The 57,671-nt window shown below is 71.9% G+C and carries 5 protein-coding genes (2 of these 5 cut by a window edge); all 5 read right to left on the minus strand.

Annotation, left to right across the window (positions count from 1 at the left end):
- A protein-coding gene (locus ACGFN2_RS06635; RefSeq protein WP_393358049.1) for a type I polyketide synthase crosses the window boundary here: on the minus strand, positions 1 to 12,242 show its 5' end (the start). 13,141 nt of this gene lie to the left of the window's left edge; 12,242 of the gene's 25,383 nt are visible here — the first part of the coding sequence; its start codon is at positions 12,240 to 12,242; its stop codon lies beyond the left edge, outside the window.
- Between the two features lie 49 nt (positions 12,243 to 12,291).
- Positions 12,292 to 28,011, minus strand: a complete 15,720-nt coding sequence (locus tag ACGFN2_RS06640; protein WP_393358051.1) for a type I polyketide synthase — start codon at positions 28,009 to 28,011, stop codon at positions 12,292 to 12,294.
- A 57-nt stretch (positions 28,012 to 28,068) separates the two neighbouring features.
- On the minus strand, positions 28,069 to 39,987 hold the full coding sequence (locus ACGFN2_RS06645) for an SDR family NAD(P)-dependent oxidoreductase (protein ID WP_393358053.1): 11,919 nt from the start codon (positions 39,985 to 39,987) through the stop codon (positions 28,069 to 28,071).
- Positions 39,988 to 40,315: 328 nt separating this feature from the next.
- Positions 40,316 to 55,165: a type I polyketide synthase gene (locus ACGFN2_RS06650; protein ID WP_393358055.1), complete on the minus strand. Its 14,850-nt coding sequence runs from the start codon at positions 55,163 to 55,165 to the stop codon at positions 40,316 to 40,318.
- A gap of 46 nt (positions 55,166 to 55,211) precedes the next feature.
- On the minus strand, positions 55,212 to 57,671 hold the end of the coding sequence (locus tag ACGFN2_RS06655) for a type I polyketide synthase (RefSeq protein ID WP_393358057.1). It continues 10,335 nt past the right edge of the window; only the last 2,460 of its 12,795 coding nucleotides appear in the window; its start codon lies off the right edge, out of view — the gene reads right to left on this strand; its stop codon occupies positions 55,212 to 55,214.

Here is a 57,671-nt window from a genome sequence, read left to right on the forward strand (position 1 = left end):
CATTCCGCGAAGTCGAAAGGCTGCGACGAACCGCTCTCCGCCAGGACGCCGCTCGCATGCCGCGACCAAGGCGCATCGGCCGATGCCTCCGCAGGACGCGCGTACACGCCAAGTGCCCGGTCACCGGAAGCGTCCGGGTCCTCGATGCGCAATTGCAGTTGCACCGCACCGTCCTGGGCGAGCACAAGCGGTGCTTCGAGGGCGAGTTCGCGGATGTGAGAGCAGCCGACCTCGTCCCCTGCGCGCACCGCAAGCTCCAGGAGCGCCGTACTCGGTACGACGATCGCGCCCGCCACCTGGTGCTCGGCGAGCCACGGCTGTGTCCGGGGGGAGAGTCGCCCGGTCAACACCACCTCGTGGCCACCGGCCAGTGACACCGTCGCGCCCAGGAGCGGGTGTCCGGCGGCGGCAAGGCCTATCGACGAGGCGTCCGCGGTGGTGGACGGTATCTCCAGCCAGTAGCGCTGGTGCTGGAAGGCGTAGGTGGGCAGGTCGACGGGCGTGGGGGCGGGGGCAGCGGTGGCAGGGGCAGGGGCAGGGAAGAACGCCTGCCAGTCGATGGCGATGCCGTGGACGTACGCCCGCCCGGCGGCCGACAGCACCGCGGACACCTCACCACGGTCATCGCCACGCAGAGCAGGGATGAGGACCTGATCCGCATCCACGTCACCGTCGAGGCACCCCTGCGCCATGGCGGTCAGGGTGCCGTCCGGGCCGACCTCCAGGAAACGGGTGACCTCGTGCTCCTCCAGCCACCGGATGCCGTCAGCGAACCGGACGGCTTCACGGACATGGCGCACCCAGTATTCGGGTGACGTCAGTTCCGCTGCCGTGGCGAGAGTGCCGGTCACGTTTGAGACCACCGGGATGCGGGGTTCCTCGTACGACACGCTTTCCGCGACGGCACGGAACTCCGCGAGCATCGGCTCCATCAGCGGCGAGTGGAAAGCATGACTCACCTGGAGCCGCTTCACCTTCCGGCCCTCCGACTCGAAACGCCCGGCGACGTCCGCGACCACGGCCTCCTCACCGGCTATGACGACCGAGTTCGGACCGTTCACCGCGGCGATGCTCACCTGCTGCTCATGGCCCGCCAGCAGCGGAAGTACCTCATCCTCGGCGGCCTGGAGGGAGACCATGGCCCCGTCAGTCGGAAGAGCCTGCATCAACCGCCCACGGGCAGCCACCAAACGGCAGGCATCCTCCAGCGACCACACCCCCGCCACGTGAGCAGCCACCAACTCGCCGATGGAATGACCCATGACGTAGTCGGGCCGCACACCGAGCGACTCGAAGAGCCGGAACAGCGCCACCTCCACCGCGAACAACGCCGGCTGAGTGAAGCCGGTCCGGTTCAGCCGCTCCACATCCGAGCCCTCATCCTGGCCCTCATCCGAACCGAACACCACACCCCGCAACGGCGACACCAACTCACCATCGAAGTGCGCACACACCGCATCAAAGGCATCCGCGAAGACAGGGAACGACTCGTACAACTCCCTTCCCATTCCCAGCCGCTGCGCACCCTGCCCAGTGAAGAGCAGAGCCAGCCGACCTCCGGCGTCCACCGCACCCGTACCCGTTACCGCATGGACTGCAGCAGTTCCCTCTGCCACAGCGGTAAGGCCATTGAGGAGTTCCGCGCGCTCGGTGCCGAGGACGACGGCCCGGTGTTCAAACGCCGCACGTGTCGTGGCCAGGGCGAACCCGACCTCCGGCAGACCGAGTTCAGGCCGCGCCTCCTCCACATGCGCCAGCAACCGCTGCGCCTGCGCCCGCAGCCCCTCCCGGCTCCGCGCCGACACCACCCACGGCACCACACCCCCGACCACACCCACCGGGCCGGCCTCCGAACCCTCTTTCACCGGAGCCTGCTCGATCACCACATGGGCATTGGTCCCGCTGACGCCAAAGGCAGAAACCGCCCCCCGCCCCGGTCGGCCGCTCTCCGGCCATCCCATGGCTTCGGTCAGCAGTCGTACGTTGCCGGCCGACCAGTCGACGTGTGACGACGGCTCATCGGCGTGCAGAGTCTGCGGAAGGACGCCGTGCTGGAGCGCCAGCACCATCTTGATCACACCGGCCGCACCCGCAGCCGCCTGCGTGTGCCCGATGTTCGACTTCACCGAACCCAACCACAACGGCCGGTCGGCGTCTCGGCCCTGGCCGTACGTCGCAATCAGCGCCTGCGCCTCGATCGGGTCGCCCAGCGACGTCCCCGTGCCATGCGCCTCGACCGCGTCCACATCCGACGCCGACAGCCCCGCACTGGCCAGCGCCTGCCGGATCACCCGCTGCTGAGAAGGACCATTCGGCGCCGTCAGACCGTTCGACGCGCCATCCTGATTCACCGCACTGCCACGCACCACGGCCAACACCCGATGACCGTTCCGCCGGGCATCCGACAGCCGCTCCACCACCAGCACACCAGCGCCCTCGGCCCAACCGGTGCCATCCGCAGCGTCCGAGAACGCCTTGCACCGGCCATCAGCAGCGAGACCGCCCTGGAGACTGAACTCGACGAAGGCTCCGGGGTTACCCATGACCGTCACACCACCGGCGAGGGCGAGGTCGCATTCGCCCGAGCGCAGGGACTGCGCCGCCAGGTGCAGGGCGACCAGCGACGAAGAACACGCCGTGTCCACCGTCACCGCAGGTCCCTCAAGACCCAGCGCATACGACACCCGGCCCGACACCACGGCGCCCGAGCTTCCGGTGAGCAAGTGCCCCCCGAGGCCTTCCGGAGCCTCCCGCAGCCCGGCCCCGTAGCCCGATGCACTGGCCCCGACAAAGACACCCGTTCGGCTGCCCTTGACCGAAGTGGGGCTCACGCCAGAGCGTTCGAGAGCTTCCCAGGAGGTTTCCAGCAGCAGCCGCTGCTGCGGGTCGATCGCGACCGCTTCACGTGGGCTGATACCGAAGAACGCCGGATCGAACTGGGCGGCATCACGCAGGAAACCGCCCGACTGCGTGCGGCTCCCGCCTGCCTGGTCGTCGTCGTTCCCGAAGAGGGATTCGAGATTCCAGCCACGGTCCGTGGGGAATCCGGAGATGGCGTCTTCGGCTCCGGCCACCAGCCGCCACAGGTCCTCGGGACTGGCCACACCCCCGGGAAGCCGGCAGCTCATCCCGACGATGACCACCGGATCGTCCGACGTGGAAGCCCTCACCGGCAGGTCGGACGCCACACCCGACGCCGCCCCGAACAGCTCACCCTCCAGAAAACGCGCCAGGTCGACCGGCGTCGGGTAGTCGAAGACCAGGGTGGCGGGAAGCCGCAGACCGGTCTCGGCATTCAGTCCGTTGCGCAGCTCGACGGCAGTGAGCGAGTCGAAGCCCAAGTCACGGAAGGTGCCGCCGCTTTCGAGGCCGGCAGATGTGGTGTAGCCGAGGACTGCCGCGGCGTGGGTACGCACCAACTCCAGCAGCGCCCGCTCCCGCTCCACAACCGACAGTCCCGCCAAATGCTCCCGCACCACCCCGACACCGGAACCCTCGCCACCGGCACCGGAAGCCAACGCCGCCCGTACCTCCGGGAGGTCCTCCAGCAGTGGGCTCGGGCGAGCGCTGGTGAACGCGGGGACAAAGCGTTGCCACTCCACATCGGCGACCACTACCGAAGCCTCGCCCACTGCCCTCTCCAACGCTGACACCGCCAACGCCGGGTCCAACGCCTTCAGCCCGCGACGCAGCAGATGCTCCTCCGCGCCCTCTGTGCCGGCCATGCCGCCGCCGGCCCACGGGCCCCACGCCACCGCGCAACCGACCGCACCCCGGGCACGACGCGCCGCCACCAACCCCTCAACAAACGCATTCCCCGCCGCATACGCCCCCTGGCCACCACTGCCCCACACACCAGCAATCGACGAGAACACCACAAACGCATCCAACTCACGATCGTGCAAGGCCTCGTCCAGCACCACGGCACCGGCAACCTTCGCCCTCATCACGTCAGCGAAATGCTCCGCATCCGCCTCACACAACGGGACGGAATCCACCACACCCGCCGCATGAACCACGGCATCCACCGCACACCCGGACAACAACTGCTCAACCGCACCACGATCGGCCACATCACAGGCCGCCACCGTCACCCGCACCCCGAGGGCGGACAGCTCCGCCTCCAGGTCGGCCGCACCAGGCGCCGCAAGACCCCGACGACTCGTCAGAACGAGATGCTCGGCACCCCGCTCAGCCGCCCAACGCGCCACACGAGCACCCAACGCACCCGTACCCCCCGTGATCAGCACCGTCCCACGCGGCCGCCATCCATCAGCCGCATCACCGACCGGAGCCGGGGCGTGCACCAGCCGCCGTCCAAACACTCCCGACGCCCGCACCGCCACCTGATCCTCGCCACCATCAGCGAGAACCCCAACCAGGCGGCCAAACGCCCTACGATCCACCGCCTCCGGAAGGTCCACCAGGCCACCCCAACGGTCCGGCAACTCCAAAGCAGCCACCCGACCCAAACCCCACACCGCCGCCTGCACCGGATCGGGCCCAGCATCCGACCCACCGATCGACACAGCCCCCCGCGTCACCACCCACACACGCCCACCCACACCCACATCCCCCAATGCCTGCACCACCACAGCAGCCCGCACCACATCCCCCACACCCACCACCAACACACCGGCAAACGACTCCACACCAGCCACCGCACCCACCCGCTCAGCCAACAGCCCCCGGTCCCACTCCCCCGCACCACACTCCACCCGCTCAACCGCCACACCACACGCCGCCAGCCCCTCCACCACAGCCCCGGCAAACGCATCCCCCGCAGCCACCACCGCAAGCCAACGACCATCCGGCACCCCACCGGACCGCGCCGCCAACGGCTTCCACTCCACCCGATACCGCCAGTTCTCACTGGGGTCGGCATGAGGTGCTGGCGTCGGCCAGTAGCGCTCACGCTGGAACGCGTAGGTGGGCAGATCGACCTGCCGCGCCCCGGAGAAGCACGTACGCCACTCCACGTCCATGCCGAGCACGAACGCATGCGATACGGCGGTCAGCAGGGCCTCGTCCTCGGAGCGGTCCTTGCGCATCGCGGGAAGCAGACAGTGATCGGATGCCGAAAGGCAGAGCTGTGCCATGGCGGTCTGGGAGCCGTCCGGCCCGATCTCCAGGAACCGGGTCGCCCCGTGCACCTCCAGCCACCGCACACCGTCAGCGAAACGGACCGCCTCACGCACATGGCGCACCCAGTAGTCAGCAGAGGCCAGCTCCTCCGCCGCAGCGAACTCACCGGTCACATTCGAGACCACCGGGATACGCGGCTCCGCGTACACCACACTCTCCAGAACCGCCCGGAACTCCTCCAACATCGGTTCCATCAGCGGGGAGTGGAAGGCATGGCTGACCTGGAGCCGCTTCACCTTCCGACCCTCGGATTCAAAGCACCCGGCGATCTCGGCAACAGCCGACTCGTCACCCGAAACCACCACCGACTGCGGACCATTCACCGCAGCAACACTCACCCGCTGCTCCAGGCCCTCCAGCAGCGGCAACACCTCCGCCTCCGACGCCTGAAGCGACACCATCGCCCCACCCACCGGCAACGCCTGCATCAACCGCCCACGCGCCGCCACCACACGACACGCATCCTCCAGCGACCACACCCCCGCCACATACGCAGCCACCAACTCACCAACGGAATGCCCCATGAGGTAGTCGGGGCGGATGCCGAACGACTCGACGAGCCGGAACAGCGCCACCTCCACCGCGAACAGCGCCGGCTGAGTGAAACCGGTCCGGTGCACCGTCTCCGTATCCGCCTCGGCAAGCGCCTCGTCACCGAACACCACACTCCGCAGCGGCGCCGCCAACTCACCGTCGAAGTGCGCACACACCGCATCAAACGCATCCGCGAAGACCGGGAAGGTCTCGTACAACTCCCTTCCCATTCCGAGGCGTTGCGCACCCTGGCCCGCGAACAGCAGAGCCAGTCGGCCGTCGGCCGGGGACCCCTTTATGACACCGGGGGTCCGGAGGCCGTCGGCGAGCGCGGCCAGGCGCTGGAGTACCGATGCGGGGTCGTCCGCCAGTACCACCGCGCGGTGGTCGAAGCGCGTGGAGCGGGTGGTGGCGAGGGAGTAGCCCAGGTCCGCCGGGTCGAGTGCGGGGTCGGCCTCGTAGGCCGCGCGCAGGCGAGCCGCCTGTGCGCGGAGGGCGGGCTCGGTACGTGCCGCGAGCACCAGCGGTGTGAGGGAGAGCCGTCCAGACACGGCGGCCGGGACGACCTCGGTGGTGGCTTGCGGCTCGGGGGCGCTTTCGAGGACCACGTGTGCGTTGGTGCCGCTGATGCCGAACGAGGACACACCTGCTCGACAGACATGGGCTGCCGCTTCGTCGTGGAGCGGCCAGGCGACCGGCTTCGTGAGCAGCCGTACGTTGCCCTCCGACCAGTCCACGTGAGGTGAGGGGGCGTCCACGTGCAGGGTCCGCGGCAGCACACCGTGCTGGAGCGCCAGCACCATCTTGATCACACCCGCCACACCCGCAGCCGCCTGGGTGTGGCCAATGTTCGACTTCACCGACCCCAGCCACAACGGCCGGTCCTCGGCCCGGTCCTGGCCATAGGTGGCCAGGAGTGCCTGTGCCTCAATGGGGTCACCGAGTGCCGTTCCCGTGCCGTGCGCCTCGACCGCATCCACCTCCGAGGCCGCCAGGCCTGCACTGGCCAGTGCCTGCCGGATCACCCGCTGCTGGGACGGGCCGTTGGGCGCCGTCAGACCGTTCGACGCGCCATCCTGATTCACCGCGGAACCAGCCACGACAGCCAGTACCCGATGACCGTTGCGCCGGGCGTCCGACAGCCGCTCCACGACCAGCACCCCAACGCCCTCACCCCAGCCGGTCCCGTCGGCGCCGGCGGCGAACGCCTTGCACCGGCCGTCCGGAGCGAGTCCGCGCTGCCGGCTGAATTCCACGAACGCCCCGGGCGTCGACATCACCGTCACACCGCCCACCAGCGCCAGGTCACACTCACCGGAACGCAGCGCCTGCGCCGCCCAGTGCAGGGCCACCAGCGACGAGGAGCACGCCGTATCCACGGTCACCGCCGGGCCCTCCAGGCCGAGCGTGTAGGCCACACGCCCGGACACCACACTCGCGGCATTTCCCGTACCGATGTAACCGTCGAAGTCGTCCGGGGAACCGGCCAACAGCGCCGGATAGTCCTGACCGTTCGTGCCCACGAACACACCCGCACGGCTGCCCCGCACGGAATGCGGGTCGATGCCGGCCCGCTCCAGCGCCTCCCAGGACACTTCCAGCAACAGACGCTGCTGCGGATCGGTCGCCACCGCTTCCCGGGGACTCATCCCGAAGAAGACCGGGTCGAACTGGTCGACGTTCTTGAGGAATCCACCGACCTTGACGTACGTGGTCCCCAGGTGTTCGGGGTCGGGATCGTAGACCGTGTCCAGGTCCCAGCCGCGGTCAGCCGGGAACGCGCCCACGGTATCCGCACCATCCGACAGCAGCTTCCAGAAAGCCTCCGGAGAGTCAACACCACCCGGGAAGCGGCAGTTCATGCCCACGATGGCAAGGGGGTCACCGTCAGCCGCGGAGAGAGTCGCCGGTGACTGCTCGATGTCGTGCTGGACCGGCGCGATCCTGGTGCGCAGAAGGCCGGCCAGTGCTGTCGGGGTCGGATAGTCGAAGACCACCGTTGCGCTCAGCGTGATCCCGCATGCCAGGCTCAGGGCGTTCCGCAGCTCCACGGCGAGCAAGGAGTCGACACCGAGGTCCCGGAAGGACCGGTTCGGCGGGACGTCAGCCGGGCCCGCGTAATGCAGCACCCCGGCGGCGTAGGACCGGACGAGATCGGTGAGTACGCGCTCCTGCTCGGCCGGCTCCAGGCCCGCGAGCTGCCGGTGCAGCTCGGACCGGGGGTCGTCGCCGCCCGTCTCTGTGGTCTGCTCGACCGCGGCACGCATCTCCGGAAGATCGCCGATCAGCGGGCTCGGCCGGACCGCGGCGAAGGCGGCACGGAAGTCCGTCCAGGTGATGTCGGCGATCACCAGACCGGGTGCACCGGAGCGGATCGCGCTCCCCATGGCCTCGACGGCGAGGTCCGGCTGCAGCGGGGACACTCCGCCCCGGCGCATCCGCCGGGCCATCGACTCATCACTCGCCATGCCCGTCTCGCCCCAGGGCCCCCAGGCAAGGGACGTCGCGGCAAGCCCTTCGCCCACCCGCCGCTCGGCAAGGGCATCCAAGTAGGCATTGGCCGCCGCATAGTTGGCCTGGCCGGCGGCACCGATGGTGCCGGCGACGGACGAGAACAGGACAAAGGCCGACAGGTCACGACCGCGAGTCGCCTCGTGCAGGTTGGCGGCCGAATCGGCCTTGGCCCGCAGGACGGCGGCGAACCGTTCGGGTGTGAGGGAGTCGAGAACGCCGTCGTCGAGTACAGCGGCGGCGTGGAAGACGGCGTCCACGGGATGCTCGGAGAGCAGTGCCTCGACCGCGTCCGGATCTGCGACATCGCAGGCCGCCACCGTCACCCGTACACCGAGGGCGGACAGCTCCGCCTCCAGGTCGGCCGCACCAGGCGCCTCCGGGCCACGACGGCTCGTCAGGACCACATGCTCGGCACCGCGTTCGGCCACCCAGCGCGCCACCCGGGCACCCAACGCACCCGTACCACCCGTGATCAGCACCGTCCCACGCGGCCGCCAACCCTCGACCGCGTCATCGGACGCGGGAGCCGGAGCGTGTGCCAGCCGACGCCCGAACACCCCCGACGCACGCACCGCCACCTGATCCTCACCACCATCGGCAAGCACCCCAACCAGGCGGTCGAGCGCCCTACGATCCACCGCCTCCGGCATGTCCACCAGGCCACCCCAACGATCCGGATGCTCCAGCGCCGCCACCCGGCCCACACCCCACACCGCCGCCTGCACCGGATCGGGCCCACCATCCGACCGACCGATCGAAACAGCCCCCCGCGTCACCACCCACACACGCCCACCCACAGCGGCGTCCCCCAACGCCTGCACCACCACCGCAGTACGCACGGCGTTCCCGGCACCCACCACCAACACACCGGCGAACGGCTCCGCACCAGCCACCTCACGCACCCGCGCGGCGAGCACACCCCGGCCCCACTCCCCCGCGCCACACTCCACCCGCTCAACCCGCACACCACACTCCGCCAGACCCTCCACCACGGCCTCGGCGTACGCGTCCCCCGCAGCCACCACCGCGAGCCAGCGACCGTCCGGCACCCCGCCGGACCGCGCAGCGAGCGGCTTCCACTCCACCCGATAGCGCCAGCCGTCCACCACCGACCGCTCACGCCGCTGCCGCCGCCACGACGTCAGCGCAGTGCGCGCCTCCGCCCACGAGGCATCACCGGCGATCGCCAGTTCCCCGGCCGCCGCTGCCGCATCACCACGCTCGATCACGTCCCAGAGCTGCGCGTCGACTCCCTCGATCGCGGGGGACGCGGCCCCCTCCGTCTCCGTCTCCGTACCCGTCGCCGCCAGCCAGTAGCGCTGACGCTGAAAGGGATAGGTCGGCAGATCGACGGGGCGTGTCCCGGGCAGCAGCGCGGCCCAGTCGAGTACGGCGCCGTGCGCGTGCAGCTGCGCAAGAGCCGTCACCACGTGCTGTGCCTCGGAACGGTCCCTTCGCAACGCGGGAACCGCCAGGTGCGCGGGGCCCTCCACACACATCTGAGCCATCGCGGTGAGCGTGCCGTCGGGCCCTATTTCGAGATAGCGGGCGACGCTGTGCTCCTCCAGCCAGCGGATACCGTCCGCGAAGCGGACCGCCTCGCGGACATGTCGCACCCAGTAGTCGGGGGAGGTCAGCTGCTCCACCGTGGCGAGTTCACCGGTGACATTCGAGACCACGGGGATGCGCGGCTGCTCGTACGTGATGCTCTCCGCGACGGCACGGAACTCGTCGAGCATCGGCTCCATCAGCGGGGAGTGGAAGGCGTGACTCACCTGGAGCCGCTTCACCTTCCGGCCCTCGGACTCAAAACGCCCGGCGATCTCCGTCACGGCGGACTCCGCGCCGGAGATCACGACCGCCTGCGGACCATTCACCGCGGCGATACTCACCTGCTCCTCGCGGCCCTCCAGCAGCGGACGTACCTCGTCCTCGGCGGCTTGGAGGGACACCATCGCGCCGCCCGTCGGCAGCGCCTGCATCAACCGCCCACGCGCCGCCACCAGCCGGCACGCGTCGTCCAACGACAGCACGCCCGCCACATGCGCAGCCACCAGCTCACCGATGGAATGCCCCACCAGGAAATCCGGCCGCACGCCGAACGACTCCACCAACCGGAACAGCGCCACCTCCACGGCGAACAAGGCCGGCTGAGTGAACTCCGTCCGACTCAGCGCCTCGGCATCGTCACCGAACACGACATCCCGCAGCCGCGCCCCCAACTCGCCCTCGAAGCACGCACACACCGCGTCAAAAGCGTCCGCGAACGCCGGGAATGCGTCATACAACTCACGCCCCATTCCCAGGCGTTGGGAGCCCTGTCCCGCGAGCAGAAAGGCCGTCTTCGCGCCGGGCAGGTCCGTGCCCCGCACGGTGCCTTCGGCGTACTCGTCACGGGCGAGGGCGTCTAGTGCCGCGACCAGTTCCGCGCGGCTGCTGCCGAGGACGACGGCACGGTTCTCCAGCGCGGCGCGGGTCGAGGCGAGCGAGCGGGCGAGGTCGCGTATGTCGTACCCGGGGTGGGCCTCGACGTGTGAGAGCAGCCTTCTGGCCTGCTCGCGGAGGGCGGAGTCACCGCGCGCCGAGAGGACCCAGGGCACGATCGGCAGCCGCGCTGACGCGGCCGTGCCGTCCTGCGGCCCTTCTTCGGGCGCGGGCTCCGCCTCGGGTGCCTGCTCGATCACCGCGTGCGCGTTGGTGCCACTGACACCGAAGGCGGAGACCGCCCCGCGCCCCGGTCGCCCGTTCTCCGGCCACCCGAGGGCCTCGGTCAGCAGTCGTACGTTGCCGGACGACCAGTCGACGTGTGACGACGGCTCATCGGCGTGCAGGGTCTGGGGGAGGACGCCGTGCTGCAGAGCCAGCACCATCTTGATGACACCCGCCACACCCGCGGCCGCCTGGGTGTGTCCGATGTTCGACTTCACCGAGCCCAGCCACAACGGCCGGTCGGCGGCCCTGTCCTGGCCGTACGTCGCGAGCAGCGCCTGCGCTTCTATCGGGTCGCCCAGCGACGTCCCCGTACCGTGCGCCTCTACCGCGTCCACATCCGACGGCGCGAGTCCCGCACCGGCCAGTGCCTGCCGGATCACCCGCTGCTGCGAAGGACCATTCGGCGCCGTCAGACCGTTGGACGCACCGTCCTGATTCACGGCACTGCCGCGCACGACCGCCAGCACCCGGTGGCCGTTCCGCCGGGCGTCCGACAGGCGCTCCAGTACCAGCATGCCGACGCCCTCGGCCCACCCCGTGCCGTCCGCGGACTCCGCGAACGCCTTGCAGCGGCCGTCGGCGGCAAGGCCGCGCTGCCGGCTGAACTCGATGAACGCCCCGGGGGTGGCCATCACCGTCACCCCGCCCGCCAGCGCGAGCGTGCATTCGCCGGACCGGAGGGCCTGTGACGCCAGGTGCAGCGCGACCAGGGAGGAGGAGCAGGCCGTGTCCACGGTCACGGCAGGGCCCTCAAGTCCCAGTGTGTACGCGACACGACCCGACACGACCGAGGTCGAGTTGCCCGTCAGGAGATGGCCCCGCACATCGTCGGGGACATCGCGAAGGCCGGCACCGTATTCCTGGCCGCTGGCCCCGACGAACACACCGCTGCGGCTTCCCCGCAGGCCGAGGGGGTCGATTCCGGCGCCCTCGAAGGCCTCCCAGGACGCTTCGAGCAGCAGTCGCTGCTGCGGGTCCATCGCGAGCGCTTCGCGCGGCGAGATCCCGAAGAAGCCGGGGTCGAATTCGGTGGCCTCGTAGACGAAGCCGCCCTTGCACGAGTAGCTGGTGCCCGATCCGCCCGCCTCCGGGTCGTACAGCGCATCGGCATCCCAGCCGCGGTCCTGCGGCCACTCGGAGATGGCGTCCTCCCCGCTGTGCAGCAGGCGCCAGAACTCCTCCGGCGACCGCACACCCCCGGGAAGGCGGCAGCTCATTCCGACGATTGCGACCGGCTCCTGCTGCTGCGATTCCAGCTCCTGCAGGCGCCGACGGGTCTCATGCAGGTCCGCGGTGACCCACTTGAGGTAGTCCCGAAGCCGTTCTTCATTCGCCATGTGGAACTTGCCCCATACGTTGTAGACCGGAACGGTTCACCAGCGGCGTTCAGGAACGGCCGAGCTCCTGATTGATGAAATCGAAGATCTCGTCGTCCGAGGCCGCATCCAGCTGCTGGGACACGGCGGACTTCGCCTCGCCCTCGGCCACCCCGCCCAGCTCAGCCAGGATGCTCCGAAGACGGGCCTCGACGAGCCCCCTGGCGGCGTTCTCTGGGGAAAATCCTGAAATCGCGCCGGCGAGACGGTCCAGGTCAGCGAGTACGGCGGCCTCCGGCTCGGCGTCCGCGGCACCGAACAGCGTGTCCTGCACATGCTCCGCGAGAAGCTGTGGCGTGGGGTAGTCGAAGACCAGGGTGGCGGGGAGCCTCATCCCGGTGTCGGCGTTCAGCCCGTTCCGCAGCTCGACCGCGGTGAGCGAGTCGAAGCCCAGATCCCGGAATGCCCTGACAGGCTCCACGGCCTTCATATCGCGGAACCCGAGAACGGTGGCCGTGTGGCTGCGTACGAGGTCGAGTACGGCTTGCGCGCGCTCCACCGCAGAAAGGCCCGCGACCTTACCGAGGAAGGGCTGTCCCGCGTCCTGGACCTCCTCCTGGGACGTACCAGCTACCGCGTCAGCGACCTCCGGGAGGTCCTCCAGCAGCGGACTCGGGCGAGCGCTGGTGAACGCCGGGGCAAAGCGCTCCCATTCCACATCGGCGATCACTACCGAAGCCTCGCCCGAAGCCATCCCCAACGCCGAAACCGCCAACGCCGGGTCCAACGCCTTCAGCCCGCGACGCAGCAGATGCTCTTCCGCGCCCTCTGTGCCGGCCATACCCCCACCGGCCCACGGACCCCACGCCACCGCACAACCCACCACACCCCGCGCCCGACGCGCCTCCACCAACCCCTCGACGAAGGCATTTCCCGCCGCATACGCCCCCTGACCACCACTGCCCCACACACCCGCAATCGACGAGAACACCACAAACGCATCCAACTCACGATCGTGCAAGGCCTCGTCCAGCACCACGGCGCCCGCAACCTTCGCCCCCATCACGTCAGCGAAATGCCCCGCATCCGCCTCAGCCAACGGGACGGAATCCACCACACCCGCCGCATGGACCACGGCGTCCACCACGCACCCGGACAGCAGCTCCTGGACGGCGTTCCGGTCCGAGACATCGCAGGCCTCCACCGTCACCTGAACACCCAAGCCGGACAGCTCCGCCTCCAGGTCGACCGCACCAGGCGCCTCAAGACCACGACGACTCGTCAGAACGAGATGCTCCGCACCCCGCTCAGCCGCCCAACGCGCCACCCGCGCCCCCAACGCACCCGTACCACCCGTGATCAACACCGTCCCACGCGGCCGCCACCCATCAGCCGCATCCCCAGCGGGAGCGTGAACCAGCCGACGCCCGAACACCCCCGACGCCCGCACCGCCACCTGATCCTCACCACCATCAGCGAGAACCCCGACCAGCCGGTCAACCACCCCACGGTCCACCACCTCCGGAAGATCCACCAGACCACCCCAACGATCCGGCAACTCCAACGCAGCCACCCGACCCACACCCCACACCGCCGCACCCGCCGCGTTCGGACCATCATCAGACTGACCCGTGGCAACAGCGCCCCGCGTCATGACCCACACACGCCCACCCACACCCGCATCCCCCAACGCCTGCACCACCACCGCAGTACGCACCACGTCCGCCGGCACCCCCTCGCCAGAGGGCTCGCCCGCCAGGCCGCCCGGCAGCACCAGCACGCCCGCGACGGCGTCACCCTCGAACCCCGCAAACCGCTCGGCCAGCGCAACCCGATCCACATCCGGGCCGCAGTCCACCCGCTCGACCCGCACACCACACCCCGCCAGACCCTCCACCATCGAAGAGGCCCAGCCCGAGTCCGCCGTGCCCTCCGGCGCCACCACCAGCCAACGCCCGGACAGCTTTTCCCCGGCTTCCACACCGACCGGCTTCCACTGCACCCGGTACCGCCAGCCGTCCACCGCCGACCGCTCACGCCGCTGCCGCCGCCACGAGGACAACGCGCTCAGAGCCTCATCCCACGAGGCATCCCCGGGTATCGCCAGTTCCCCGGCCAGGGCGTCCGGATCTTCGCGCTCCACGGCCTCCCAGAACCACGCGGTCCCGTCGTCCGCCGACTGAGTCACGACGTCCCCGGCCTCGGTCACCGGGTTGCTCGGCCAGAAGCGCTCACGCTGGAATGCGTACGTGGGCAGATCGACCTGCCGCGCCCCCGGGAAGAGCGCCCGCCACTGCACCTCCGCACCGTCGACGAACATGCCACTCACCGCAGCCACCAGGGCTTCTGACTCCAGCCGACCCTTACGCAACACTGGCGACAGCAGCAGGTCCGCACTGTCTGTGCATGCCTGCGCCATGGCGGTCAGGGTGCCGTCCGGCCCGATCTCCAGGAACCGGATCACCCCATGCACCTCCAACCACCGCACACCGTCAGCGAAACGGACGGCCTCACACACATGCCGCACCCAGTAGTCGGGGGACCTCAGTTCTTGCGGTGTGGCGAGTTCACCGGTCACATTCGAGACCACCGGGATACGCGGCTCCGCGTACACCACACTCTCCAGAACCGCCCGGAACTCCTCCAACATCGGTTCCATCAGCGGGGAGTGGAAGGCATGGCTCACCTGGAGCCGCTTCACCTTCCGACCCTCCGCCTCAAAATGCCCAGCGATCTCGGCAACAACCGACTCATCACCCGAAACCACCACCGCCTGCGGACCATTCACCGCAGCGATACTCACCTGCTCCTCGCGGCCCTCCAGCAGCGGACGTACCTCGTCCTCGGCGGCTTGGAGGGACACCATCGCGCCGCCCGTCGGCAGCGCCTGCATCAACCGCCCACGCGCCGCCACCACACGACACGCATCCTCCAGCGACCACACCCCCGCCACATAGGCAGCCACCAGCTCACCAACCGAATGACCCACCAGGAAATCCGGCCGCACACCGAACGACTCCACCAGCCGGAACAGCGCCACCTCCACCGCGAACAACGCCGGCTGAGTGAACTCCGTCCGATGCAGAACCTCCGCGTTCTCACCGAACACCACACCCCGCAGCGACGACTCCAACTCAGTGTCAAAGCAGGCGCATACAGCGTCAAAGGCGTCCGCAAAAACCGGGAAGGTGTCATACAGCTCCCAGCCCATACCCAAACGCTGCGCCCCCTGCCCCGTGAACAGGAATGCGGACCGCCCCTGTTGCTTGGTCCCACGCACCACACCGGCGGCCTTTCGACCCTCCGCGAGTGCGGTCAGCCCCTGTACCGCCGTCTCGTGACCGTCGACGAGCACCACAGCGCGGTGGTCGAACATTTCCCTTGACGTCGCCAAGGAGAGGCCCACGTCAGACGGATCAAGCAGGAATTCGTCCAGATGCGCCAGGAGCCGTTGTGCCTGGGCCTGCAAACCTGATGCGTCACGCGCTGAGATGACCCAAGGGACTGCGGGCAGTTTGAGCGTCTCCTCGCTGCCGGGCAATTCTTCGGATGCCGGCGCCTCTTCAATGATGGTGTGGGCGTTGGTGCCGCTGATGCCGAACGAGGACACACCGGCCCGCCGAGGCCGCGCCGACTCCGGCCACTCCACCGCCTCCGTCAGCAGCCGCACCTCCCCCGCCGACCACTCCACATGCGACGACGGCTCGTCCACATGCAGCGTCCGCGGCAGAACACCATGCTGCAACGCCAGCACCATCTTGATCACACCCGCCACACCCGCAGCCGCCTGCGTATGCCCAAGATTCGACTTCACCGAACCCAACCACAACGGCCGGCCAGCCTCCCGACCCTGCCCATACGTCGCAATCAGCGCCTGCGCCTCGATGGGGTCACCCAGCGACGTCCCCGTACCATGCGCCTCCACCACATCCACATCCGACGGCGCCAGCCCCGCACCCTCCAACGCCTGACGGATCACCCGCTGCTGCGAAGGACCATTCGGCGCCGTCAGACCATTCGACGCACCGTCCTGATTCACCGCACTGCCACGCACGACCGCCAACACCCGATGCCCCTTCCGCCGCGCATCCGACAACCGCTCCACCACCAGCACACCCACACCCTCGGAAAACCCCGCACCATCCGCAGCATCCGAGAACGCCTTGCACCGACCATCAGCAGCCAACCCCCGCTGCCGACTGAAATCCACAAACAACCCCGGCGTCGACATCACCGTCACACCACCCGCCAACGCCAGATCACACTCACCCGCACGCAACGACTGCACCGCCAAATGCAACGCCACCAACGACGCCGAACACGCCGTATCCACCGTCACCGCAGGCCCCTCAAGACCAAACACATACGACAACCGCCCCGACACCACACTCGCCGCATTACCCGTACCGATATAGCCCCCCAACTCCTCCTCACCGGAGGCCACCAACAACCCGGTGTAATCCTGGCCGTTCGTGCCCGCAAACACCCCCGTACGCGACCCCCGGAGCGAACCGGGAACGATGCCCGCCCGCTCAAACGCCTCCCACGACACCTCCAGCAGCAACCGCTGCTGCGGGTCCATCGCCACCGCCTCACGCGGCGAAATCCCGAAGAAGTCCGCATCGAACTCATCCATCCCCGGCAGGAACCCTGCCTCACGCGTGGAGACCTTCCCGGGACGGCCCGGCTCCGGGTCGTACAGCCCCTCAACATCCCAGCCACGATCCTCCGGGAACGGCACCACGCCCTCCCCGCCCTCAACCAGCAACCCCCACAACTCCTCCGGCGACCCCACACCACCGGGGAACCGGCAACCCATCGCCACAATCGCCACCGGCTCATCCGGATCGGTGTCTGCGGCCGTGGAGGTGATGACACCCGCGTCAGGTGCTTCGTCCCCACCGGACAGCTCGTCTTCCAGATGGCGAGCCACCCGCTGCGGAGTGGGGTAGTCGAAGACCAGGGTGGCGGGCATCGTCAGTCCGGTGGCCGCCTGAAGTTGGTTGCGCAGCTCCACGGCGGTAAGTGAGTCGACACCGAGTCCCCGGAAGTCGCGGGTGGGCTCGATCGCTTCGGGGCCGGGGTGTCCCAGCACCAGTGCGGCCTGAGTCCGTACGAGTTCCAGGACCGCTGCTCGTCGCTCGTCCTGGGACAGGGGGGAAAGCCGCGACCGCAGGGCGTCCGCCGGCGTCATCTCACCCGAGGAGGAGACGGCGGTTCGACGCGTACTCCTCCCCAGGAGACCTCGCATGAGCGGAGGAAGGACTCCGGCGGCATGCTGCTCCCGCAACATCGTGTGATTCAGCTGGACCGGGACGACCACGGGCACTGCGGTGTGGCGGGCGGCATCGAAGGCCTCCACACCACGCTCCTCGGTGAAGGGGGTGATGCCGCCACGAGCCATGCGCTGCAGATCGGCTTCGCTCAGCTCACCCGTCATTCCCGCGCCCGGAGCCCAGGCACCCCACGCCAACGACCGTGCGGGGAAGCCCGATCCACTACGCCGGTGCATCAGGGCATCCACGAAGGCGTTCGCCGCCGCATAGTTGCCCTGGCCCGCGCTGCCGAATGTTCCCGCCACCGACGAGAACACCACGAACTCCGCCAGATCCTCCGCATGCGTCAACTCGTCCAGGAGCAGCAGCGCATCCGCCTTCGGCGCCAGCACGGCGTCCATGCGAGCGGGCGTCAGTGAGGACAGCGTGGCGTCGTCGAGGACGCCTGCGGTGTGCACGACAGCGGTGAGGGGATGCTGCTTCGGCACCGAGTCCAGCAGCCTGCTCAGCGCACCGCGATCGGACACGTCACACGCCACGACCTCGACCTCGGCACCCAGCCCCGCCAGCTCCTCCACCAGGGCATCCGCCCCCGGAGCCTGCCGACCCCGACGACTCGCCAGCAGAAGATGACGTATGCCGTGCTCGGTGACCAGATGCCGGGCCACCAGCGCCCCCAGACCACCCGTCCCACCCGTGACCAGCACCGTCCCCTCCACATCGAGGGGCACCGGCATCGTCAGCACGACCTTGCCCACATGCCGCGCCTGACTCAGGAACCGGAACGCCTCCGGAGCCTTCCGCACATCCCACGCCGTCACCGGCAACGGCTCCAGCACACCCCCCTCGAACAACTCCCGCACCTGCGCGAACATCTCCCCGATCCGGTCCGGGCCCGCCTCGATCAGATCGAAGGCCTGATACCGCACCCCCTCGTGGCCGGCCGCCACCTCCCCCGGCTCACGGACATCCGTCTTGCCCATCTCCAGGAAGCGCCCACCCCGCGGCAACAACCGCAGCGACGCATCCACGAACTCCCCCGCCAACGAATCCAGCACCACATCCACGCCCCGGCCACCGCTCGCCGCCAGGAAGGCTTCCTCGAAGTCCAGATCACGCGACGAAGCGATATGCGCCTCATCCAGCCCCAAAGCCCGAAGCGCCCCCCACTTCCCCGGACTCGCGGTCGCGAACACCTCCGCACCCAGATGCCGCGCCAACTGCACCGCCGCCATCCCCACACCACCCGCACCGGCATGCACCAACACGGACTCACCAACCTGGAGACCGCCCAGCTCCACCAGCGCGTAATACGCCGTCAAAAACACCACCGGAACCGACGCCGCCTGCGCGAACGACCAACCCTCCGGAACCCGGACCACCATCCGCTCATCAGCCACCGCCACCGGACCGAACGACTGGGGGAACAACCCCATCACCCGGTCCCCCGGCGCCAGCCCAAGGACGCCCGGACCGGCCTCGGTGACCACGCCGGCGCCCTCGATGCCCAGGGCCCCGGCGTCGCCCGGGTACCTGCCGAGCACGTTCAGCACATCGCGGAAGTTCACCCCGGCCGACCGCACCGCGATACGCACCTGGCCGGGCTCCAGGTCGTCCGCTGCCTCGGGTCGCCGCACCAGGCGCAGGCTCTCCAACGGGCCGTCGGCGGCGTTTTCGAGGCACCATCCGTCCTGCGGCAGGCCCGGCATCGTCAGCTCGTCCCGCCGGATGTTCATGCTCAGCCTCGGCAGATGGGCCGTGCCGTCCCTCAGGGCGAGTTCGGGCTCTCCCGTGGCCAGGGCAGTCGGCAGTGCTGCCAGTGAGGCTTCCGTGCCGTCTACATCCACCAGTACGAAGCGGTCGGGGTGCTCGATGCGTGCGGCGCGGACGAGGCCCCAGACCGTGGCTTGTGCGGGGTCGGGGTGCTGGTTTTCCGCCGGGACGGCGTTCCGGGTCACCACCACGAGGCGGGCGTCGGAGCGGTGGTCGGATTCCGTCCATTGTTGTATGCAGGCCAGAGTGCGGTGCGCCGCTGCCCGCGCGGCCGCCGGAGTCGCGGCGGACTCGTCGGTGGTGGTGTCGAGCCGCAGCGCGACGAACGGCGGCAGGTCATCGCCCGGTGCGGCGCCGAGGTCGTGGAGGTCGACGGCTTCCGCGGCGGTCTCGGGCACCGGGGTCCAGTCGACCCGGTACAGCGCGTCGGAGTGGGTGCCGCCCTGCCGGGCGCGGCTGAACAGTTCCGCCGTCATCGGCTGGCGGGTGAGGGAGTCGATCTCCGCCACCGGTTGTCCAACGGCATCGGCCAGTTGGAGCGACACGCCGCCGTCGGCGCTCGTCGATATGCGTGCCCGGAGCACGGTGGCTCCCAGGGCATACAGCTGCACGTTCTGCCAGGAGAGCGGCTGCTGTGCGAGGTCGGCGGTCTCGTCCGCTTCGAGTGCCAGCGCGTGGAGGACGGTGTCCAGCAGGGCGGGGTGCAGCCCGAAGGACGAGGCTTCCGCCGCTTCGGGGATCTCCACCGTGGCGAAGAGGTCACCGTCACGCCGCCATACGGCGCGCAGACCGCGGAAGGCGGGACCGTAGACGATCCCGGCGTCGGCGAAGGCCTCGTAGAGTCCGTCGGTCGGGACGGGCCGGGCTCCTTCCGGGGGCCACACGGCGAAGTCGAAGGCCTCGCGGTGCCGGCCTGCTCCGAGCACGCCGGTGGCGTGCCGGACCCATGGTTCCTCCGCGACACCGGTGCTCCCGATGCGGCAGGAGTGGACGGTGAGTGCGCGGGCGCCGTGGAGGTCCGGCTCCTGGATGCGCATCTGCAGCTGGACGGCTTCGTGTGCCGGGAGCACCAGGGGGGCTTCGACGGTCAAGGACTCGATGTGGTCGCAGCCGGCGTGGTCGGCGGCGCGGAGTGCGAGTTCCAGGAAGGCCGTTGCGGGCACGAGGAGGGAGCCGTCGACGACGTGATCCGCCAGCCACGGGTGGTCCTGCGCGGTGAGCCGTCCGGTGAAGACGACGGAGTGCGAGTCGGCAAGCGTCATGGTGGCCGCGAGCAGTGGGTGTTCGGCCGCCTGCAATCCCGACGAACCGAGGTTCGTGGCGTTGGTGTGGCCCAGCCCGATCCAGTAGCGCTGGTGTTGGAAGGCGTAGGTGGGCAGATCCGTGTGGTGGGCGCCGGTGCCGGTGAAGAAGGCGGCCCAGTCGACGGTGACTCCGCGGGCGTGGGCGTGGCCGAGGGCGGTGAGGAGCCCCGTCACCTCCGGGCGGTCCTTGCGGAGGGCGGGCACGAGGAGGTGGTCAGCGGGACCGTCGAGGCATCCCTGCGCCATGGCGGTCAGGGTGCCGTCCGGCCCGATCTCCAGGAACCGCGTCACCTCGTGCTCCTCCAGCCACCTGATGCCGTCGGCGAAGCGGACGGCGCCGCGGACATGCCGCACCCAGTAGTCGGGGGAGGTCAGTTCCGCTGCCGTGGCGAGTTCGCCGGTGACGTTCGAGACCACCGGGATGCAGGGTTCCTCGTACGACACGCTCTCCGCGACGGCACGGAACGCGTCGAGCATCGGCTCCATCAGCGGGGAGTGGAAGGCATGGCTGACCTGGAGCCGCTTCACCTTCCGGCCCTCGGACTCGAAACGCCCGGCGACGTCCGCGACGGTGGTCTCCTCGCCGGAGACCACCACTGCCTGCGGGCCGTTCACAGCGGCGATGCTCACCCGCTGCTCTTGACCTTCCAGCAGCGGAACCACCTCGGCCTCGGTGGCCTGGAGCGACACCATCGCGCCGCCCGGCGGCAACGCTTGCATCAGCCGGCCGCGCGCCGCCACCAGACGGCAGGCATCCGCCAGCGACAGGACGCCCGCCACATGGGCGGCCGCCAACTCACCGATGGAGTGGCCCACCAGGTAGTCCGGCCGGACACCGAAGGACTCCACCAGCCGGAACAGCGCCACCTCAACGGCGAACAGCGCCGGCTGCGTGAATTCCGTCCGGTGCAGCGCCGCCGCGTCCGCCGCCCTGTCCGCCTCTGGGGCTCCTTCGGCGGCGAAGACCACACTCCGCAGGGGCGACGTCAGCTCAGCGTCGAAGTGGGCGCACACCGCGTCGAAGGCCTCCGCGAACACCGGGAAGTCCTCGTACAACTCCCGGCCCATTCCCGCGCGTTGAGCGCCCTGGCCGGTGAAGAGAAAGGCGAGGCCGCCTTCCGAGGTGGCCAGGTCCGCGACGATGTTTCCCTGCGGCTCGCCGCGGCCGAGCGCGTTCAAGCGGTCGAGCAGGGTTTCCCGGTCCTCGCCGAGGACGACGGCCCGGTGTTCGAGCGGCGACCGGGTGGTGGCGAGCGACCGTCCCACGTCCCGCGGGTCCAGTTCGGGCCGGTCCCTGAGATGCGCCGACAGGCGCGCGGCCTGCGCCCTCAGCGCCGCCTCGCTGCGTCCGGACAGAACCCAGGGCACGAGGGACGGTGCGGGTGTCGGCGAGGGCGCTTCGTGCGGTTCCTCCACAGGGGGCTGTTCGAGGATGACATGTGCGTTGGTGCCGCTCAGGCCGAAGGACGACACACCTGCCCGGCGGGGCCGGTCTCCTTCCGGCCACCGCACGTCATCGGTGAGCAGCCGGACGTGGCCTGCCGACCAGTCCACGTGGGAGGACGGCTCGTCCGCGTGCAGCGTCCGGGGCAGCACTCCGTGCCGGAAGGCCTCCACCATCTTGATGACGCCGGCGACACCCGCCGCCACCTGCGTGTGCCCGATGTTGGACTTCACCGAACCCAGCCACAACGGGCGGTCCGCGTCGCGGTCCTGGCCGTAGGTGGCCAGGAGTGCCTGTGCCTCGATCGGATCGCCCAGCCTGGTGCCCGTGCCATGGCCCTCGACCGCGTCCACGTCCGACGCCGACAGCCCCGCGCCGGCCAGTGCCTGCCGGATCACCCGCTGCTGGGAGGGGCCGTTCGGTGCCGTCAGGCCGTTCGAGGCACCGTCCTGGTTCACGGCGCTGCCGCGTACGACGGCCAGCACGCGGTGGCCGTTGCGCCGGGCATCCGAGAGCCGTTCCACCAGCACCATGCCGGCGCCCTCGCCCCAGCTGGTGCCGTCCGCGGCCTCCGCGAACGCCTTGCAGCGGGCGTCCGCGGCAAGGCCCCGCTGCCGGCTGAACTCGATGAACGCACCCGGTGTGGACATCACGGTCACTCCGCCGGCGAGGGCGAGGTCGCAGTCGCCCGAGCGCAGGGACTGCACCGCCAGATGCAGGGCGACCAGCGACGACGAGCATGCCGTGTCCACGGTCAGGGCAGGCCCTTCCAGGCCCAGTGTGTACGCCACCCGGCCCGAGACCACCGCGCCGGAGCTTCCGGTGAGCAGGTGGCCCTGGAGGTCGTCGGGCATGTTGCCGGCGCCCGACCCGTAGCCCTGGTAGCCGCAGCCCACGAAGAGTCCGCTGCGGCTGCCCCGTAGCGACAGCGGGGCGATGCCGGCCCGTTCCACGGCTTCCCAGGAGATCTCCAGCAGCATCCGCTGCTGGGGGTCCATGGCCAGTGCCTCGCGTGGTGAGATGCCGAAGAAGCCGGGGTCGAAATCGCCGGCGCTGCGGACGAATCCGCCCTCGCGCACATAACTGGTGCCCGGGCAGCCGGAGTCGGGGTCGTAGACGGCGTCGAGGTTCCAGCCGCGGTCCTCGGGGAAGGGCGTGATGGCGTCGCCGCCGTCGGCGATCAGCTTCCAGAGGTCCTCCGGCGACCGTACGTCCCCCGGGTAGCGGCAGGCCATGCCCACGATGGCGATCGGTTCCCCGTCCGCCTCTACGGGGTGCGCGAGTGCGGCGGTGTGCTGCTCCCCGAGGTCACCCAGGAGTGCGGTGCGCAGGTGACGTGCCAGTGCCGACGGCGTCGGATGGTCGAAGACGAGTGTCGGGGACAGGGGAAGCAAGACGGCCGCGGAGAGGGTGTTGCGGAGTTCGACCGCGGTGAGGGAATCGGTGCCGAGTTCCTGGAAGGTGCGGGTTGTCCCGACGTCTTCGGGGCCCGGGTATCCCAGCACGGTGGCGGTGGTCCGGCGTACCAGACGGAGCAGGTGTTGTTCCTGTTCGGCGGGGGTGCGCAGGGCGGCGAGGAGGCTGCGGACGCCTTCGGCCCCGGTGGCCTGGCCGGGGCTCTGGGCGGCGGCTTCGGGCAGTTTGCCGAAGAGCGCGTTGCGGCCTGCGGGGAAGGTGTCCCAGTCGATGTCGGCGATGACGAGGTGGGTCTCGCCGTGGTCGAGTGCCTGCTGCAGCGCGACGAGTGCGGTGTCCGGCTCCATGGGTGGCAGGCCGGCGCGGGTCAGCTTCGCGCGCAGGGTGGGGTCGGCGGCCATGCCGTCGTGTGCCCAGGGGCCCCAGGCGATGCTGGTCGCGGGCAGGCCGTGGGCGCGGCGGTGCCGGGCGAGGGCGTCCAGGCCGGCGTTGGCCGCCGCGTAGTTGGCCTGTCCGGCCGCGCCGAGGGTGCCCGCGAGGGAGGAGAAGAGGACGAACGCGGTCAGGTCGTGTGCGCGGGTCAGTTCGTGGAGGTGGGCCGCGGCCTCGGTCTTGGGGCGCAGGACGGTGGCGAACCGTTCGGCGTCCATGGTGGCGAGGGTGCCGTCGTCGAGGACGCCTGCGGTGTGGAACACGCTGGTCAGCGGCTGGTCTTCGGGGAGGGAGGCGAGGAGCCGGGCCAGTGCGTCGCGGTCTGCGGGATCGCAGGCGGCGACGGTGGCGCGGGTGCCGTGGGTGGCGAGTTCGGCGATGAGGTTCTGGGCGCCCGGGGCGTCGGGGCCGCGCCTGCTGATGAGCAGCAGATGTTCGGCGCCTTCGCGGGCCAGCCGGCGGGCGAGGGCGGAGCCGATGGTGCCGGTGCCTCCGGTGATCAGGGTGGTGCCGGCCGGGGCCCAGGCGGTCGATCCGCTGGGCTGCTCGGGGTGGGGGGCCCGGACCAGCCGGCGGGCGAAGAGGCCGGAGGCGCGGAGGGCGAACTCCTTGCCGTTCCCGGTGTCGTGGCCGGGGCCGTGGAGCACCACGCACAGGCGGTCCAGGGCGCGGTCGTCGAGCTGTTCCGGCAGGTCGACGAGGCCGGACCAGTGGTCGGGGTGTTCGATGGCCGCGGTGCGGCCGAGGCCCCAGAGAGTGGCCTGTCCGGGGGCGCTGAGCAGGTCGGAGCGGCCGATGCTGACGGCGCCGCGGGTCGCGCTCCACAGTCGTACGGGGGCGTCGGTGCCGAGCAGTGCCTGGAGGAGCGCACCGGTCAGGGCGAGGGCGGCGGGGGTCTCGGGGTGGTGGGGGTCGCGGGCGGTGCCCAGGCCGAGGAGGGAGAGGACGTTGATCTCGTCCGGGGCCCGGTCGCGGCCCCGGTCGCGGGCCTCGTCGAGGCGTTGCGCGAGGTGGTCGGCGTTCGGGGGCAGGTTCAGGGTGGTGACGGTCGCGCCGTGCCGGGCGAGCGCGGTCGTGAGGGCGTCGGCGACGGGCTGGTGGTCCTCCGGGCCCTCAGCGGGGACGACGAGCAGCCAGTGGGCCGGTGCGGTCGGGGTGGCGTGGGGCTCGACCGGCTCCCAGTGCTCCGCGTACCGCCAGGTCCGGGCGGTGGAGTGCTGCTGCTGGTCGCGGTGGAAGGCCGCGAGTGCGGGGACGACCGGTTCGAGGAGGGAGCGGTCGAGGCCGATGCTGTCGGCGAGTTCGGGCAGGTTCTGCTGCTCGACGGCGGTCCAGAAGGCGGAGTCGGCCGGCCGGCTGCCGGGCACGTCGTCGGGGGGTGTGGCGTGGAGCCAGTAGCGGGTGCGCTGGAACGCGTAGGTGGGGAGGTCGACGCGGCGCGCGCCGGGCAGCAGGGCGGCCCAGTCGAGGGGGGCGCCGGAGAGGTGCAGTCTGCCGACCGCGGTGAGCAGGCTCTCGGCCTCGGGGGTGTCCTTGCGGAGGAGGGGGGTCAGCAGTCGGTCGCCGTCGGGCAGGCAGGCCGCGGCCAGTGCGGTGAGGGTGCCGTCGGGGCCGAGTTCGACGAGCCGGGTGACGTGGCGTTCGGCGAGGGCCCGGACGCCGTCGGCGAAGCGTACGGCCTGGCGGGCGTGGCGTACCCAGTAGTCGGGGCTGCACAGTTCGTCGGGGGTGGCGAGGCGGCCGGTGACGTTGGAGATGACGGGGGTCTGCGGCTGCCGGTAGGTGAGGTCGCGGGCGGTGGCGCGCAGGTCCGCCAGCATCGGTTCCATCAGCGGCGAGTGGAAGGCGTGGCTGACCCGCAGTCGGGAGACCTTGCGTCCCAGGTCCCTGAAGTGGCCGGCGAGGGTGTCCACGGTGGCTTCGTCGCCGGCGATGACGGTGGCCTCGGGGCCGTTGACCGCGGCGATGCTCACCCGGTCCGCGGTGTCCGTCAGCAGCGGCCGCACCTCGGCTTCGGTCGCCTGGAGGGAGGCCATGGCTCCGCCGGGCGGGAGTGCCTGCATCAGCCGTCCGCGGGCCGCCACCAGCCGGCAGGCGTCCGGGAGGGACAGCACGCCGGCGCAGTGTGCGGCGGCCAGTTCGCCGATCGAGTGGCCCATCACGACGTCGGGCCGGATGCCCCACGAGGTCAGCAGCCGGAAGAGGGCCACTTCGAAGGCGAAGAGCGCGGGCTGGGTGGTGCCGGTGCGGTCCAGCAGTGCCGGGTCGTCGCCGAAGACGGCGTCCCGCAGCGGCAGTTCGAGCTCCGGGTCGAGGTGTCCGCAGGCGGCGTCGAAGGCCTCGGCGAACGCGGGGAACGTGTCGTACAGCTCGCGGCCCATGCCGAGGCGCTGGGCGCCCTGCCCGGTGAACAGGAACGCGGTCTTGCCGCGGAGGGGGGAGCCGGTGAGCGCGCCTGCGGCGTCGGGGCCCTCCTCGGCGAGTGCGGCCAGCTTGCGGTGGAGTTCGTCGGGGCCGGTGCCGAGGAGGACCGCGCGGTGTTCGAAGGCGGACCGGGAGGTGGCGAGCGAGTAGGCCAGATCCCGCGGGTCCGTGTCGGGGTGGGTCTCCAGGTGGGTCAGCAGACGGCCGGCCTGTGCCCGCAGGGCCTCCGCGCTGCGGGCGGAGAGCACCCACGGGAGGTGCGGAAGGCGGGCCGCGATGTGGTGCGGGACTGCTTCGGCGGCCTGTTCCCGGCCCGCCGCGGCCGGTTCCGGGTCGTCCGGGGAGGGAGCCGGGGCCTCCGGGGCCTGTTCCAGGATGGTGTGCGCGTTGGTGCCGCTGATGCTGAACGACGAGACGGCGGCGCGGCGCGGCCGGGCAGCTTCCGGCCAGGTCACGGGCTCGGTCAGCAGCCGGACGTGGCCCGCCGACCAGTCCACGTGGCTGGAGGGCCGGGCGCTGTGCAGGCTCTGCGGCAGGACGCCGTGCCGGAGGGCCAGCACCATCTTGATCACACCGGCCACACCCGCGGCCGCCTGGGTGTGCCCGATGTTCGACTTCACCGAACCCAGCCACAACGGCCGGTCGGCGTCCCGGTCCTGGCCGTACGTCGCGAGCAGCGCCTGAGCCTCGATCGGGTCACCCAGCGTCGTGCCGGTGCCATGTGCCTCGACGGCGTCCACGTCGGCGGCGGTCAGCCCGGCGCCGGTGAGCGCGGAGCGGATCACCCGTTGCTGGGCGGGGCCGTTGGGGGCGGTGAGGCCGTTGGAGGCACCGTCCTGGTTGAGGGCGCTGCCGCGGAGCAGGGCGAGCACCGGGTGGCCGTTGCGGCGGGCGTCGGAGAGCCGTTCGACCAGCAGCATCCCGGCGCCCTCGCCCCAGCCGGTGCCGTCGGCGTCGTCGGAGAACGGTTTGCACCGGCCGTCGCCGGCGAGTCCGCCCTGCCGGTCGAACTCGACGAAGGCGGCGGGAGTGGACATGACCGCGACCCCGCCGGCCAGGGCGAGGTCGCATTCGCCCGCCCGGAGGGACTGTGCAGCGAGGTGCAGAGTGACCAGCGAGGAGGAGCAGGCGGTGTCGACGGTGACGGCGGGGCCTTCGAGGCCGAGGGCGTAGGCGACCCGGCCCGAGACGACGCTTCCGGTGGTGCCGGTGAGGATGTGCCCTGCGACGCCCTCGGGGACGTTGCCGCGCAGCCCGGCGCCGTACTCCTGATTGCTGCAGCCGGCGAAGACGGCCGTGTTGCTGCCGCGCAGCGTCGTCGGGTCGATGCCCGCCCGCTCCAGTGCCTCCCAGGACACCTCCAGCAGGAGCCGCTGCTGCGGGTCGGTGGCCAGTGCCTCGCGCGGGCTCATACCGAAGAACTGCGGGTCGAACGCGTCGGCGGTGTGGACGAAGCCGCCGCGGGTGGCGGCCGCATCGAGTGCGCTCAGGTCCCACCCACGGTCGGCGGGGAACTCCGACAGCGCGTCGACTCCCCCGGCGAGCAGCTGCCAGTACTCCTCGGGGGTCTGCACACCGCCCGGGAACCGGCAGCTCATGGCGACGATGGCGAGGGGTTCACCGGCGGCGTCGACCAGCTGCTGATTCTGTTTGCGCAGCCGGTCGTTCTCCCGCAGCGAGGCCCGCAGGGCTTCGACGATCTGATCCGCGGACGTGGCCATTGGTCAGCTCTCCATCATTCCGGCTTCGTCAGGTGGGGTGCGTCGTGGCAGCGGTGCTCAGCCGTCCGCTGCGCCGAACGCGAGGCGTACGAGGTCGTCGACTTCCATGCTTTCGAGGGCGTCCGGGGCGGGGGCGGAGTCGACGCCGCCCCCGCCACCGGTGCCGGACCTCGTCTGCTCTGCCAGCGCCAGCAGGTCATCGAGCAGTCCGGCCGCCCGCAGGCGTTCGAGGGGGATGGCGGCCAGGGCCTCCCGTACCGCTGCGTCGTCCTCCGGTGCGGCGGCCTGCCCCGCAGGATGACCAGGGGCCAGCTCCGCGCACAGGTGGTCGGCGAGGGCCAGCGGCGTGGGGTGGTCGAACACGAGCGTGGCGGGCAGCAGGGCGCCGGTCGCGGTACCGAGCCGGTTGCGCAGCTCCACCGCGGTCAGCGAGTCGAAGCCGAGGTCCTTGAACGACTGCTGGTCACCGACCTCGGCCGCGGAGGCATGACCGAGTACGGCGGCGACCTGGGTGCACACCACGTCGAGCAGGGCGTGGTGTGCCTCGTCGCGGGTCAGGGTGGCGAGCGTGCGGGTCAGGGTCTCGGCGGAGCCCGCTCCGGCCGGTGCCGCCGCAACCGCGGCCGCTGTGCGGCGAGGTGCGGTCGGCAGAAGGCCGCTCAGCAGCGGGGGTACGGGCCCGCCCGAGCCCAGGGCACGGCGGTCGACCAGCATCGGCAGCAGGGCCGCCTCGGGCCGACCGAGCGCCGCGTCGTGCAGGGCGAGCCCACGGTCGGGAGGCAGGGCAGGCAGGCCGGCGCGCGCCATGCGCTGCAGGTCGGCTTCGGTGAGTCCGCTGGTCATGCCCGTCGTTTGGGACCACGGCCCCCAGGCGAGCGAAGTGGCGGGCAGCCCGGCGGCCCGTCGCTCGGCGGCGAAGGTGTCGCAGAAGGCGTTGGCGGCGGCGTAGTTGGCCTGTCCGGGTGCACCGAACACACCGGCGGTCGAGGAGAAGACGAGGAACGCCGCCAGGTCCTCGTCACGGGTGACTTCATGCAGATGGACCGTGGCATCGGCCTTGGGGCGCAGGATCGCGGACAGCCGCTGCGGGGTGAGCGAGGTGACGACGGTGTCGTCGAGGACGCCTGCGGTGTGCACGACGGCGGTGAGCGGGTGCTCCTTCGGCACCGAGTCCAGCAGCCTGCTCAGCGCACCGCGATCGGACACGTCACACGCCACGACCTCGACCTCGGCACCCAGCCCAACCAGCTCCTCCACCAGGGCATCCGCCCCCGGAGCCTGCCGACCCCGACGACTCGTCAACAGGAGGTGGCGTACGCCGTGCTCGGTGACCAGATGCCGGGCCACCAGCGCCCCCAGACCACCCGTCCCACCCGTGACCAGCACCGTCCCCTCCACATCCAGCGGAACGGGCATCGTCAGCACGACCTTGCCCACATGCCGCGCCTGACTCAGGAACCGGAACGCCTCCGGAGCCTTCCGCACATCCCACGCCGTCACCGGCAACGGCTCCAGCACACCCCCCTCGAACAACTCCCGCACCTGCGCGAACATCTCCCCGATCCGGTCCGGGCCCGCCTCGATCAGATCGAAGGCCTGATACCGCACCCCCTCATGGCCGGCCGCCACCTCCCCCGGCTCACGGACATCCGTCTTGCCCATCTCCAGGAAGCGCCCACCCCGCGGCAACAACCGCAGCGACGCATCCACGAACTCACCCGCCAACGAATCCAGCACCACATCCACGCCCCGGCCACCGCTCGCCGCCAGGAAGGCTTCCTCGAAGTCCAGATCACGCGACGAAGCGATATGCGCCTCATCCAGCCCCAAAGCCCGAAGCGCCCCCCACTTCCCCGGACTCGCAGTGGCGAACACCTCCGCACCCAGATGCCGCGCCAACTGCACCGCCGCCATCCCCACACCACCCGCACCGGCATGCACCAACACGGACTCACCAACCTGGAGACCGCCCAGCTCCACCAGCGCGTAATACGCCGTCAAGAACACCACCGGAACCGACGCCGCCTGCGCGAACGACCAACCCTCCGGAACCCGGACCACCATCCGCTCATCAGCCACCGCGAGGGGGCCGAAGGACTGGGGGAACAGCCCCATCACCCGGTCACCTGGCGCCAGCCCAAGGACGCCCGGACCGGTCTCGGTGACCACGCCCGCCCCCTCCAGGCCGAACGCTCCCGCATCGCCCGGGTACATGCCGAGCACGTTCAGCACATCGCGGAAGTTCACCCCGGCCGCCCGCACCGCGAGACGCACTTCGCCTCGACCCAGCGGTCGTGCGGCCTCGTCGTGCGGCATGAGGGTGAGGTGGTCGAGGGTGCCCTTGCCGGTCATGCCGAGGCGCCAGCCGGTGCCGTCGACGGGCTCGCGCAACGCGGTGCCGTCGTGGACCGGGGCGACCTTGGGCAGGTGCACGGTGCCGCCGCGGACGGCGAACTGGGGCTCGTGGGTCGCCAGTGCGGCGGGCAGTGCGGCGTACGAGGTGTCCTGGCCGTCGAGGTCGGCGAGGACGAACCGGCCGGGGTGCTCGGACTGTGCCGAGCGCACCAGGCCCCAGATGGGGGCGGCGGCGGAATCATGGTGGGTGGTGCCGGGGGCGTCGACGGCTCCCCGGGTGACGAAGACGAGGCGGGCCGCGGCGGGCGGGTCCGTCAGCCATCGCTGGACCAGTGCGAGTGCGCCGGTCGCCGCCTCGTGCGGGTCGCCGGCGGGGAGCTCCACGAGGACGGTGCCGGTGGTCTCGTGGAGAGCGGCCGGACCGGTCAGCCGGGTCACGGTCCGGCCCGCGCCGTCCAGGTCGGCGGCGAGGGCCTCGCTGTCCAGGACGAGGAGGTGGGCCGGCTCCTCGGGCGGCGTCGTGGGCATCGGGGCCACGGGCCAGTCCAGGTGGTAGAGGGGACCGGAGGGCCGGGCGGAGAGCGCGAGGTGGTCGGTGGACATCTCGCGCAGTGTCAGTGCCGCGATGTCGGCGACGGGCCGGCCTTCGGCGTCGGCGAGGGTGAGGGCCACGGTGCCGGGTGCGGACAGGTCGCAGCGGACCCGCAGCTGCGTCGCCCCGGTGGCGCGGAGCTGCACCCCGCGCCAGGAAAAGGGCAGCCGTCCGCTCTCGGCGTCCTCCATCGGCAGGAACGCGGACACGTGGAGCGCGGCGTCGAGCAGCGCCGGGTGGAGCGCGAAGCGGTCCGCGTCCTCGTCTGCGGGCTGGGGCAGGGTCACCTCGGCGAGTACCTGGTCGCCGTGGCGCCAGGCGGCACGCAGTCCCTGGAAGAGCGGTCCGTAGTCGAACCCGCCCGCGCTCAGTCGCGCATAGAGATCCTCGACCGGGAGTGGCTCGGAGCCGGCGGGCGGCCAGGCCGACGGGGCCGGGGCCGTGGGCTCCGGGTGGGCGGCGGAGAGGGTACCGGTGGCATGCAGGGTCCAGGGCTCTCCGGGAGCCGGGTCGACGTGGCGGGCATGGACGGTGAACGGCCGGCGGCCCTGGCCGTCGTCGGCGCCGAGGACCGCCTGCAGGTCCCTCGTGTCCCGCTCGGCGAGTACGAGGGGGCTGACCAGGGTCAGGTCCTCCACGTGGGGGCAGTCGGCCCGGTCGCCCGCCAGGAGGGCGAGTTCGAGGAAGGCGGTGCCGGGGACGACGGCGGTGCCCGCGAGGGCGTGGTCGGCGAGCCACGGCTGGTCGCGTACCGAGAGCCGGCCGGTGAACAGGTGGCTGCCGTCGGCGAGTTCGACGGCCGCGCTCAGCAGCGGGTGGCCGGCCGGGCTGATGCCCGCGGTGGCGTGGGCGCGCGGGGTCGGCCAGTAGCGCTGCCGCTGGAAGGGGTAGGTGGGCAGGTCGGTGACGGCCGTGTGTCCAGGGCGGGAGTTGGCGACGGCGGACCAGTCGAGGTCCGCGCCGTGGACATGGGCGCGGGCGAGGCCGTCGAGCAGTGAGCGGGACTCGGACGTCCGGTCGCGGAGCAGCGGGATGACGGCCGGGCCGGTGGAGTCGGGCGGCAGGCAGCCGGCCGCCATGGCGGCGAGGGTGCCGTCGGGGCCGAGTTCGACGTAGCGCTGTACGCCCTGTCCGGCGAGTGCGCGGACGCCGTCGTGGAAACGGACGGCGCCCCGCGCCTGACGTACCCAGTAGTCGGGGAGGTGCAGTTCGGTGGCGATCTCGCCGGTCAGGTTGGACACCACGGGGATGCGCGGCTCGTGGTAGGTGAGCGCCTCGGCGACCGTGCGGAACGCGTCGAGCATCGGGTCCATGTGCGGTGAGTGGAAGGCATGGCTGACCCGGAGCTGCTTGGTCCTGCGGCCCTCGGCGGCCAGCCGTTCGGCGATCCGGGTCACCGCGGGACGGTCACCGGAGATCACGACGGAGCCGGGGCCGTTGACGGCGGCGATACACACCTGCCGGCCGAGTCCGTCGAGCAGCGGCAGCACCTCGGCCTCCGTCGCCTGGAGGGCGACCATGGCACCGGTCTCCGGGAGTTCCTGCATGAGCCGGCCGCGGGCGGCGACCAGCGCGCAGGCGTCGGGCAGGGAGAACACCCCGGCGAGGTGCGCGGCGGTCACCTCGCCGATGGAGTGGCCCAGCAGGTAGTCGGCGCGCAGTCCGGCCCTTTCGCCGAGGCGGTGGAGGGCGGTCTCCATGGCGAAGAGTGCGGGCTGGGTGTACTCCGTCCGGTGGAGCAGACCGTCGGTGTCGTGGAACATGACGTCGCGCAGCGGTCGGCCGAGAGGGCCGGCGAAGTGCTCGCAGACCTCGTCGAGGGCCTGGGCGAACACCGGGAAGGTCTCGTACAACTCCCGTCCCATTTCGGCCCGTTGTGCGCCCTGCCCGGTGAGCAGGAAAGCGGTGGGGGCGCCGGGACGGACCACGCCGTGGGCGGCTCCGGTTGCCGGCTCCTCGCCGTCGGCCAGTCCGCCGAGGGCGGACAGCAGGGTGGCGCGGTCGGTGCCGTGGACGACCGCGCGGTGCTCGAAGGAGGCGCGGGTGGTGGCCAGGGCGTGGCCGACGGCCGCGGCGGGCAGGTCGGCGTGGCGTTCGGCGTGGGTGTGCAGGGCCGTGGCCAGGGCGCGGAGCGCCTCGGGGCTGCGGGCGGACAGCGGCCAGACGACCGGCAGCGGGGTGGTGTCGGCGGCGTCCGGCGTGTCCGGCTGCGCGGCGCGTGCCGGATCGGCGGGCCCGGCCGGTTCCGGGGAGGCCGGTGCGCGTTCCGGATCGGCCTGTTCGAGGATGAGGTGCGCGTTGGTGCCGCTGAAGCCGAAGGAGGAGACGCCGGCTCTGCGGGGGCGGCCGTGATCGGGCCACGGGAGGGGGGCGGCCAGCAGTTCCACGGCGCCTTCGGCCCAGTCGACGTGGGACGAGGGCGCATCGAGGTGCAGCGTCCGCGGCAGCAGGCCATGGCGCATGGCCTGCACCATTTTGATCACTCCAGCCACGCCGGACGCGGCCTGGGTGTGCCCGATGTTGGACTTCACCGACCCGAGCCGGAGCGGCCGGTCCGCGGGGCGCTCCTGGCCGTAGGTGGCGAGCAGCGCCTGCGCCTCGATCGGGTCGCCGAGGGTGGTGCCGGTGCCATGTGCCTCGACGGCGTCGACCTCACCGGCCGTGAGCCGGGCGTCGGCGAGCGCCGCCCTGATCACCCGTTGCTGGGAGGGGCCGTTGGGTGCCGTGAGGCCGTTGCTCGCGCCGTCGGAGTTGATGGCGCTGCCGCGGACGACGGCCAGTACCGGGTGTCCGTTGCGCCGGGCGTCGGACAGCCGCTCGACCAGCAGCATCCCGGCGCCCTCGCCCCAGCCGGTGCCGTCGGCACCGTCGGCGAAGGCCTTGCAGCGGCCGTCGGCGGACAGCCCGCGCTGGCGGCTGAACTCCAGGAACGCGGCGGGGGTCGACATCACGGTGACACCGCCCGCCAGGGCGAGCGAGCACTCCCCCGACTGGAGGGCGCGTACGGCCCAGTGCAGGGCGACGAGAGAGGAGGAGCATGCCGTGTCGACGGTGACGGCCGGTCCTTCGAGGCCGAAGGAGTAGGCGATCCGGCCGGAGACCACGCTCGCCGCGTTGCCCGTTCCCAGGTATCCGCCCACGGCCTCGGCGGCGTTGCCCAGGACGGTGGTGTAGTCCTGCCCGTTGGTGCCCGCGTAGACGCCCGTACGGCTGCCGCGCAGGGAGTGCGGGTCGATCCCGGCCCGCTCGAACGCCTCCCAGCAGACCTCCAGCAGGATGCGCTGCTGCGGGTCCATGGCGAGGGCCTCGCGGGGCGAGACGCCGAAGAATCCGGCGTCGAAGCGGTCGGCTTCGGTGAGGAAGCCGCCCCGGCGGGTGTACGTCGTTCCCTCGTGCTCCGGGTCGGGGTCGTACAGTGCCGCGGTGTCCCAGCCACGGTCTTCGGGGAACTCCCCGATGGCGTCGCCGCCGGCGGCCAAGAACTCCCAGAACGCGTCCGGTGTCCGGATGCCGCCCGGGAAGCGGCAGCTCATCGCCACGATGGCGACGGGCTCACCGGCCGTCGATGCGTCGACCCCGGATGCGGTCAACTCCTGCTCATCGCCGAGCAGTTCGCCCAGCAGGTAGGTGGCGACGGCCGAGGGTGTGGGGTGGTCGAAGACCAGGGTGGCCGGCAGCCGGAGTCCGGTCCGGCGGCCGAGCGCGTTGCGCAGTTCGAGGGCGGTCAGGGAGTCCAGGCCGAGATCCTCGAAGGCCCGGCCGGTGTCGACCCGGCCCGCCGAGCTGTGGCCGAGGACGGTGGCGATCTCGGTGCGTACGAGGTCGAGGATCTGGGCGTGGCGCTCTTCCGGTGTCAGGGCGGCCAGTTCCCGGGCTGCCGGGGCCCCGGCGCCCGTGCCCTGTCCGATCACCGGGGCCGCGGTCCGCTTGGCGGGACGGCCGGCGAGTTCCCGGAGCAGGGGGGCTGCCGCGGGGCCGCTCCTGCGGATCGCGGCGACATCGAGCGGCACCGGCACCGGTACCGCCCGGTCCTGGGACAGACAGCGGTCGAACAGGGCGAGTGCCGCCTCGGTGGACAGCGCACCGACGCCGCCCCGGTCCATCCGCCGCTGGTCCGTCTCGTCGAGGCCGGCGCTCATCTCGCTGCGCTCCGCCCACATCCCCCAGCCGAGGGCGAGGGCGGGGCGGCCTTCGGCGCGGCGGCGGTGGGCGAGCGCTTCCAGGAAGGCGTTGCCGGCGGCGTAGTTGCCCTGGCCGGGGCCGCCGAAGGTGGCGGCCGCCGAGGAGAACAGAACGAAGGCCGACAGGTCGAGATGCCGGGTGAGCCGGTCGAGGTTGACCGCGGCGTCGGCCTTGGGGCGCAGGACGGTGGCCATCCGCTCGGGGGTGAGGGAGGAGATCACCCCGTCGTCGAGCACACCGGCGGCGTGCACGACCGCTCCCAGGGGGTGTGCTTCGGGGAGGGTGGCCAGCAGGTCGGCGAGGGCCGCGCGGTCGGCGACGTCGCAGGCGGCGAGGGTCACTCGGACACCCAACTCACGCAATTCGGCAGCTAGTTGGACCGCGCCGGGCGCGGCGTCCCCGCGCCGTCCGACGAGCAGCAGATGCCGGACGCCGTGGCCGGTCACCAGGTGTCGGGTCACGGCGGCGCCCACGGTCCCGGTGGCCCCGGTCACCAAGACGGTTCGGAAAGCGTCGAAGCGGGCCGCGGCTGTGGGGTGCTCGGCGGTCCGGGAGGGCTGGGGAAGCCGGGTCAGACGAGGAGCCAGGATGCGCGCGGCACGGACGGCGAGCTGCGTCTCCCCCGACTCCACGGCCGCGCTGACCACTGCGGCGGGCAGGGCATCGCCGCCGGTGTCGGTGTGGGCGTCCGCATCCGCATCCGCGTCCGTGTCCGTGTCCGTGTCCACCAGCAGGAAGCGGTCGGGGTTCTCCGACTGCGCCGAGCGCACCAGGCCCCATACCGCGGCGGCGGGCAGGTCCGTGACGGTCTCGTCCAGGGAGGTGGCGACGGCGCCCCGGGTGAGGAAGACCAGGCGTGCGGCGGCGAGGCCCGGCCGGGCGAGCCAGTTCTGCAGCAGCTTCAGGGCGTGCGCTACCGAGGTGTGGGCGGCGTCAGCCGGTTCACCGGACTCGGCGACCGGGGCCACGTCGGCGGTCCGCCAGGGCACGACGACCAGGTCGGGGGCGTCGGCACCCCGTTCCACGGCCGTGGCGAGCGCGTTCAGCTCACTGTGGAACGTGGGGTCGTCAGCGTCGACCCCGGTCCCTTCCGCGTCGGCCTCGGTCGTTTCCGCGCCGAGGACGGCGACCCGGCAGGGCCGCTGCTGTGGGGTGGGCGGCCGCAGCCCGGTCCACTCGACGGTGAAGAGATCGTCACGGCCGTCGTTGTCCTGTGGCGGTCCGAACTCGGTGGCGGGTACCGGCGTGACGGAGCCGAACGAGGCGACCGGCTCGCCGAGTTCGTCGGTGAGGTGGATGTCCAGACCGCCGTCGTCAGCGGGCGCGAGGCGGGCGCGCACCGATTCCGCGGCCACCGCGTGCAGCACGCAGTCACGCCAGGACACGGCGACGGCATCGGGGTGCCCCGCCGCCGGGAGCGCCTGGAGCACGGCGTCGAGCAGCGCCGGGTGGAGGGCGAACCGGGCCGCGTCGCCGCGGTACTCCTCGGGCAGTGCGGCCTCGGTGAACACCGTGTCGCCCTGCCGCCAGACGCTTCCCGGACCGCCGGACGGGAGGCCGTGCGGGCCCGCGTCGTCCGCCCGCCCCGCGCGGAGCGGGTCGGTGTCGACGGGCCGGGCGTCGGCGGGCGGCCAGGTCCGCAGGTCGTGGCCGGGGAATGGGGGCGGCTGCGCGGTGAGCGTGCCGTGGGCGTGCCGGGTCCACGGCGTCTCGTCGTCCGGCCGGTCGGCGGGGCGGGAGTGCACCGTGAGGGTGCGCTGCCCGTCCGGTTCGGCGGCGGCGTCGAGTACCACCTGGATCTCGACGGCGGAGTGCTCGGGCAGGACGAGGGGGGCATCCACCCTGAGTTCGGCGAGGTGCTCGCAGCCGGCGACCACACCGAGGTGCAGGGCGAGGTCAAGGAAGGCGCTCGTGGGGAGCTGGATACGGCCGTCGGCGGCGTGGTCGGCGAGCCAGGGGTGTGCGGAGGGCGTGAGGCGTCCGGTGGAGACGAGGGCGCCGCGGTCCGCCAGGGTGATGGCCGTCGGCAGCAGGGGGTGTTCGCCCTTGCGCTGCGCGGTGGCCGCGTCAGGCGCCAGCCAGTAACGCTCGCGCTGAAAGGCGTAGGTGGGCAGGTCGACACGGTCAGCGGCAGGGAAGAGCCGGTCCCAGTCGGGGCTCGCGCCGCGGGTGTGCAGCGCGCTCAGGGCAGTGAGGACGCTGTGGGTTTCGGCCCGCTCCTTGCGCAGGGCGGGGACGAGAAGGTGGCCGGTGTCCGCGTCGAGGCAGCCCTTTGCCAGGGCGGTGAGGGTGGCGTCGGGGCCGATCTCAAGGAAGCGGGTGACGCCGCGCCTCTCCAGTGCCCGGACGCCGTCCGCGAACCGTACGGCCTCGCGTACGTGCCGCACCCAGTACTCGGCGGTCCCCAGGTCGGTAGCCGGCTCCCCGGTCACGTTCGAGATGATCGGAAGTTTTGGCTGATGGAACGTCATGCCCTCTGCCACCGACCGAAATTCAGCGAGCATGGGGGTCATCAGCGGGGAGTGGAAGGCATGGCTGACCCGGAGTCGTCTGGCCTTGCCGCCCTGCTGCTCGAAGTGCCGGACGAGCCGGGTGAGCGCGTCCTCGTCGCCGGCCACGACGGTCGCCCGGGGCCCGTTGACAGCAGCGATGCTCAGCCGTTCGCCGGCGTCGGCCAGCAGCGGCAACACCTCGTCCTCGGCGGCCCGGAAGGAGAACATCGCGCCGCCGGGCGGCAGTTCCTGCATCAGGCGGCCGCGGGCGGCCACGAGCCGGCAGGCGTCCGGCAGCGAGAGGACACCGGCGACCTGCGCGGCGGCCAGCTCCCCGATGGAGTGGCCGAGGACGAAGTCGGGCGCGAGGCCCCAGGATTCGACGAGCCGGAAGAGTGCCACCTCGAAGGCGAACAGAGCGGGCTGGGTGTAGCCGGTCCGGTCCAGCGCGGCCGCGTCCCGGCCGAAGACGACATCCGCGAGAGGCTGGGGCAGCTCCGGGTCGAGGTGGGCACAGATCTCGTCGAAGGCCGCCGCGAAGACGGGGAACGCCGCGTGGAGCTCACGGCCCATCCCGAGGCGCTGGGCCCCCTGGCCGGCGAAGAGGAACGCCGTCTTGCCCCGGCCCGCCGTGCCCCGGACGGCCGCGGTGTCGTCGCCCTGCGCGAACCGGGCGAGGCGCTGCAGCAGTTCCTCGCGGGTCTCGCCCAGCACCACCGCGCGTTCCTCGAAGGCGGTACGGGTGGTGGCGAGCGAGGCGGCGATCTCCATGACGCCGACGGTCTCGGGCAACTCGCTGGCGTGGGCGCGCAGTTGATGGGCCTGCGCCCTGAGGGCCGGTTCGCTGCGGGCGGAGAGCACCCAGGGCACGACCGGGAGCGGCGCGGCGGGGCGCGGCGTCTCGGCGTCCTGCTCGGCGGAAAGGGCGGGCGCCGCCGCGTCCGGGCCGTCGGGCTGCGGCGCGGTCTCGGCGGGCGGGGCCTGTTCGAGCACGGCATGGGCATTCGTCCCGCTGACCCCGAAGGCCGAGACCCCTACGCGCCGTGGCCGGTCGGTGTCGGGCCAGTCGACGGCGTCGCTGAGCAGCCGGACCTCGCCCTCGCTCCAGTCGACGTGGGTGGCGGGCCGCTCGGCGTGCAGCGTGCGGGGCAGCACGCCGTGCTGCATCGCCTGCACCATCTTGATGACCCCGGCGACACCGGCCGCTGCCTGGGTGTGGCCGATGTTGGACTTGACGGTGCCGAGCCAAAGCGGGTGGCCGGCTTCCCGCTCCTGGCCGTAGGTGGCGAGCAGCGCCTGTGCCTCGATGGGGTCGCCGAGGGTGGTGCCGGTGCCGTGCGCCTCCACGGCGTCCACGTCGGACGCGGTCAGCCCGGCGGCGGTGAGCGCCGCGCGGATGACCCGCTGCTGGGACGGCCCATTGGGGGCGGTCAGTCCGCTGCTCGCCCCGTCCTGGTTGACGGCGGTGCCCTGTACGAGGCCGAGGATGCGACGGCCGTTGCGGCGGGCGTCGGAGAGCCGTTCGAGCAGGAGCAGGCCGGCGCCCTCGCCCCAGCCGGTGCCGTCGGAGTCCTCGGAGAAGGCCTTGCAGCGGCCGTCCGCGGACAGCCCGCGCTGGCGGCTGAACTCCAGGAAGGTGACGGGGGTGGACATCACCGTCACACCGCCGGCGAGGGCGAGGGAGCACTCGCCCTGGCGCAGTGCGTTGCAGGCCAGATGCAGGGCGACCAGTGAGGAGGAGCAGGCGGTGTCGACGGTCACCGCCGGGCCTTCGAGGCCGAAGGTGTAGGCGATCCGGCCGGAGGCGATGCTGGCGGCGCTGCCGTTGCCCAGGTGTCCTTCGAGGCCGGCGGGCGGCTCGGGGAACCGCGAGCCGTAGTCGTTGTACATGACGCCGACGAACACCCCGGTGGGGCTGCCCTTCAGGGTCTGCCGCCGCAGACCTGCCCGTTCGAACGCCTCCCAGGAGGTTTCGAGGAGCAGGCGCTGCTGCGGGTCGGTCGCCAGCGCCTCGCGGGGGGACATGGCGAAGAAGTCCGGGTCGAAGTCGGCGGCGTCGTGGAGGAAGCCGCCTTCCCGGGTGTAGCAGGTGCCGGGGTGGGCGGGGTCCGGGTGGTAGAGGGAGTCCACGTTCCAGCCGCGGTCCTCCGGGAAGGGGGTGATGCCGTCGGTGCCGTCGGCGACCAGCTGCCAGAGGTCTTCCGGCGAGCGCACTCCGCCGGGGTAGCGGCAGCTCATGGCCACGATCGCGATGGGCTCGCGCTCGCGGGCCTCCTTGTCCCGCAGACGCTTGCCGGTGCGGTGGAGATCCGCTGTCACCCGTTTCAGATAGTCGCGGAGCTTTCCCTCGCTCACAGTTCAGCTCCCTTCCCCGGACCGCTCGGCGGACCGGCGGCCTGCCGCACACCGGCGGCCGCCACACTGGAATCCTCTATTCGCTGATCACATTCTGTGGGCGTGGATCGGCCGGACAGCGCGTCGGCCGGTGACTCTAAGAGAACCCCTAGGACGTACTCCGGCAGCTTCGACGGCATGCCCGGGAGCCCGTCGGCACCGGCTCCGGGTGTCCTGCGGGAAGGGGGCCCGGCCTGGGCCTGCCTGCTGAGGTGCTGCCGGACGGCACCGGCTCCGGCGGCGCCTCAGGGGGCGGCCGGAGCCGGTGTGCGGGCGGGCGGTCAGCCCGTCATGACCCGCCGAGTTCCTGCTCGATGAAGTCGAACAGCTCCTCGTCCGATGCCTGGTCCAGGCGGTTCTCCAGCCCGGCGTCCGGGTCCTCGGGGAGGCTGTCGAGCCGGTCCATGAGTCCCTGCAGCCGGCTGCGCAGCGAGGACCTGGCGGCCGTGTCGTCCATGAGCCGCTCGGTCTGTGCCTCCCAGGCGTCGAGCGAGCCGGGTGCGGGGTCCCCGTTGGCCGGCGGCTGCTGCACCGCGGGGCCCAGCCTGCCGAGCAGATGGTCGGCGAGGTCGCCCGGTTCAGGGTAGTCGAACAGCAGGGTCGCGGGCAGCCTCGCCCCGGTCACGGTGGTGAGCCGGTTACGCAGCTCGACGGCGGTCAGCGAGTCGAAGCCCAGCTCCAGGAAGCCGCGCTCGGGGTCGATCGCGTCGGCCGAGGTGTGACCCAGCACCAGCGCGGCCTGGCCCAGGACGGCGTCGAGGACCGCCTGACGCCGGTCCGTCTCCGGCAGCGCGGCGAGGCGGGTGCCGAGCTGATCGGCTTCGGCGGCGGGCGCGGGGCCCGGCCGTCCGGTCGCCGGCCGGGGCCGCGGGCCGGCCAGCGACCGCAGCAGCGGGGGCACTTCGCCGGCCGCGGTCCGCAGCGCCGCCAGATCGAGCCGGGCCGGGACGAGGAACGGCTCGCCCGTGGCGAGTGCCGCATCGAGCAGCGCCAGGGCCTGCTCCGAGGGCATGGGGCGCACCCCGCCCCTGGCCATCCGGTGGAGGTCGGTCTCGTCCAGCTTGGTGGTCATCCCGCTGCGTTCGGCCCACAGGCCCCAGGCGAGGGAGACCGCGGGACGGCCGGCGGCGCGCCGGGAGTGGGCGAAGGCATCGAGGAACGCGTTGGCCGCCGCGTAGTTGCCTTGTCCGACCCCGCCGAAGGTCCCGGCGAGCGAGGAGAACAGGACGAACGCCGTCAGGTCGAGGTCGCGGGTCAGCTCGTCGAGGTGGAGTACGGCATCGGTCTTGGCCCGCAGCACGGTGTCCACCCGGTCCGCGGTCAGGGACCCGAGCACCCCGTCGTCGAGGACTCCCGCGGTGTGGATCACCGCGCTGAGCGGGCGTTCGGCGGGTACGGAGGCCAGCAGCCGGGCGGTGTCGGCCCGGTCGGTGAGATCGCAGGCGGCGATGTCGACCTCGGCGCCCAACTCGCGCAGTTCCTTCTCCAGTTCGGGCATCCCCTCCGCTGTCCGCCCACGGCGGCCGGCGAGCAGCAGGCCGCGTACGCCATGAGCCGTCACCAGGTGACGGGCGACGAGCCGGCCGAGCATGCCGCCGCCCCCGGTGATCAGTACCGTGCCGTCGGCGCCGAGGCCCCGGAACGGCTCGGCCGTCCGGGCCCGCACCAGACGCGGCACCCGGGCCCCGCCCTCGCGCAACGCGATCTCGGGTTCGCCGGTCGCCAGGGCAGCGGGCAGCGCGGCTGCCGACCGTGCCGTGCCGTCGTGGTCGAGCAGCGCGAAGCGGCCGGGGTTCTCGGCCTTGGCGGTGCGGATGAGGCCCCAGACGGCGGACTGCGCCAGTCCGGGAACCGCCGCGCCGGCCCGGTCCGCGACGGCGTCGCGGGTGCACAGGACCAGCCGCGAGGCGCTGAACCGCTCGTCGCGGAGCCAGTCCTGTGCCAGGTCCAGTGCGTGGTGCACGGCCCGGCGGGTGGCCCCGGCCGGATCGCCCTCGGCCGGCCGGCAGCCGAGGAGAACGGTGGCGGGCACCGCGGCCCCGGCGTCGACGGCCGCGGTCAGCGCGGACAGGTCCGGGTACCGGGCGTGGTGGTCGCCGGGGACCTGGGGTACGTCCGTGCCGATGACCGCATACGGCTCGGCCACAGGTTCGCTCAGCGCCAGGTCAGCCCAGTCCATCCGGTACAGGTCGGCCGGCTTCGGTCCGGCGGCGGCCAGCTGTGCGGGGTCGACCGGCCGCAGGACGCAGGCCGGCAGTGCGGCGAGCGGGGCGCCCGAGGCGTCCGCCAGCTGCACTCCGTAGGTGTCGTCGGCCTGTCGGACGAGACGGACCCGCACGGTGTCCGGGCGGGCCGCGGCCGCCGCGGTGACCGCCCGGAAGCTGAAGGGCAGCACGGCCCGTTCGGTGTCGGGTGCGGCCAGGGCGACCGTGTGCAGCGCGGCGTCCAGCAGCGCCGGATGCAGTACGAAGCCGGTGTCGCGGTACTGCTCGGGCAGGGTGACCTCGGCGAACACCTCCTCGCCCCGGCGCCAGGCGGCGTGCAGACCGCGGAAGGCGGGTCCGTAGGCGAAGCCGTTCGCGGCGGTGCGCTCGTACAGGTCGGAGACGTCGACCGGGTCGGCACCCGGCGGGGGCCAGGCGGTGAGGCCGGCGGGCGTCCCGGTGGCGGGCGGGCCGTCGGCGAGGGTGCCCTCGGCGTGCCGGGTCCAGGGCTGCTCCTCGCCGTCCGTGCCGGTCGCGGGGCGCGCGTGCACGGACAGCGGGCGGCGGCCCGACTCGTCCGCCTCCCCGACGGTGACCTGAAGCTGCACCGTGCCGTCCTCCGGGACCACCAGCGGGGCCTGCAGAGTCAGCTCCTCCACGTGGCCGGCGCCGGTCCGTTCGCAGGCATGGAGCGCCAGTTCCACGAATCCGGTGCCGGGGAACAGCAGCGTGCCGTCCAGGGCGTGGTCGGCCAGCCACGGCTGACGCCCCGCCGAGAGCAGCCCGGTGTACAGGGCACCACCGGAACCGGCGAGCGGCACCGCCGCACCGAGCAACGGATGCCCCGCCGCCGCCAGCCCCACGGCCGAGACGTCGGTCGGGTCAGCGGCCTCCAGCCAGTACCGCTGCCGCTGGAACGGGTAGGTGGGCAGCGGCACCCGCCGGGCGCCCGAGGACGCGAGGCAGCGCTCCCAGTCCGGGCCGTGGCCGCGCAGATGCAGGTGGGCGAGGGCGGTGGTGAGCGACTCCGGCTCCTCGGTGTCGCGACGCAGCAGCGCACCGAGGAAGACCCCGTCGGTCGTGGTCAGGCAGTCGTCCGCCATGGCGGTCAGCACCCCGGACCCGAGGTCGAGAAGGGTGCGCGCGCCCAGTTCTTCCAGGGTGCGGGTCCCGTCGTGGAAGCGGACCGCCTGCCGTACGTGGCGCACCCAGTAGTCGGGGCTGCACAGCTCCTCGGCCGTGGCCGGGCGGCCGGTGACGTTCGAGACGACGGGTACGGTCGGCGGCTGGTAGCTCAACTCCGCTGCCACGGAAGCGAATGCGTCGAGCATCGCGTCCATGCGGGCCGAGTGGAAGGCATGGCTGACCCGCAGCCGCTTGGTCCGGTGTCCCGCGGCGGCCAGGTGTCCGGCGACCTCGGTGACGGCGTTCTCGTCGCCGCTCAGGACGGTGGCGGCCGGTCCGTTGACCGCGGCGACCGCGACCCTGCCCTCGTACGGTGCGAGCAGCGGCAGTACGTCCTCCTCGGCGGCTTGGACGGACACCATCGCTCCGCCGGCGGGCAGCGCCTGCATCAGCCGGCCGCGGGCGGCGACCAGACGGCAGGCGTCCGCCAGGGAGAACACCCCGGCGACATGTGCCGCGGCCAGTTCCCCGATCGAGTGGCCGAGCAGCAGGTCCGGGTGCACCCCGTAGCTTTCGAGCAGCCGGAACAGGGCGACTTCGAGGGCGAAGAGACCGGCCTGGGTGTAGAGGGTCCGGTCGAGGAGGTCCGCCTCGGGTGTGCCGGGCCGGGCGAACAGCACCTCGCGCAGGGGCCGGTCGAGGTAGCCGTCCAGATGTGCGCAGACCGCGTCCAGGGCGTCGGCGAAGGCGTCATGGGTCGCGTAGAGACTCCGTCCGGTCCCGGCGCGCTGCGATCCCTGCCCCGGGAAGAGGAAGGCCAGCTTTCCGGGCCGGGCGCGGTCCACGGCGACCCGTGGGTGCTCCCGGCCGTCGGCGAACGCCCGGAGTGCCGCGGTCAGTTCACCGGTGTCCTGGCCGAGGAAGGCGGCCCGGTCCTCGAATGCGGTGCGCGAGGTGGCCAGGGACAGCGCGATCTCGGCAGGGGTGGACTCGGGGTTGCGGGCGAGGTGTTCCGCCAGCCGCCGGGCCTGGGCCCGCAGGGCCGGGGCGCCCCGGGCGGACAGCAGCCAGGGGACGACGGCCGTCGGCGCGCCCGCGGTCTCCGGCTGACGGCCCTGTGGGGTGCCGCCGGACCCGACGACCACCGGCTCGGGCTCGGACTCTTCGAGAATCACATGCGCGTTGGTGCCGCTGATGCCGAAGGCGGAGACACCGGCCCGGCGCGGGCCGTCGCCCGGTGTCCACTCCTGCGGCTCGCCCAGCAGCCGCACGTTCCCCGCCGACCAGTCGATGTGCGGCGACGGCTGCGCGGCGTGCAGGGTGCGCGGCAGCACTCCGTGCCGCATCGCCTGCACCATCTTGATGACGCCGGCGACCCCGGCCGCCGCCTGGGTGTGGCCGATGTTCGACTTCACCGAGCCGAGCCACAACGGGCGTTCCGCAGGCCGTCCCTGGCCGTAGGTGGCGAGGAGCGCCTGCGCCTCGATCGGGTCGCCGAGCCGGGTGCCGGTCCCATGGGCCTCGACGGCGTCGATGTCGCCCGTGGACAGTCCCGCGCCGGCCAGTGCCTGGCGGATGACGCGCTGTTGGGAGGGCCCGTTGGGTGCGGTCAGGCCGTTGGAGGCGCCGTCCTGGTTGACGGCCGAGCCCCTGACGACGGCAAGCACCGGGTGTCCGCGCCGGCGGGCCTCGGACAGCCGCTCCAGCAGGACGACACCGACGCCCTCGGCCCATCCGGCGCCGTCGGCGTCCGCCGAGAACGCCTTGCAGCGGCCGTCGGGAGCGAGTGCCCGCTGCCTGCTGAACTCGATGAAGGTCTGCGGGGTCGAGATCACCGTCACACCGGCGGCCAGCGCGAGCGTGCATTCGCCGGACCGCAGTGCCTGACTCGCCAGATGCAGGGCGACCAGCGACGACGAACAGGCCGTGTCCACCGTGACGGCCGGTCCCTCCAGGCCCAGGGTGTAGGCGATACGGCCGGAGGCGACACTGCTCGCGCTGCCCGTCGCCAGATGTCCCTCCATGCCCTCCGGGGCGGTGCGCACACGGGAGCCGTAGTCGTCGTAGTTCGAACCGACGAAGACGCCGGCCGCCGTGCCACGGAGCGTCTCCGGGTCGATGCCCGCCCGCTCGATCGCTTCCCAGGACGTCTCCAGGAGGAGCCGCTGCTGGGGGTCGATGGCGACCGCCTCACGCGGTGAGATCCCGAAGAACGCCGGGTCGAAGTGGTCGGCGTCGTAGAGGAACCCGCCGTCGCGGGCGTAGAACGTGCCGGGCTTGTCGGGGTCCGGGTCGTAGAGCCGCTCGATGTCCCAGCCGCGGTTGGTGGGGAACCCCGAGACGGCGTCGGTGCCCTCGTCGAGGAGCCGCCACAGCTCCTCGGGTGTGTCGGCCCCGCCCGGATAGCGGCAGCTCATCCCGACGATGACGACCGGATCGTCGTCCACCGGAACGGCGGGTGCGGCCGGGGCCGCGCTCTCCGGCACCGCGCCGAACAGCCCGTCGTGCAGGAACGCCGTGAGCGCGGCCGCCGTCGGGTGGTCGAACACCAGGGTGACCGGCAGCCGCAGGCCGGTCGCCTCGGCGAGTCGGTTGCGCAGCTCGACGGCGGTCAGCGAGTCATAGCCCAGGTCACGGAACGCCCGGTCGCCGGGGATCGCGTCGGGCCGGTCGTGGCCGAGAACCGCGGCGGCCGCGGCCCGTACGGCGTCCAGCAGCACCGTACGCCGCTCCCCCGGCGCGAGTTCCCTCAGCCGTACGACGAGCGGCACCGCGTCGCCGCGCACCGCGGCCCCCTCGGTGCCGTCGCCGGCCGACGCCTGGACCTCGGGCAGCTCACTCACCGCGGCGACCCGCCGGGCCGTGGCCCTGCGCCAGTCGACATCCGCGACAACCAGGAACGTCTCGCCCTGGTCCAGGGCCGTCTGCAGGGCCGAGACGGCCAGATCGGGGTCCATCGGCGGCACTCCGTCACGGCGGAGCCGCTGCGCCAGTTCCTCACCCACCAGACCGCCGCCGCCCCAGGCTCCCCAGGCGATCGACGTCGCGGGCAGTCCCTCGGCCCGGCGCTGCAGGGCGAGCGCGTCCAGACAGGCGTTGGCCGCCGCGTAGCTGCCCTGGCCGGGACCGCCGAGCGTGCCTGCCATGGAGGAGAACAGGACGAAGGCCGACAGGTCCAGGTGCCGGGTCGCCTCGTGGAGGACGAAAGCGGCCCCCGCCTTCGGCTCCCACACGGTCTCGGCCCGGTCGGGGGTGAGCTGGTCGATCACCCCGTCGTCGAGGACTCCTGCCGTGTGCACCACCGCGGTCAGCGGCTGGTCCTCCGGCAGGCTCGCGAGGAGTGCCGTCACCGCCGCCCGGTCGCCTACATCACACGCCCGCACGGTTGCCCGCGCTCCGAGCGCGGCCAGCTCCTCGACGAGCGCCTGGGCGCCCGGCGCCTCGGGGCCCCGGCGGCTGACGAGCACGAGATGCTCCGCGCCGTTGCGGGCGAGCCAGCGGGCGAGGTGCCCGCCCAACGCGCCCGTCCCACCGGTGACCAGGACAGTGCCACGCGGCCGCCAGCCCTCCCCGGCCGGCGGGTCTCCCGGGAGCGACCGCAGCATGCGGCGGGTGAAGACTCCGGACCCACGCAACGCCAGCTGGTCCTCGCCGGAGTTCTGCGCCAGCAACGCGACCAGCCGCCGACCGGCCCGGTCATCCCACTCGCCCGGCAGGTCGACGAGTCCGCCCCACCGCTGCGGATACTCGAAGGCGGCGATCCGGCCCAGCCCCCACGCCATCGCCTGCACCGGGTGATCGAGGGCCTCGGCCCGGTTCACCGACACCGCGCCGCGGGTCACACACCACAGCGGGGCGTCGATCCCGGCGTCACCGAGCGCCTGCAACAGCGACGTCATCAGGACCAGCCCAGCCGGCAGGGACTCCGTGGCGGCCCACGGCTGCTCGTCCAGGGCCACGAGGGAGAGCACCCCGGCGAACGCCCCGGCCGCCGTACCCGCCTCCTCGCGCAGTCGGCCGGCCAGGCGTTCCCGGTCGCCGTCCTCCACACCGACGGTCACGATCCCGAAGTCCACCGCACCCGACCGGAGCGCGCGGACAACGCCCTCGGCCACCGGGGAGTCCTGGTGGCCGTCGGGTAGGACGACCAGCCACCTACCGTCCAAGCCGGTGCGCTCGGGCTCCGGTTGGGGTCGCCAGACGATCCGGTAGCGCCACCCGTCGACCGTGCTCCGCTGCTGCCGTTGCCGGTGCCACAGCGAAAGCGCGGGCAGGACCTCACGCAGCGCACCGTCGTCGGACAGCCCGAGCGTCTCGGCGAGGGCGTCCGCATCCGCGCGCTCGACGGTCTCCCAGAATCCGGCGTCCACAAGTCCCGAAACGGCCGGCCCTGCCGCGGGCTTGTGCGGCGCGAGCCAGTAGCGGCGGTGCTGGAAGGCGTAGGTGGGCAGGTCGACGAGCTGCGGATGATGCGCGGCGAAGGCCGGGGACCAGTCCACGTCCACACCGTGTACGTACACCTCGCCGAGGGAGGTGTAGAGCCGCGACAGACCACCGTCGTCCCGGCGCAGCGTCCCCGTCACCACCGCATCCACACCCGCTGCCTCAGCAGTCTCCTGCACCGGCATCGCCAGGACGGGGTGCGGGCTGACCTCCACGAACACCCGGTGATCCGACGCCAGCAGCTCACGCACCGCAGGCTCCAGCCGCACCGTCTGCCGCAGATTCCTGAACCAGTACCCGGCGTCCATCTCCGCCGTGTCCAGCCACTCCCCCGTCACCGTCGAGAAGAACGGCACGGACGACGTACGGGGTACGACCGGCGCCAGAAGCTTGAGCAACTCCTCGCGGATCGACTCCACATGAGCCGAGTGCGAGGCGTAATCCACCTCGATCCGACGCGCCCGGACCTCGCGCTCCCGGCAGCCCTCCATCAGCTCGTCCAACGCATCCGCATCACCGGAGACCGCGACGGACGACGGACCATTGACCGCCGCGACAGAAACACGGCCGCCCCACGGCTCGATCAGCTCCGCGACCTCGGAGGAGGACAGGGCCACGGACACCATCCCGCCACGACCCGACAGCGCACGGATCGCCCTACTCCGCAGCGCCACCACCCGCGCACCGTCCTCCAGGGTCAACGCCCCGGCGACGCAAGCCGCCGCGATCTCCCCCTGGCTGTGACCGACCACCGCCGCAGGCTCTACGCCATGAGCCCGCCAGACCTCGGCCAACGACACCATCACCGCCCACAACACCGGCTGGACCACATCCACCCGATCCAGGCCCGGCGCGCCCTCCACCCCACGCAACGCACCACTCAACGACCAATCAACAAACGGCTCCAACGCCGCCCCACACTCCGCCAACCGACCCGCGAACACCGGCGAGGAATCCAACAACTCCACCGCCATCCCCACCCACTGCGACCCCTGCCCCGGGAACACGAACACCGTCCTGCCCGGATCGCCCGTCCCCTCACTCGGGCTCAACTGCCGCATCTTGGCAGCCAGTTCATCGACATCCGACCCCACCACCACCGCCCGGTGCTCGAACGACGACCGCGACGCCACCAACGACCAACCCACATCAACCGGCGACCATCCGGCACCCACCACCCGCGACACCAACCGCTCCGCCTGAGCCACCAACGCACCAGCAGAACGCCCTGACACCACCCACGGCACCACCACACCCGACGCCGGAGCACCGGCCGTCGCTATGCCAGCCGTCCCAGCCCTGTCGGACTCCTCCGCCTGCTCGACGATCACATGCGCATTGGTCCCACTCACACCGAAGGACGAGACACCGGCGCGGCGCGGGCGGTCGTCCTCCACCATCCACGGCCGGGCCTCGGTCAGCAGCTCCACCGCGCCCGACGACCACTCCACGTGCGGCGATGGTTCATCGGCGTGGAGCGTCGCCGGCAGCTCGCCGTGGCGTAGCGCCTGCACCGTCTTCATGATCCCGGCCATGCCGGAGGCTGCCTGGGTGTGCCCGATGTTCGACTTGACCGAGCCGAGCCACAGCGGCCGGTCCGCCTCCCGCTCCTGCCCGTAGGTAGCCAGCAACGCCTGCGCCTCGATCGGGTCACCCAGCGACGTGCCCGTACCGTGCGCCTCCACCGCATCCACCTCACCGGCCGACAGACCGGCATCGGCCAGCGCGGCCCGGATCACCCGCTGCTGGGAGAGGCCGTTGGGTGCGGTGAGACCGTTGGAGGCACCGTCCTGGTTGATCGCCGTTCCACGGACCACCGCCAGCACCGGGTGCCCGTTACGCCGGGCATCCGACAGACGCTCCACCAGCAGCACGCCGACACCCTCGGCCATGCCCATACCGTCGGCCGCCGCCGAGAACGGCTTGCACCGCCCGTCCCGCGCCAGCCCCCGCTGACGGCTGAAACCCACGAGGCCGATCGGTTCGCTCATCACCGCCGCGGCACCGGCGATCGCCAGGGAGCACTCACCCGAGCGCAGTGCCTGTACGGCCAGATGCAGCGACACCAGCGAGGACGAACAGCCCGTGTCCAGCGTGATCGCGGGGCCTTCCAGCCCGAGCGTGTAGGAGATGCGGCCGGAGGCGATGCTGGTCACCGTGCCGGTGATGAGATGCCCCTCCAGCCCTTCCGGGACCTCGCCGTTGCCGTATCCCTGGTAGGCGGCCCCGAAGAAGACGCCGGTCGGGGTGCCGCGCAGCGTTCTGGGGTCGATGCCACCGCGCTCGATCGCCTCCCAGGAGGTCTCCAGGAGGAGGCGTTGCTGCGGGTCCATGGCGAGGGCCTCGCGCGGCGAGATCCCGAAGAACTCGGGGTCGAAGTCACCGGCCGCGTCGAGGAATCCGCCTTCGCGGACGTAGCAGGTGCCGGTGCGGTCCGGGTCCGGGTCGTAGAGCCCGTCGAGGTCCCAGCCCCGGTCGGCGGGGAACTCCGAGATCGCGTCCGTCCGGTCCCGCACCAGCTGCCACAGGTCCTCGGGCGACCGCACCCCTCCCGGATAGCGGCAGGCCATGGACACGATGACGATCGGGTCGTCGTCCGCGGGAGCGACGGGGGTCGCGGTGTCCGGGGCCGCGGACGGCAGGGACGGCGGGCCGCCGGCACCGACCAAGGTGGTCTCCAGATGCCCGGCGAGCGCCTTCACGTTCGGATGGTCGAAGACCACGGTGACGGGGAGCTTCTGTCCGGTGGCGGTGTTGAGCCGGTTGCGCAGCTCGACCGCGGTGAGGGAGTCGAATCCCAGCTCACGGAAGGCGCGGCCGGTCTCGACCTCCGACGTGTCCGCGTGTCCGAGCACGGCGGCGACCTGCTTGCGCACGAGGTCGGCGAGCTGCCGCTCACGTTCGGCGGGTGCCAGCCCGGCGAGCTGGGAGCGGAGCGACTCGGAGGTGTTCTCGGCGGCGTCCGTGTCGGCCTCGTCGGCCTCCAGCGCCCGCAGGACCTCGGGGATCTCGTGCAGCAGCGGACGGCGGTGCGCGGCGGTGAAGACGGGGACGAAGCGTTCCCAGTCGATGTCGGCCACGGCGAGGAAGGTCTCATCGTGGTCGAGCGCCTGCTGAAGTCCCAGTACAGCAAGCTGCGCCGGCATGAACGGGATGCCGCGCCAGCGCAGTTGCTCCTGGACGACATCGACGGCCATGCCGCCGCCTTCCGGGCTCCAGATGCCCCAGGCGATCGAGGTACCCGTCAGGCCGCGGGCGCGGCGGTGTGCCGCGAGCGCGTCTACGTAGGAGTTCGATGCGGCGTAGGCACCGTGGTCGCCACTGCCCCAGGTGCCGGCGACGGACGAGTACAGCACGAACGCGTCCAGCCCGTCGCGGTCGAAGAGCGCGTCGAGGTTGCGGGCGCCGAGCAGCTTGGCGCGGGCGCCCTCGGCGAACTCCTCCAGTGTGGTGTCGGCGAGCGGCACGAGCAGACCGACGCCGGCGGTGTGCACGACGGAGCGGATGGCCGGGCCCTCGGACTCGACCCGGGCGACCAGCTCGGCCAGCGCGTCGGCGTCCGTCACATCGCAGGCGACGATGGTGACCCGGGCACCCAACTCAGCCAGTTCGTCGCGGAGTTCGGCCGCACCCGGGGCGTCCGGGCCGCGTCGGCTGGTCAGCACCAGATGCTCGGCACCGTTGCGGGCGAGCAGCCGGGCGGTGTGCGCACCGAGGCCTCCGGTACCGCCGGTGACCAGCGCGGTTCCGCTGGTGCGCCAGGGGGTGACCGGCTCGCCGCCATCCAGGGGGGCGCGGGTGAGCCGGCGGGTGAGGAGTGCGGAGCCACGGAGGGCAAGCTGATCCTCCTCCCCTCCCGCTGCGAGGACCCCGGACAGCAGGGCCGCCCCTTGGTCGTCCAGTGCGACGGGCAGGTCGACGAGGCCGCCCCACAGCTTGGGGTGCTCCAGGGCGAACACACGGGCCAGGCCCCAGACGGCTGCCTGGAGCGGATGCCGGACCTGGTCGTCGGCGAAGCCGGTTGCGGCGGACTCGGTCGTGAGCAGCCACAGCGGAACCTCCACCGCGGCGTCGAGCAGCGCCTGCATCAGGGCCACGGACTGGACCAGTCCCACGGTGACCTCGGGGTGCCCGGTCAGCGGCCGCTCATCCAGGGCGAGGAAGGAGACAACGCCGCTGGGGGCACCGGCCCTGAGAGAGTCGCGCAGCTGGTCGGCCACACCTTGGCGGTCGGTGGTCGACTCCTCCAGGACGAGGAGCACGGCGTCGGCGCCGCTGTCCCCCATGCCCTGGAGAGTGGCTCGTACGAGGTCGTTGTCCAGGTGGTCGGTGGGTACGACGACGAGCCAGGAACCCTCCAACTTGCCCTGTTCTGGATCGGGTTGGGGCCGCCAGGCGATCCGGTAGCGCCAGCTGTCCACCGTGCTCCGCTGCTGCCTGCCCTGCCGCCACGACGACAGCACCGGCAACACCTCACCCAGAGCCCCCGGCTCCGTCAGGCCCAACGTCGCCGCCAGACCCTCCAGATCCGCACGCTCCACCGCATCCCAGAACCGCGCATCCACCGGGTCGACCGCGCCGCCCACCGACGACGACGCAGACTCCAGCCAGTAACGGCGGCGTTGGAAGGCGTAGGTGGGCAGGTCGACGAGCTGCGGCCGATGCCCCGCAAAGGCCGCCGACCAATCCACCTCCACACCGTTCACATACAGCTCACCGAGGGACGTGTAGAGCCGCGACAGACCACCGTCGTCCCGGCGCAGGGTCCCCGTCACCACCGCCTCCACACCCGCCGCCTCGGCGGTCTCCTGCACCGGCATCGTCAGCACCGGATGCGGGCTGACCTCCACGAACACCCGGTGATCCGACGCCAGCAGCTCACGCACCGCAGGCTCCAGCCGCACCGTCTGCCGCAGATTCGTGAACCAGTACCCGGCATCCATCTCCGCCGTGTCCAGCCACTCCCCCGTCACCGTCGAGAAGAACGGCACCTCAGACACCCTGGGCGCCACCGGCGCCAGAACCTCAAGCAACTCCTCGCGGATCGACTCCACATGAGCCGAGTGCGAGGCGTAATCCACCTCGATCCGACGCGCCCGGACCTCGCGCTCCCGGCAGCCCTCCATCAGCTCGTCCAACGCATCCGCATCACCGGAGACCACCACCGACGACGGACCATTGACCGCCGCAACCGAAACACGGCCATCCCACGGCTCGATCAGCTCCGCCACCTCGGACGAGGACAGCGCCACCGACACCATCCCGCCACGACCCGACAGCGCACGGATCGCCCTACTCCGCAGCGCCACCACCCGGGCACCATCTTCCAGAGTCAACGCCCCGGCGACACACGCCGCCGCGATCTCCCCCTGACTGTGACCGACGACCGCCGCAGGCTCCACACCGTGGGCGCGCCACACCTCCGCCAACGACACCATCACCGCCCACAACACCGGCTGCACCACATCCACCCGATCCAGACCCGGCGCACCCCCCACCCCACGCAACACACCACTCAACGACCAGTCCGTGAACGGCTCCAACGCCGCCTCACACTCCGCCAACCGACCCGCAAACACCGGCGAAGAATCCAACAACTCCACCGCCATCCCCACCCACTGCGACCCCTGCCCCGGGAACACGAACACCACATCGGCGTCGCCCTCCAGGGCTCCCACGTCGCCCACCACCGCACCGGCGGGCGTCTCGCCCTCCGCCACGGCACGGAGTCCGGCGACGAGTGCGTCCTGGTCGGCGCCCACCACCACGGCCCGGTGCTCCAGGGCCGCACGCGAAGCCACCAGCGCATGTCCCGTGTCCGCCAGCGCCGGTCCGGCGGTCTCCGCCCACGACGCCAGCCGGTCTGCCTGCGCACGCAGGGCCGTCGCGGAACGGCCGGAGACCACCCAGGGCAGCGTGGCGGGCGCCAGGTCCCGGGCGGGGGAGGCTGCGGGCTGTTCGTCGGCGGATTCAGCGGCCGGCGCCTGTTCGAGCAGGACATGGGCGTTGGTGCCGCTGCCGCCGAAGGACGACACACCGGCCCGGCGGGGCGCGTCGGTCTCGGGCCATGCCGTCTCGTCGGTGAGCAGACGGACGTTCCCCGTCGACCAGTCGACATGCGGGGAGGGCGCGTCGACATGGAGCGTCGCGGGCAGGACGCCATGGCGCAGCGCCTGCACCATCTTCATCACTCCGGCGATGCCGGAGGCGGCTTGGGCATGCCCGATGTTCGACTTGACCGAGCCGAGCCACAGCGGCCGGTCCGCCTCCCGCTCCTGCCCGTAAGTGGCCAGCAACGCCTGCGCCTCGATCGGATCACCCAGCGACGTGCCCGTACCGTGCGCCTCCACCACGTCCACCGCACCGGCCGACAGACCGGCATCGGCCAGCGCGGCCCGGATCACCCGCTGCTGCGAAGGCCCGTTCGGCGCGGTCAGGCCGTTCGACGCACCGTCCTGGTTGGTGGCGCTGCCGCGGATCACCGCCAGTACCGGATGGCCGTTGCGGCGGGCCTCCGACAGGCGCTCCAGCAGCAGGACGCCGACGCCTTCGCCCCACGCGGTGCCGTCGGCGGCCGCGGCGAACGGCTTGCAGCGGCCGTCTCGCGCGAGCCCCCGCTGACGGCTGAACTCCACGAAGTTCCGTACCGAGGACATCACGGTCGCGCCGCAGGCGAGCGCCATCTCGCACTCGCCGTGCCGCAGTGCCTGGACGGCGAGATGCAGGGCGACCAGCGAGGACGAGCACATGGTGTCGACGGTGACCGCCGGCCCCTCCAGCCCGAAGCTGTAGGCGAGCCGTCCGGAGAGGACAGCCGCCGAGCCCCCGGTCAGCAGATGACCCTCGACGCCCTCCGGGGCGGTGCTCCCGTCGGTGGAAGCGGCATAGCCCTGATTGCTCGACCCGACGAAAACGCCGGCCGCGCTGCCGCGTACCGATGTCGGGTCGATGCCCGCACGCTCGAAGACCTCCCAGGAGGTCTCCAGGAGGAGCCGCTGCTGCGGGTCCATGGCGAGGGCCTCGCGTGGGGAGATCTCGAAGAAGCCGGCGTCGAACTCCGGGGCGTCGTAGAGGAAGCCGCCCTGGCGGACATAGCTGCTGCCCGCCCGGTCGGGGTCCGGGTCGTACAGCTTCTCCACGTCCCAGCCGCGGTCGGTCGGCATGGGCCCGATGGCGTCGGTGCCTTCGGCCACCAGCCGCCACAGCTCCTCGGGCGAGCGCACTCCTCCCGGAAGGCGGCAGGCCATGGCGACGATCGCGATGGGATCGTGCTCCCGCGACTCCACCTCCTGCAGCCTGCGGCGGGTCTGCCGCAAGTCCGTGGTGACCCGCTTGAGGTAGTCGCGGAGCTTGTCCTCGTTGTCCATGTAGCGTCAGCCCTTCAAGAAACCGGCGGTCGGTGTGCGTTCCGGATCAGCCGGTCCCGAGTTCCCTGTCGATCAGGTCGAACATGTCCTCATCACTCGCTTCCGCGAGTTCGTCGTCGACGGTCGCCGGTGGTGACGGGGTCTGGCCCTCCCATTGGGCGAGCAGGCCGCGCAGTCCCTCGGTGAGCGCCCGCCGGGTGTCGTCGTCACCGGCCGCTTGCAGTGCGCTCGCGACCTGTCGCAGCTCGGGGAGCACGGGGGCCCCGCGCCCTGCCTCCGGTCGCAGCCCTGGTACCGGTAGCGAATCGGGCTCCGGTTCGGGTTCCGTAGGCAGGAGTTCGTCCCGCAGATACGCGGCGAGCGCAGTCGGTGTGGGGTGGTCGAAGACCAGGGTGGCGGGGAGCCTGAGCGCGGTGACCGCGTTGAGCCGGTTACGCAGCTCCACCCCGGTCAGTGAGTCGAAGCCCAGCTCACGGAAGGCGCGCGCGGGCCGGACCGCCTCGGTCGAGGAGTGCCCCAGTACGGCGGACGCATGGGTGCGGACCAGGTCCAGGAGCATCCGCTTGCGCCTGGCCTCCGGCAGCGCGGCCAGCCTGCCCGGCAGGTCCGGCCCCTTCTCGTCGGCCTCGTCCGCCGTGTCCTCCTGGCCGGCGAGCAGTTGCCGTACGTCCGGCAGCTCGTCCAGAAGCGGTCGGTGCCCGCTCACCGTGTAGGAGGGGAGGAAGCGGTCCCATCGGATGTCGGCGACGACGAGGGTGGTCTCCCCGTGGTCGACGGCTTCCCGCAGCGCATGTACGGCCAGTTGGGCATCCATTGCGGGGACACCGCGTCGACGCAGCTGCTCGGCCACGGCCTCGTCGACCATGCCGCCCCCGGCCCAGGCACCCCAGGCGATGGAGGTGGCCGGGCGGCCCTGTGCCCGGCGCCATTCGGCGAGTGCGTCAAGAGCGGCGTTGGCCGCCGCGTAGGGTCCCTGGCCGCCGTTGCCCCACACCCCGGCGCCGGAGGAGAACAGCACGAAGGCGTCCAGCGGGTGATCCGCCAGCAACTCGTCGAGGTGACAGGCACCGGAAACCTTGGCGTGTACGGCGGCCATGGCGTCATCGAGGGAGGTCTCGCCCAGTGGACGGGCCTCGCCGACGACGCCCGCCGTATGCACGACAGCGGTCAGCGGAGCCTCGTCCGTGAACGAGTCCAGCAGCTTGGCCACCGCGGCCCGGTCGGTCACATCGCATGCGGCCACGGTGACGCGCGTGCCGAGGGCGGTCAGCTCGGCGGACAACTCGGACGCACCGGGGGCGTCCGGGCCGCGCCGGCCGGCGAGCACCAGGTGCTCGGCACCGCCCTCCGCGAGCGCCCGCGCCACATGGGCTCCGAGGGCGCCGGTGCCCCCGGTGAGGAGAACGGTGCCGCGCGGCCGCCACGGCTCGGCCACCGCCGACGGGTCGAGGGGCGCGCGCACCATGCGCCGGGCGTGGACGCCGGACGGGCGGACCGCATACTCGTCCTGGCTGCCGCCGTCACCGCCGAGCAGGGCCAGGAAACGGCGCAACGCGTCGTCGTCCAGGGTGCCCGGCAGATCGATCAGGCCGCCCCAGCGATCACTGTGATCGAGGCCGAAGACCCTGGCCAGACCCCAGATGGCCGCCTGCCCGGGATGGCGGATCGGGTCGGACGTCCGGTGGGATTCGGGCTCTGCTGCGCCGCCGTCGATGGAGACGGCTCCCTGGGTTACCGCCCAGAGGCGGGCCTTCACCTCCGATTCGGCGAGTGCCTGGGTGAGGGCCATGGTGCTGAGCAGACTGCTGGGCACACCCCGGTGGCCGTCGGCATCCCGGTCGTCCAGCGCGAGCAGCGACACCACGTGCAGCGGGGCATCAGCATCACCGCGCAGCGCCGCCAGCTGTGCCACCAGTTCCGCACGGTCGGCAGTGGCCGATACGGGCATGATGCGGGCCCGGTCGCCGAGACCACGGGAGGTCGCCCGCACGAGGTCGTCGTCCAGGTAGTCGGCGGGGACCGCGATCAGCCACCGCCCGGCCAACTCACCCTCATCCGGCTCGGGTTGAGGTCGCCAGACGATACGGTAACGCCAGCCGTCCACCGTGCTCCGCCGCTGCCGACCCTGCCGCCACGACGACAGCACCGGCAACACCTCACCCAGAGCCCCCGGCTCCGTCAGGCCCAACGTCGCCGCCAGACCCTCCAGATCCGCACGCTCCACCGCATCCCAGAACCGCGCATCCACCGGGTCGACCGCACCGTCCACCGACGACCGCCCGGACTCCAGCCAGTAGCGGCGGCGCTGGAAGGCGTAGGTGGGCAAGTCCACGAGCTGCGGACAATGGGCGGCGAACGCCGGGGACCAGTCCACGTCCACACCGTGTACGTACAGCTCGCCGAGGGAGGTGTAGAGCCGCGACAGACCACCGTCATCACGACGCAGGGTCCCTGTCACCACCGCCTCCCCGCCCACACTCTCAGCAGTCTCCTGGAGCGGCACAGT

The organism is Streptomyces sp. NPDC048612 (genome assembly GCF_043199295.1).
GTDB lineage: Bacteria > Actinomycetota > Actinomycetes > Streptomycetales > Streptomycetaceae > Streptomyces.

Excerpts from the sequence above, each read along its gene's own strand:
- ACGFN2_RS06640 (WP_393358051.1), bottom strand. The coding sequence starts at position 28,011 with ATGGCCACGTCCGCGGATCAGATCGTCGAAGCCCTGCGGGCCTCGCTG.
- ACGFN2_RS06650 (WP_393358055.1), bottom strand. The coding sequence starts at position 55,165 with ATGGACAACGAGGACAAGCTCCGCGACTACCTCAAGCGGGTCACCACG.